The 43,364-nt window shown below is 73.6% G+C and carries 32 protein-coding genes; 12 read left to right on the forward strand and 20 right to left on the reverse strand.

Annotated features, from left to right (window positions below; genetic code table 11):
- Positions 1 to 230 precede the first annotated feature (230 nt).
- A complete protein-coding gene (locus tag ACIQZO_RS31640) occupies positions 231 to 1,094 on the reverse strand; it encodes a phosphotransferase enzyme family protein (protein WP_403632734.1) in 864 nt (287 codons plus the stop codon).
- Positions 1,095 to 1,178: 84 nt separating this feature from the next.
- On the opposite strand from ACIQZO_RS31640, the gene ACIQZO_RS31645 reads away from it, so the two are divergent.
- The 4 genes from ACIQZO_RS31645 to ACIQZO_RS31660 all read left to right on the forward strand — a co-directional run bounded on the left by ACIQZO_RS31645 (position 1,179) and on the right by ACIQZO_RS31660 (position 6,116).
- Positions 1,179 to 3,359: an FUSC family protein gene (locus tag ACIQZO_RS31645; protein WP_403632736.1), complete on the forward strand. Its 2,181-nt coding sequence runs from the start codon at positions 1,179 to 1,181 to the stop codon at positions 3,357 to 3,359.
- A gap of 51 nt (positions 3,360 to 3,410) precedes the next feature.
- Positions 3,411 to 4,613, forward strand: coding sequence for a macrolide-inactivating glycosyltransferase (mgt, locus tag ACIQZO_RS31650; RefSeq protein ID WP_403632739.1), 1,203 nt, complete (start codon positions 3,411 to 3,413; stop codon positions 4,611 to 4,613).
- A gap of 20 nt (positions 4,614 to 4,633) precedes the next feature.
- Complete coding sequence (locus ACIQZO_RS31655; RefSeq protein ID WP_403632743.1) at positions 4,634 to 5,236, forward strand: DUF1697 domain-containing protein; 603 nt, start codon at positions 4,634 to 4,636, stop codon at positions 5,234 to 5,236.
- Between the two features lie 82 nt (positions 5,237 to 5,318).
- Positions 5,319 to 6,116, forward strand: coding sequence for a hypothetical protein (locus ACIQZO_RS31660; protein ID WP_403632745.1), 798 nt, complete (start codon positions 5,319 to 5,321; stop codon positions 6,114 to 6,116).
- An 8-nt stretch (positions 6,117 to 6,124) separates the two neighbouring features.
- On the opposite strand, the gene ACIQZO_RS31665 is transcribed toward ACIQZO_RS31660, so the two are convergent.
- Complete coding sequence (locus ACIQZO_RS31665; RefSeq protein ID WP_403632748.1) at positions 6,125 to 6,970, reverse strand: aldo/keto reductase; 846 nt, start codon at positions 6,968 to 6,970, stop codon at positions 6,125 to 6,127.
- A 44-nt stretch (positions 6,971 to 7,014) separates the two neighbouring features.
- Between ACIQZO_RS31665 and ACIQZO_RS31670 the strand changes: the two genes are divergently transcribed.
- Positions 7,015 to 8,043, forward strand: a complete 1,029-nt coding sequence (locus ACIQZO_RS31670) for a ketopantoate reductase family protein (protein WP_403632751.1) — start codon at positions 7,015 to 7,017, stop codon at positions 8,041 to 8,043.
- A gap of 64 nt (positions 8,044 to 8,107) precedes the next feature.
- On the opposite strand, the gene ACIQZO_RS31675 is transcribed toward ACIQZO_RS31670, so the two are convergent.
- The 15 genes from ACIQZO_RS31675 to ACIQZO_RS31745 all read right to left on the reverse strand — a co-directional run bounded on the left by ACIQZO_RS31675 (position 8,108) and on the right by ACIQZO_RS31745 (position 22,551).
- Positions 8,108 to 8,863, reverse strand: a complete 756-nt coding sequence (locus ACIQZO_RS31675; RefSeq protein WP_403632754.1) for a sirohydrochlorin chelatase — start codon at positions 8,861 to 8,863, stop codon at positions 8,108 to 8,110.
- A 5-nt stretch (positions 8,864 to 8,868) separates the two neighbouring features.
- Positions 8,869 to 9,765, reverse strand: coding sequence for an ABC transporter permease (locus ACIQZO_RS31680; RefSeq protein WP_403632757.1), 897 nt, complete (start codon positions 9,763 to 9,765; stop codon positions 8,869 to 8,871).
- Complete coding sequence (locus ACIQZO_RS31685) at positions 9,752 to 10,546, reverse strand: ABC transporter ATP-binding protein (RefSeq protein ID WP_403632760.1); 795 nt, start codon at positions 10,544 to 10,546, stop codon at positions 9,752 to 9,754. The genes ACIQZO_RS31680 and ACIQZO_RS31685 overlap by 14 nt, the downstream gene beginning before the upstream one ends.
- A 34-nt stretch (positions 10,547 to 10,580) precedes the next feature.
- Positions 10,581 to 11,696 carry an aliphatic sulfonate ABC transporter substrate-binding protein gene (locus ACIQZO_RS31690; RefSeq protein ID WP_403632763.1) on the reverse strand — a complete coding sequence of 372 codons (1,116 nt, stop codon included), beginning with the start codon at positions 11,694 to 11,696 and terminating at the stop codon, positions 10,581 to 10,583.
- 206 nt (positions 11,697 to 11,902) lie between these two features.
- On the reverse strand, positions 11,903 to 13,243 hold the full coding sequence (locus ACIQZO_RS31695; RefSeq protein ID WP_403632766.1) for a sulfate adenylyltransferase subunit 1: 1,341 nt from the start codon (positions 13,241 to 13,243) through the stop codon (positions 11,903 to 11,905).
- Between the two features lie 2 nt (positions 13,244 to 13,245).
- Positions 13,246 to 14,187 carry a sulfate adenylyltransferase subunit CysD gene (gene cysD, locus ACIQZO_RS31700; protein ID WP_403632768.1) on the reverse strand — a complete coding sequence of 314 codons (942 nt, stop codon included), beginning with the start codon at positions 14,185 to 14,187 and terminating at the stop codon, positions 13,246 to 13,248.
- Positions 14,184 to 14,729 carry an adenylyl-sulfate kinase gene (gene cysC, locus ACIQZO_RS31705; RefSeq protein WP_403632771.1) on the reverse strand — a complete coding sequence of 182 codons (546 nt, stop codon included), beginning with the start codon at positions 14,727 to 14,729 and terminating at the stop codon, positions 14,184 to 14,186. The genes cysD and cysC overlap by 4 nt, the downstream gene beginning before the upstream one ends.
- Before the next feature lie 35 nt (positions 14,730 to 14,764).
- A complete protein-coding gene (locus ACIQZO_RS31710; RefSeq protein WP_403632774.1) occupies positions 14,765 to 15,478 on the reverse strand; it encodes a phosphoadenylyl-sulfate reductase in 714 nt (237 codons plus the stop codon).
- The gene (locus ACIQZO_RS31715; RefSeq protein WP_030009617.1) at positions 15,475 to 15,654 is read right to left on the reverse strand and encodes a hypothetical protein; all 180 of its coding nucleotides are present in this window, start codon (positions 15,652 to 15,654) and stop codon (positions 15,475 to 15,477) included. The genes ACIQZO_RS31710 and ACIQZO_RS31715 overlap by 4 nt, the downstream gene beginning before the upstream one ends.
- On the reverse strand, positions 15,651 to 17,357 hold the full coding sequence (locus tag ACIQZO_RS31720) for a nitrite/sulfite reductase (protein WP_403632777.1): 1,707 nt from the start codon (positions 17,355 to 17,357) through the stop codon (positions 15,651 to 15,653). Before ACIQZO_RS31720 ends, ACIQZO_RS31715 begins: the two co-directional genes overlap by 4 nt.
- A gap of 213 nt (positions 17,358 to 17,570) precedes the next feature.
- Complete coding sequence (locus ACIQZO_RS31725) at positions 17,571 to 17,654, reverse strand: putative leader peptide (RefSeq protein ID WP_312847410.1); 84 nt, start codon at positions 17,652 to 17,654, stop codon at positions 17,571 to 17,573.
- Between the two features lie 134 nt (positions 17,655 to 17,788).
- Entirely contained in the window at positions 17,789 to 18,502 is a 714-nt protein-coding gene (locus ACIQZO_RS31730) for a hypothetical protein (RefSeq protein WP_403632780.1), read from the reverse strand.
- Positions 18,503 to 18,712: 210 nt separating this feature from the next.
- Complete coding sequence (locus ACIQZO_RS31735) at positions 18,713 to 19,282, reverse strand: GNAT family N-acetyltransferase (protein WP_403632783.1); 570 nt, start codon at positions 19,280 to 19,282, stop codon at positions 18,713 to 18,715.
- A gap of 5 nt (positions 19,283 to 19,287) precedes the next feature.
- Positions 19,288 to 20,550, reverse strand: coding sequence for a GAF domain-containing protein (locus ACIQZO_RS31740; protein WP_403632913.1), 1,263 nt, complete (start codon positions 20,548 to 20,550; stop codon positions 19,288 to 19,290).
- A gap of 357 nt (positions 20,551 to 20,907) precedes the next feature.
- The gene (locus ACIQZO_RS31745) at positions 20,908 to 22,551 is read right to left on the reverse strand and encodes an acyl-CoA dehydrogenase family protein (RefSeq protein WP_403632786.1); all 1,644 of its coding nucleotides are present in this window, start codon (positions 22,549 to 22,551) and stop codon (positions 20,908 to 20,910) included.
- Positions 22,552 to 22,568: 17 nt separating this feature from the next.
- Here ACIQZO_RS31745 and ACIQZO_RS31750 point away from each other — a divergent pair, with 17 nt between their 5' ends.
- On the forward strand, positions 22,569 to 23,684 hold the full coding sequence (locus tag ACIQZO_RS31750; protein ID WP_403632789.1) for a YihY/virulence factor BrkB family protein: 1,116 nt from the start codon (positions 22,569 to 22,571) through the stop codon (positions 23,682 to 23,684).
- A gap of 57 nt (positions 23,685 to 23,741) precedes the next feature.
- Here ACIQZO_RS31750 and ACIQZO_RS31755 read toward each other — a convergent pair whose 3' ends face one another.
- A complete protein-coding gene (locus ACIQZO_RS31755) occupies positions 23,742 to 24,506 on the reverse strand; it encodes a class I SAM-dependent methyltransferase (RefSeq protein WP_403632916.1) in 765 nt (254 codons plus the stop codon).
- 186 nt (positions 24,507 to 24,692) lie between these two features.
- On the opposite strand from ACIQZO_RS31755, the gene ACIQZO_RS31760 reads away from it, so the two are divergent.
- Positions 24,693 to 25,430, forward strand: coding sequence for a helix-turn-helix domain-containing protein (locus ACIQZO_RS31760; protein ID WP_403632791.1), 738 nt, complete (start codon positions 24,693 to 24,695; stop codon positions 25,428 to 25,430).
- Here the strand turns inward: ACIQZO_RS31760 and ACIQZO_RS31765 are convergent.
- Positions 25,361 to 25,762 (reverse strand): VOC family protein, encoded by a 402-nt coding sequence (locus ACIQZO_RS31765; protein WP_403632794.1) that lies wholly within the window; start codon positions 25,760 to 25,762, stop codon positions 25,361 to 25,363. The two genes, ACIQZO_RS31760 and ACIQZO_RS31765, sit on opposite strands and share 70 nt — an antisense overlap.
- Before the next feature lie 376 nt (positions 25,763 to 26,138).
- Here ACIQZO_RS31765 and ACIQZO_RS31770 point away from each other — a divergent pair, with 376 nt between their 5' ends.
- From ACIQZO_RS31770 to ACIQZO_RS31790, 5 genes are all read left to right on the forward strand, one after another.
- Positions 26,139 to 26,645: a SigE family RNA polymerase sigma factor gene (locus tag ACIQZO_RS31770; protein ID WP_403632797.1), complete on the forward strand. Its 507-nt coding sequence runs from the start codon at positions 26,139 to 26,141 to the stop codon at positions 26,643 to 26,645.
- The gene (locus tag ACIQZO_RS31775; protein WP_403632800.1) at positions 26,638 to 27,351 is read left to right on the forward strand and encodes a L,D-transpeptidase; all 714 of its coding nucleotides are present in this window, start codon (positions 26,638 to 26,640) and stop codon (positions 27,349 to 27,351) included. The genes ACIQZO_RS31770 and ACIQZO_RS31775 overlap by 8 nt, the downstream gene beginning before the upstream one ends.
- A 284-nt stretch (positions 27,352 to 27,635) precedes the next feature.
- A complete protein-coding gene (locus tag ACIQZO_RS31780; protein WP_403632803.1) occupies positions 27,636 to 28,322 on the forward strand; it encodes a transglycosylase SLT domain-containing protein in 687 nt (228 codons plus the stop codon).
- A 94-nt stretch (positions 28,323 to 28,416) separates the two neighbouring features.
- Positions 28,417 to 30,456, forward strand: coding sequence for an AAA family ATPase (locus ACIQZO_RS31785; protein ID WP_403632806.1), 2,040 nt, complete (start codon positions 28,417 to 28,419; stop codon positions 30,454 to 30,456).
- Positions 30,457 to 30,607: 151 nt separating this feature from the next.
- Positions 30,608 to 31,522, forward strand: a complete 915-nt coding sequence (locus ACIQZO_RS31790; RefSeq protein WP_403632809.1) for an RICIN domain-containing protein — start codon at positions 30,608 to 30,610, stop codon at positions 31,520 to 31,522.
- A gap of 73 nt (positions 31,523 to 31,595) precedes the next feature.
- Here the strand turns inward: ACIQZO_RS31790 and ACIQZO_RS31795 are convergent, their stop codons facing one another.
- Positions 31,596 to 42,134 carry a hypothetical protein gene (locus tag ACIQZO_RS31795; protein ID WP_403632811.1) on the reverse strand — a complete coding sequence of 3,513 codons (10,539 nt, stop codon included), beginning with the start codon at positions 42,132 to 42,134 and terminating at the stop codon, positions 31,596 to 31,598.
- Positions 42,135 to 43,364: the final 1,230 nt, after the last annotated feature.

Below are 43,364 nucleotides of genomic sequence, written 5' to 3' on the forward strand. Positions count from 1 at the left end.
GTATCCGAACGGGACGACCCGCACCAGTGCGTCGAACCTGAACTTCACGGCGGGGCAGACGATTCCGAACCTGGTGGTCGTCCCCGTCGTGAACGGCAAGGTGAGTTTCTACAACCACGCGGGATCGGTGCACCTGATCGCCGACGTGGCCGGCTACTACACCTCGTAGCGCCGGAGGGTGCCCGCCCCGCGCCGGTCGGGAGTCCGGCCGGGGCGGGGCGGGCACGTGTCTAGAACGAATGCCACCGCGTCTCCCCGTCCCCGTCCCTGAGAGAGGACACCCGGCGGCGGAATTCGGCCAGGGCCTTCGGGTTCGTGGGGGCGTGCTGGGCGACCCAGGCGCAACTGGCCGTCTCCCGGGCGCCGCGCAGGACCGCGCAGCCCTCCCAGTCGCGGACGTCCCACCCGTACGCCGCCACGAAGGCCCCGTACTGCCCGGCGGGCAGGCCGTACCGGTGGCGGGCCAGCGCCATCACCACCAGATCGTGCTCGCGCAGATCGGCCGACACGGTCTCCAGGTCGACCAGGACCGGGCCGTCCGGGCCCACGTGCACATTGCGGGGCAGGGCGTCGCCGTGGACCGGGCCCCTGGGCAGGTGCGGGGTCAGGGCCGCCACCTCGTCGGCGTAGGCGTCCCGGCGGGCCCGCAGATAGGCCGCGTCGGCCGGATCGACGGACTCTCCCGCCAGCCGCAGCCAGCGCTCCACCCCGTCCAGCAGGTCCCGCGCGGGCAGGGCGAACGGCGGCTCGGGCAGCGCGTGCACCAGGCGCAGCAGCGCCGCCAGGTCCCCGGGCCCGGCCGGCCGCACGGGCTCCGGCAGCCGGTACCAGAGGGTCAGCGGGTGCCCGTCCACCAGCCGCGGTCCCGGCTCGGCCGCGCGGACCGCCGGCACCCCGCAGGCGGCGAACCAGTCGGACACCGCGAGTTCCCGTTCGGCCCGCTCCAGCAGCGCCGCCTCCCGGCCCACCTTCACCACCAGGTCGCCGACGGCGAAGACCGCGTTCTCGCCGAGCGCCAGGAGCACCGCCGCCCCGGACGCGCCCCCGGTCAGGCCCGCCGCCGCCAGTACGTCCCTCGCCCGCGCCTCGTCCATACCGCCGGCCCCGCCCTTCGCTCCTGATCCGCTTCCGCCCGCCAGTATGTGGTGGCATCCGGCGAGTGGCCCGATCCTGTACTCATGGGCGCCCAACCCGAGGGAAGCGCCGGCCGCGGCCCCGCGGTCGTGACGCGGCGCGCCCTGCGCACCACCCTTTCCGCTTGTGCCTCGTTCTTCGTGTGCCTCTACGCGCTGGACCGCCCGGTGGCGGCCACGTACGCGCTGTTCGCCGCGGTGTCGATGGCGGCCCTGTCCCACATCCCGGGTACCGGACGCCAGCGGGCGGCCGTCATGGTCAAGGCGACGCCCACCGCCTGGGTGCTGCTGACGATCGGCACCTACCTCGCGATCCGCACCTGGAGCGCCGTCGTCGGCATGCTCCTGATCGGCTTCTTCCTGGCCTTCGTGGCGGCGGCCGGCCCCCGCGCGGCGGGCGCCGCGCCCGGCCTGCAACTGCTCTACATCCTGCCGTGCTTCCCGCCCTACGCCCCCGACACCCTGCTGGAGCGGCTCGCGGGAGCCACCTTCGGCCTCCTGCTGCTGGTCCTCGCCGAGGCGTTCGTCCTGCCCGAGGAACCCGGGCCGACCTACCGGCGCCTGGCCGCCGCCGCGGCCGACACCGCCGCCCGCTGCGTCGCCGAGCTGGGGCGCGCCCCGTACACGCTGTCCGCCGCGTCGGTGGAGGAGGCCCGGGCGGCCGGCGAGTCGCTGCGGCCCTTCAGGGTCGACGAGGCCGACCGTCCCGCCGGGCCGGGTCTGCGGGACCGCGCCCTGTCCCACGGGGGCCTGGCCGCCCGCACGCTCCTGGCCCGCCTGGTGAACCTGCCTCCGCCGCCCCCGCCCCCGGGCCCTGTACCTATGGAGCAGGAACCCGAGGTGCTGACCGCGGTCGGGCGGGCCGTCGCCGAGACCGCCGCCCTGCTGGACGGCTCCGCCGGGAGGACCGAAGCGGCCGACGCCCTGCGGCGCGTACGGGAGCAGGCCGTCACGTCGGCCGCGCGGCAGGCGCCCACCACTGCCGGGCGCGGCCGCCGCCGGGCGGCGCTGCTGGAGGTGGCGGACGCCGCCGTGGCCCTGACGACGGCGGCCGAGCTGGCGGTACGGGGCCGCCGCGCGCGGGTTCCCGACGACGTCGACTCGGGCCGGTTCTGGTACGCCAGGCAGCTCGCGCCGCGCCTGTGGTGGCACCGGCTGGCGGGACATGCCGGGCCGCGCTCGGTGTACTTCCAGAACGCCGTCCGGATCAGCCTCGCGCTGGCGGCCGCCCGCACGATCGCGGGCGTGGACTCGCTGCCCCACGGCTTCTGGGCGATGCTGGCCGTCCTCAGCCTGACCCGGACCACCGCCTCCCAGACCCGGGCGACCGTACGCGTGGCGATCACCGGCACCCTGCTCGGCGCCCTGGTCACCGGGGTCCTACTGGCCCTCATCGGGGGCCACACCACCATCTACGCCATCGCCCTGCCGTTCGTGATGCTCACCGCGTTCCGGGTGGGGCCGGTCCGGGGGGTGGGCTGGGCGCAGGGCATGTTCACCCTCGTCGTGGCCTTCGTCTTCGCCCAGCTGGCACCGGTGACCTGGCAGCTCGCCGAGGTCAGGATCCTGGACGTGATCATCGGCAGCCTGATCGGTGTGGTGTTCGGGGTGCTCGCCTGGCCGCGGGGGGCGCAGCGCGAGCTGCACCGGGCGGTCGCCCTGCTGCTGGCGACGGAGGCGGATACGGTCGAGCGCACCACGGCCGTCGTGGTGGAGGGCGGGCCGGGGCACGTCCCCGACGACCGGCCGCTCCAGCACGCGCTGACGATGGCGGAGTCCGCGTTCGCGCAGCACCAGAGCGAGCCCAGGACGACCGAGGACCCGAAGACGGACTGGCAGGCGGCCATGATGTCGGGCCACCACGTGCTGTGGGGTTCACGGCGGCTGTTCGTCCGCGGAGGTCCGGCCGTTGGGCCGGCGAACAGTGCCCGGCTGGACCGCCGGGCGGCCGGGGTGGCCACCCGTATGCGGGCGGCGGCCGACCGGGCGGGGGCGGGCCCGGACGAGACGGATCCGCAGGGCGCCCCGCTGCCGTCCGGCGGGTCCGCGACGGACGAACCGCCGGGGGTCTCCTCACCGCGGTTCTTCGCCGCGCTGGCCTGGCTCGATTCCCTCAACGTCGACGTCGACCGCATGACGGCCTCGCCTCACCTGCCGAGCCGATCGGGTCCGAACGGCTCGGCAGGTCCGAACGGCCCGGCCGCCGGTCCGTCCGCTCCTGCCTGAGCGGCGGGAAATTGGTTGCACGAGACGTATCGTCTCGCTTATGGTCCGATCATGACCGCAGCCAAGCCCGCCCACATCGCCATGTTCTCCATCGCCGCGCACGGGCACGTGAACCCGAGCCTCGAGGTGATCCGCGAACTCGTGGCCCGGGGCCACCGTGTCAGCTACGCCATCCCCGCCCCCTTCGCCGAGAAGATCGCGGAGACCGGCGCCACGCCCGTGATCTACACCTCCACCCTCCCCACCGACGACGAGCCGGAGGCCTGGGGCACCGAGCTCATCGAGAATCTGGAGCCCTTCCTGAGGGACGCCGTCCAGGCGCTCCCGCAGCTCGCCGCCGCCTTCGAGGGCGACGAGCCCGACCTCGTCCTCCACGACATCACCTCCTACCCCGCGCCCGTGCTCGCCCATCGCTGGGGCGTCCCCGCCGTCTCCCTCTCCCCGAACCTGGTCGCCTGGGACGGCTACGAGCAGGAGGTGGCCGAGCCGCTGTTCGCCGAGCTGAAGGCCTCCGAGCGCGGCCGGGCGTACTACGCGGCCTTCGCGGCGTGGCTCACCGAGAACGGCCTCGGCGACGACGTCGACCGCTTCCAGGGCCGCCCGCGGCGCAGCCTCGTCCTCATCCCCCGCGCGCTCCAGCCGCACGCCGACCGCGTCGACGGGTCCGTGTACACCTTCGTCGGCGCCTGCCGGGGCGATCGCAGCACGCCCCGGGGAGCCTGGCAGCGGCCCGCGTCCGCCGAGGGCAAGAAGGTCGTACTCGTCTCCCTCGGCTCGACCTTCACCAAGCAGCCCGCCTTCTACCGCGCCTGCGTCGAGGCCTTCGCCAACCTGCCCGACTGGCATCTCGTCCTGCAGATCGGCAAGTTCACCGACGAGGCCGAGCTGGGGCCGGTCCCCGACGATGTGGAGGTCCACCGCTGGGTCCCCCAGCTGGACATCCTGCGCCATGCCGACGCCTTCATCACCCACGCGGGCGCCGGCGGCAGTCAGGAGGGACTCGCCACCGCCACCCCGATGGTCGCCGTCCCGCAGGCCGTCGACCAGTTCGGCAACGCCGACGTGCTCGTCTCGCTGGGCGTGGCCCGCCACGTCCCGATGGCTGAGGCGGACGCCGCGACCCTGCGCGAGGCGGTCCTCGGGCTGGTCGCCGACCCGGAGGTGGGCGCCCGCGCCGAGGCCGTCCGCGCACAGATGGCCACCGAGGGCGGCGCGCGGCAGGCAGCCGACCTCATCGAGGCCGAATTGTCGTAGCCGGGTCCTAGGGTGCGCCCATGACGACGAAGAAGGTGACGATGACGGCGACGAAGACGGCGACGAAGACGGCCGTGACGAAGAAGTACGCGGCGCTGCTGCGCGGGATCAACGTCGGCGGGAGCAAGAAGGTCCCGATGGCGCAGCTGCGCACCCTGCTGGAAGGGCTCGGGCACGGTGACGTACAGACGTACCTGCAGAGCGGCAACGCCGTCTTCAGCAGCACCCGGCAGGACCCGGAGGCCCTCGCCCGGGAGCTGGAGGCGGCCATCGAGGCCCACTTCGGCTTCCGCGTGGCCTGCCTGGTGCTGGACGGCGCCTACCTGCGCGCCGTCGCCGAGGCCTGCCCCTTCCCGGCCGCCGAGCTGGAGGGCAAGCAGCTGCACGTCACCTTCTGGTCCCGGCAGCCCGGCCCGGAGCGCTTCGCCGCGCTCGACGAAGCCTCGTACCTCCCCGAGGAGTACCGGCTCGGCGACCGGGTCCTCTACCTCTACGCACCCGACGGCCTGGGTCGCTCCAAGCTCGCCGAGGCACTCGCCAGGCCTGCCGTCGTCAAGGGCGTCGACGTGACCACCCGCAACTGGAACACCGTGGCGAAGCTCGTGGAGTTGACCGGGATCTGACCTCGGGTTCCGGTCGCCAACTCCCCCCGGGAACCGTCCGGTGCGGATTCAATGGGGGCAGGACGCAAGGGGAGGGGGACCCATGAGCGAGATCCTGCCCGCCGGGGAGGACGCACCGGCCGGACCGCGCGCCGGCCGGACACGGCGCATGGCGGAGGTGGCCGCCGTGCTGTCGGCGGTGACGGCCCTGGCGGCGCTGGTGTTCGGCCTGCGCGGACTCACCGGCGCCGGAGCGGGCGGCGGTGGTTCGCCGCGTACGCCGGCCGCCCCGGGCGTCCCGGGCGGCGCCTCCGAGCCGCCCGCCGAGAGACCGTCGGCCCGCCCCACGGCTACCAGCACCCCGACGCCCGCGGGCACGGCGGCCACGGGCGCGGCCACGGACCGCCCCACCCCCGTCCAGAGCCCCGCACCGCCGCCGCCGGCGGGCTCGCACCGGGTCGACGCGGCCGCGCTCACCGTCTCCGTCGCCGTGCCCGACGGAGGGAAGATCAAGGACGACGACGCGCTGCACGTCAACTGGATCTCCCCGGACGGCCGTTACGTCATCGGCGTCAAACGCGACAGCACACACGGCAGCACCGCCCAGGCGGCCTCCATCGGCCAGCTCGCCTGGTACCGCAAGACCGCCGAGTCCAAGATGGTGGACCTGACCGCACAGAACCGGACCGTGGAGCAGGGCGGCCGCAGCGCCGTCCGCCTCGACCTCGACTTCCACTGGGAGGGCGTGAGCACCCCGGTCCGGCGCATCGAGCTCTTCGTCGCGGGGGAACAGGGCCAGGTCTACCAACCCCTCGTCGAGGACCGGTACCTGGACGGCGCCTCGGCCCTCACCGGCCTCTACGAGACCGCCCGCACCCACCTGCGCACCGACCGGCCCTGACGCCGGCCTCAGGCGAGCGCGTCCAGCAGCGCCGACTCCGTCGCCGTGAGCCGGACCGTCGCCGCATCCAGGTTCTCCGCCAGGTGCAGGAGGGAACCGGTGCCCGGCGTCGGGCACAGCACGGGGGAGTGGTGCAGCAGCCACGCCAGGGCGATCCGGCCCGTACTCGCCCCGTGGGCCGCCGCCACCGAGGTGAGCGCGGCCGCGCTCTCGCGGGTCAGGGCGCCGCTGTCCAGGGGGTAGTACGGGAGGAAGGCGATCCCCTGCGCCTCGCACAGCGCGAGCACCTCCGCCGAGCCGCGGTCGAGCAGGTTGTACGGGTTCTGGACCGAGGCGATCGGGGTCGACTCCAGCGCCGACCGCAGCTGCGCCGCGGTGACGGTGTCCAGCCCGATGTGCCGGATCAGGCCCGCCTCCCGCAACCGGGCCAGCGCGCCCAGCTGTTCGGCCATCGGTACCGCGGGGTCGAACCGGTGCAGCTGGTAGAGGTCGATCCGGTCCACGCGCAGCCGCCGCAGACTCGCCTCGCACTGCGCCCGCAGCTGCTCCGGGCGGCCCGCCGCGTGCCACTGGTCGGGCCCGGTGCGCACCACCCCGCCCTTGGTGGCGACGACGAGCCCCGCCCGGTACGGGTGCAGGGCCTCGGCGATCAGCTCCTCGGCCAGCTCGGGGCCGTAGTTGTCGGCGGTGTCGATGAGGGTGACCCCGCGCTCCACCGCTTCGGCCAGCAGCGCCCGGGCCTCGGCCCGCCCGCCGCGCGGGCCCCAGTAGCCGGGGCCGACCAGACCGCCCGTTCCGAGCCCGAGCCGCCGCACGGGCAGCTCCCCGCCGAGATCCAGAACTACGTTCACCATGCCCCGACCGTATCCCCGGGGGCGGGATGTGCCAGGCTCGTGCAATGCGTTACATCATCATCGGCGCGGGCGCGGTCGGCGCCACCATCGGCGGACGGCTCGCGGAGGCGGGCTGCGAGGTCGTGCTCGTCGCACGCGGCGCGCACGCGGAGGCCCTTCGGGCCGACGGACTGCGGCTCACCACGGCCGACGGGACCGGGGTGCACCGGCTGCCCGTGGTCACCGGACCGGGCGAACTGGGTGAACTGCGCCCCGACGACGTGCTGCTGCTGTCCGTGAAGACCCAGGACGCCATCGCCGCGCTCGACGCGTGGGGCGACGCGGAGGTCAAGGCCGGCGGTACGGCGGCGCAGCGGCTGCCGGTGCTGTGCGCGCAGAACGGCGTGGAGAGCGAGCGGCTCGCGCTACGGCGTTTCGCGCGCGTCTACGGGGTGTGCGTGTGGCTGCCCGCGACCTTCCTGGAGCCGGGCGTGGTCTCGGCGCTGTGCGCGCCGCTGACCGGCGTCCTGCACGTGGGCCGGGCGGCGGGCGGCACGGACGCCCTGTCCCGGGCCGTCGCGGCGGACCTCGGCGGAGCCGGCTTCGGGGCGCCGCCGGTCGAGGACGTGATGCGGTGGAAGTACGCGAAACTGCTGGGGAACCTGGGCAACGCGATCCAGGCGACCACCGGCCCGGAGCCGGACCCGGCGAAGGCGGCGCTGCTGCTGCGGGCGGTCCGCGAGGGCAAGGCCGCCTTCCGGGCCGCGGGCATCCCGTACGCCTCGGACGCCGAGCAGTCGCTCGCGCGCGACGGCAAGGTCGAGCAGCCGGCGGGCGTGCGGGGCGGTTCGTCCTGGCAGAGCCTGGCGCGCGGGACGGGGTCGGTGGAGGCGGACTACCTCAACGGGGAGATCTCCCTGCTGGGCCGTCAGCACGGCGTGCCGACCCCGGTCAACGACGTCCTGCGGCACGCGGCGAACATCTTCGCCCGCGAGGGGCTGCCGCCGGGCGCGATGTCCGTGCAGGACTTGACGGCCCTGGCGGACGAGGCGGCGGCACGCACCACGGGGACACCGGACACGGACAGGCCCTAGCCGATCCGGACGACCCTGCGGTGCGCCGGTGCCGGGAAGAGCGGCGGCGGGGGCAGGCTCGGTGCTACGCCGTCAGCGCGGGCAGCCGGGCCGGGGCCGTGGCGGCCGCTTCGAAGCGGTGCAGCAGCAGCCGGGCCAGTTCGGGGGCCGCGCCCAGCACGTCCGCGACGACGTCCGCGCCCGAGGCTTCGGCGCCGGCCGCGATGCGGTCCGGGAGGCGGCCGGGGGCGATGACGTACGGGGCCACCGCCACCCTCTCGAAGCCCTCGGCGCGCAGGGACCGTACGGCGTCCTCCGTACGGGGCAGTGCGGCGGAGGCGAACGCAGGCCGCACGGCACACCAACCGGTGCGCCGCCACTCCCGCGCGGTTTCAGCGATCACTGCGATCGCCTCCGGGTCCGTGGAGCCGGCGGACGCGAGCACCACGGCGGTGGTGGCGCGGTCCGCCGGGGTGAGGCCGGCTTCGGAGAGCCGGCGTTCGAGGGCGGTCAGCAGGAGCGGGGACGGCCCGAGGACGTCCGCCACCCGCACCGACAGCCCCGGCAGGCGCGAGGTCGATTCGGCGAGCGCCGCCGGGATGTCGGACTTCGCGTGGAAGGCGCGGGTCAGCAGCAGCGGGAGCGCCACGACCTCGCGTACGCCCGAGAGGTAGAGCGAGGACAGGGCCTGGCCCACCGAGGGGGTGTTGAAGTCCAGGAAGGCCGTCTCCACGCGCAGCCCCGGCTGCAGCGCCCGCACCCGCCCGGTGAGGGCGTGCACGGTTGCCGCGTGCCGCGGGTCGCGGCTGCCGTGGGCGATGACCAGGAGTGCGCAGGACATGGGGATCAGCTCTTCGCCAGCAGGCCGCGGCTGCGCAGCACCCACCGCTCGACCGGGCTGAAGATCAGCAGGTCGATGGCGATGCCGACCACCAGGATCAGGATGATCGCGAGGAACACGCCGGGCAGGTCGATGTTGTTGCGGCCGTTCTCCAGCAACTGGCCCAGGCCCAGGCCCAGGTCCGGCGAGGAGGCGATGATCTCGGCGGCCATCAGCGAGCGCCAGGAGAAGGCCCAGCCCTGCTTGAGGCCGGCGAGGTAGCCGGGCAGCGCGGCCGGCATGACGATGTGCCGGGCTCCGCGCAGCCCGGTGGCGCCCAGGGTACGGCCGGCCCGCAGGTAGAGCGGCGGGATCTGGTCGATGCCGGAGACGAGGCCGTTGGCGATGGACGGTACGGCGCCCAGCAGGATCACCGTGAACATCATGGCGTCGTTCAGGCCGAACCACAGGACGGCCGGCGGCACCCAGGCCACCGACGGCAGCGACTGAAGGCCCTGCAGGATCGGGCCGATCGCGGCGCGGACGAACTTCACCCGGGCGACCAGCAGGCCCAGCGGGGTGCCGATGGCCAGGGCCAGCAGGAAGCCGAGCAGACCGCGGGAGACGCTCGTCCAGATGACCTCTAGCAGCGTGCCCTTGAGCCACATGTCGGACAGGCTGTCCCACACCGCGGACAGCGCGGGCAGCTTCGTCTCCTCGATGACCTCGGTCGAGACGAGGACCTGCCAGACCAGGAGCACCAGGATCACGGCGAGGACCGGCGGGAAGACCTTCTTGACGAGGATCTCGCGGATCGGGGTGCGGTGGGTCTGGACCGCGTCGAGGGCGTCGAGGCCCGCCTCCAGGCCGGCGAGGTCGTCGGTCTTGACCGTGGCCTTCGGGGTGGTGTCAGTGCTGGCCATGGCGGCGGATCTCCCCACGCAGGTGTTCAGTGATCTCGAGGGACAGTTCCGCGACGTCCGCGTCCTCGATGCGGCGCGGCTGCGGGATGTCCACGGTCCATTCCTTCGCGACCCGGCCCGGCCGGGAGGAGAGCAGGACCACGCGCTGGGCAAGGCGGACGGCCTCGCGCACGTTGTGGGTGACGAACAGGACGGACAGCCCGGTCTCGGCCCAGATGCGGGTGAGTTCGCCGTGCAGCACATCGCGGGTGATGGCGTCGAGGGCGGCGAACGGCTCGTCCATCAGCAACAGCCGGCTGTCCTGGGCGAGCGCCCGGGCCAGGGCCACGCGCTGGCGCATGCCGCCGGACAGCTCGTGCACGCGCTTGCCGTACGAACCGCCGAGGCGGACCAGCTCCAGCAGCCGCTCGGCCTCCGGGCGGCGCTCGGCCTTGGCCACCCCGCGCAGGCGCAGGGCGAGTTCGATGTTCTTGCCCGCGGTCAGCCACGGGAAGAGGGCGTGCTCCTGGAACATCAGCGCCGGACGGCCGCCGGGAGTCTCGATGGACCCCGCGGACGGCTTGTCCAGGCCCGCGACCAGGTTCAGCAGCGTGGACTTTCCACATCCCGAGGCACCCAGGATGGTGACGAACTCGCCGGGGGCGACATCGAGGCTGATGTCGTCCAGGACGAGCTGCGATCCGGCAGGGCCGGAGAAGGACTTCGAGACGTGCTCGATGCGGGCGGCGTGCGTACGCTCCAGGGCGGAGCCCTCGGCAGCCTTGGCGAACGTGGTGGCCATGGTCGTCACCTCCTGGGATTCCTGGGTTGCGGGGTTACTTGGCGCCGAGGCCGGCGTCGGAGACTGCGGGTTTGCCGGCGGCTTTGAGGACCTTGTTGAGGAGGGTGAGGTCGTAGATGCCGGCGAGGTCGGGCTGCTCGATGAGCTTGGCCTTGACGGCGTGGTCGGCCTGCTTCTTCAGGGTGTCGGCGAGCGGGTCGTCGGTGACGAGGATGCCGGGCCAGGCGGGGTCGATGACCTTCGGGTCGAGGGGCTTGCCGCCTTCGGCCTCGAGTTTGGCGTTGGCGGAGGCCTTGGCCTTGTCGGGGTTGGCGTTGATCCACTCGTTGGTCCTGACGGTGCCGGTCAGGACGGCCTCGACGACGTCGGGGTGCTCCTTGAGGAACTTCTGGGACACGATGATGTTCGTGATGACGAACTTCTTGTCGGGCCACAGGGTGGTTTCGTCGAGGAGGACGGAGCCGCCGTCGGAGACGAGTTTGGCGGCGGTGGGTTCGGGGGCCCAGGCGCCGTCGATGGAGCCCTGCTTGAAGGCGTCGGGGGTGACCTTGTTGTCGGTGCGGACGACGGAGACGTCGCCCTTGCCGGACTCGGGGTCGACCGTCCAGCCCTTCTCGGAGATCCAGTTGAGGAAGGCGACGTCCTGGGTGTTCCCCTTCTGGGGGGTGGCGATCTTCTTGCCCTTGAGGTCGTCGAGGGTTTTGATCCTGTCCGGGTTCACGACGAGCTTGACGCCGCCGGAGGCGGAGCCGGAGATGATGCGCAGGTTGGAGCCCTTGGACTTGACGTAGCCGTTGATCGAGGGGGAGGGGCCGATGAACCCGATGTCGAGAGAGCCGCCGTTGAGGGCCTCGATCTCGGAGGGGCCGGCGTTGAAGGACTGCGGCTTGATCTTCGTGCCGCTGAGTTCCTTCTCGATCAGGCCTTCCTGGAGGCCGACCAGTGCGGTGGCGTGCGTCAGGTTGGGGAAGTACCCGATCCGGACCTCGGGGGCCGAGAGCTTCTTGCCGGCACCGGCACTGTCGGCGGCCTTCGGCTCGTCCTTCTTCGCCTCGGAACCGTAGCCGCAGGAGGCGAGCGCGCCGATCAGGAGCGGCAGGGCGGCAGCGGCGACGATGCTGCGGCGGAAGGCGGTGGTGGTGGGAGGCACGGGAGGGCTTCCTCTCGTGACGGCGTCATCTCATGACGCACGTCTTCGTTTGTGGAACGAGGTCGGACAGGGGGTGTGGGCGCGCATGCGGTGCACGTACGTCATCGCGCACATCGCGCAACCCCTCCCTGGCCGCTGCCGAGGGCGCCGCTGCCCACGCGGCCGCCCTCCTTCGCGAAGGTGGAGAAGATGTCGGGAAGCATGAGTCAGAAGTCCCAGCCTTCCTCGTCGGCCTGCACGGTCGTCTCGGCCTTGGACGCGAAGGACTCGCCCGCCATACCGGCCGCGAGGGTGGTCCCGTCGGCCGGGTCGATCAGCAGGAAGGACCCGGTGCGGCGCGAGTCGGCGTACGCGTCGAGCGCGAGGGGCTCGGCGGTGCGGACGACGACGCGGCCGATGTCGTTGGCCACCAGCTGCCCGGGGTTCGGGTGCTGGGACAGGTCGTCCAGGGTCAGCCGCGAGGGGATCTCCTTGACGATCGCCTTGACCGTGCGCGTCGTGTGCTTGATCAGTACCCGGGCGCCGACGGCCAGCGGCTGGTCGGCCACGTGGCAGACCGTCGCCTCGACGTCCTGTGTGGTGGCCGGGGCATTCGCGGACGGCGCGATCAGGTCGCCGCGCGAGATGTCGATGTCGTCCTTCAGCCGCAGTGTCACCGACTGCGGGGCCCAGGCGATGTCCACGCTCTCGCCGAGTGCGTCGATGCCCTCGATGACCGAGGTCCGGCCGGAGGGCAGGACGGTCACGGCCTCGCCGACGCGCAGCACGCCGGAGGCGATCTGGCCCGCGTAGCCGCGGTAGTCGGGGTGCTCGGCGGACTGCGGACGGATCACGTACTGCACCGGGAAACGCGCCGGGCAGGCCGTGAGGTCGTGGCTGACGGGGACGGTCTCCAGGTGCTCCAGCACCGTCGGGCCGCCGTACCAGTCCATGTTGGCGGAGGGTTCCACCACGTTGTCGCCGGCCAGGGCCGAGATGGGGATCGCGGTGATCTCCGGGACGCCCAGGTCCGAGGCGTACGCGGTGAACTCCTCGGCGATGGCCGCGAAGACCGACTCCTGGTAACCCACCAGGTCCATCTTGTTGACGGCCAGGACCACGTGCGGAACGCGCAGCAGGGCCGCGACGGCCGCGTGCCGGCGGGTCTGCTCGATGACACCGTTGCGGGCGTCGACGAGGACCACGGCCAGGTCGGCGGTGGAGGCGCCGGTGACCATGTTCCGGGTGTACTGCACGTGCCCCGGGGTGTCCGCGAGGATGAACCGGCGCCGCGCGGTGGCGAAGTAGCGGTAGGCGACGTCGATGGTGATGCCCTGCTCCCGCTCGGCCCGCAGACCGTCGGTGAGCAGCGCGAGGTCGGGGGCGTCCTGGCCGCGCTGGGCGGAGACGGCCTCGACGGCCTCCATCTGGTCGGTCAGGACCGACTTGGAGTCGTGCAGCAGCCGGCCCACCAGGGTGGACTTTCCGTCGTCGACGGAACCGGCGGTCGCGAAGCGCAGCAGGGTGGTCGCCGACACATCGGCGAACTGCTCGGTGGTGCTGGTCATGTCTAGAAGTACCCTTCGCGCTTGCGGTCTTCCATCGCGGCCTCGGACATCTTGTCGTCGGCGCGGGTCGCACCCCGCTCGGTGAGGCGGGAGACGGCGATCTCGGCGATCACGGCGTCCAGCGAGACGGCGTCCGAGTCGACGGCGCCGGTGCAGGACATGTCGCCGACGGTGCGGTAGCGGATGAGCCGCGTCTCGGGCGTCTCGCTGTCCTTCGGGCCGCCCCACTCGCCGGCCGTCAGCCACATGCCGCCCCGCAGGAACACCTCGCGCTCGTGGGCGAAGTAGATCTCCGGCAGCTCGATGCCCTCGCGGGCGATGTACTGCCAGACGTCCAGCTCGGTCCAGTTCGAGAGCGGGAAGACGCGCACGTGCTCGCCGGGGGCGTGGCGGCCGTTGTAGAGCTGCCACAGCTCGGGGCGCTGGCGGCGCGGGTCCCACTGCGAGAACTCGTCGCGGAGGCTGAACACCCGCTCCTTGGCGCGGGCCTTCTCCTCGTCGCGGCGGCCGCCGCCGAAGACGGCGTCGAACTTCAGGCTCTGGATCGCCTCGGTCAGCGGCACGGTCTGCAGCGGGTTGCGGGTGCCGTCGGGGCGCTCGCGCAGCTTGCCCGCGTCGATGTACTCCTGCACGGAGGCCACGTGCAGGCGCAGGCCGTGCTTCTCGACCGTGCGGTCGCGGTACTCCAGCACCTCGGGGAAGTTGTGGCCCGTGTCGACGTGCAGCAGCGTGAAGGGCACCGGCGCCGGCGCGAACGCCTTCAGCGCCAGGTGCAGCATGACGATGGAGTCCTTGCCGCCGGAGAAGAGGATCACCGGCTTCTCGAACTCGCCCGCCACCTCGCGGAAGATGTGCACGGCCTCGGACTCCAGCGCGTCGAGGTGCGACAGCGCGTACGGGGCGTCGGAGCCGGAATCGGTGTGCAGGTGTGCGGCCGTGGTCATGCCAGACCCCTCTCGGTGAGCAGCGCGTGCAGGGCCGAGGCCGACTCCTGCACGGTCTGCGTGTGCGACTCGATACGGAGGTCCGGGGACTCCGGTGCCTCGTACGGGTCGTCGACCCCGGTCAGACCGGAGATCTCGCCCGCCGCCTGCTTGGCGTACAGGCCCTTCACGTCGCGCTCGGAGCAGACCTCGACCGGGGTGGCCACGTGGACCTCCAGGTACGGGGTGGCTTCGGCGGCGTGCCGCTTGCGGACGGCCTCACGGCTGTCCGCGAACGGCGCGATCACCGGCACCAGCGCCTTGACGCCGTTGCTCGCGAGGAGCTCGGCGACGAAACCGATCCGCTGCACGTTGGTGTGCCGGTCCTCGCGGGTGAAACCCAGGCCGGCGGAGAGGAACTCGCGGATCTCGTCCCCGTCGAGCACCTCCACGCGGTGGCCCTCGGTGCGCAGCCGCTCGGCCAGCGCGTAGGCGATGGTGGTCTTGCCCGCGCTCGGCAGCCCGGTCAGCCACACGGTGGCGCCCTGGTCGCTCACGCTCATCTGGTTCGTCTCCGTAGGTTCTGTGCTGTCCGTCATCAGCCGTGCAGTCCGCACTCGGTCTTGCCCCGCCCGGCCCACCGGCCGGCCCGCGCGTCCTCGCCCTCGGCGACGCGCCGGGTGCACGGGGCGCAGCCGACGGAGGCGTACCCGTCCATCAGCAGCGGGTTGGTGAGCACACCGTGCTCGGCGACGTACGCGTCCACGTCGTCCTGGGTCCAGCGCGCGATCGGCGACACCTTGACCTTCTGCCGCTTCTCGTCCCAGCCGACCACCGGGGTGTTCGCCCGGGTCGGGGACTCGTCGCGGCGCAGGCCGGTCGCCCACGCGGTGTACGCGGTCAGGCCCTCCTCCAGCGGCTTGACCTTGCGCAGCGCACAGCACAGGTCGGGGTCGCGGTCGTGCAGCTTCGCGCCGTACTCGGCGTCCTGCTCGGCGACGCTCTGACGCGGGGTCAGCGTGATGACGTTGACGTCCATCACGGCCTCCACCGCGTCACGGGTGCCGATGGTCTCCTCGAAGTGGTAGCCCGTGTCGAGGAAGACCACGTCCACACCGGGGAAGACCCGCGAGGCCAGGTGCGCGACGACCGCGTCCTCCATGGAGGAGGTCACGGCGAACCGCTTGCCGAAGGTCTCGGCCGCCCAGCTCAGGATCTCCGAGGCGGAGGCGTCCTCCAGGTCCCGGCCCGCCCGCTCGGCCAGCTCCTTGAGTTCCCCGGCCGTGAGACGCACGTCTTGAGTGGTGGTCATATCCCGTCCCCTCCCGCTGAATCCGACTGGACACCCCGGGCCAGCAGCCCGAGGTACTTCAGCTGGAAGGCCCGGTTGCAGGCCCTGCATTCCCACGCGCCGTGGCCCGTCTCATTGGGAAACAGGTCCTCGTCGCCGCAGTACGGGCAGTAGAACGGTGCGGCGCGCTCGCTCACGAGAGACTCTTCTCGTCCGCGCGGGCCACCCACGCCGCGAACCGCTCGCCGTCCTCGCGCTGCTCCTCGTAGTGCTTGACGACCCGCTCGACGTAGTCGGGCAGACCGGCCGAGGTGACCTTGAGGCCGCGGACCTTGCGGCCGAAGCCGGCCTCCAGGCCGAGGGCGCCGCCCAGGTGGACCTGGTAGCCCTCCACCTGGTTGCCGTCGTCGTCCAGGACCAGCTGACCCTTGAGACCGATGTCCGCCACCTGGATACGGGCGCAGGCGTTCGGGCAGCCGTTGATGTTGATGGTGAGCGGCTCGGCGAAGTCCGGCAGGCGGCGTTCCAGCTCGTCGATCAGCGAGGCGCCGCGCGCTTTGGTCTCGACGATCGCCAGCTTGCAGAACTCGATGCCGGTGCAGGCCATCGTGCCGCGGCGGAACGGGGACGGCTTGACCCGCAGGTCCAGCGACTCCAGCGCCTCGACGACCGAGTCGACCCGGTCGGCCTCGATGTCGAGCACGATCATCTTCTGCTCGGCGGTGGTGCGCAGCCGGCCGGAGCCGTGCTGCGCGGCCACGTCCGCGATCTTGGTGAGGGTGGCGCCGTCCACGCGGCCCACGCGGGGCGCGAAGCCGACGTAGAACTTGCCGTCCTGCTGCTGGTGGACGCCCACGTGGTCGCGCCACTGGCCGCTCGGCTGCGCGGGGGCGGGGCCGTCGGTGAGCTTGCGCTCCAGGTACTCGTCCTCCAGGACCTGGCGGAACTTGGCCGGGCCCCAGTCGGCGACGAGGAACTTCAGGCGGGCGCGGTTGCGCAGCCGGCGGTAGCCGTAGTCGCGGAAGATCGAGATGACGCCCTCGTAGACGTCCGGGACCTCGTCGAGCGAGACCCAGGTGCCCAGGCGCACACCGAGCTTGGGGTTGGTGGAGAGACCGCCGCCGACCCAGACGTCGAAGCCGGGGCCGTGCTCGGGGTGGTTCACGCCCACGAAGGCGATGTCGTTGATCTCGTGCGCCACGTCGAGCAGCGGCGAGCCGGAGATCGCGGACTTGAACTTGCGGGGCAGGTTGGAGAAGTCCTTGTTGCCCACGATGCGGCGGTAGATCTCGTCGATGGCGGGCGTGCCGTCGATGATCTCGTCCAGGGCGATGCCGGCGACGGGCGAACCGAGGATGACGCGGGGCGTGTCACCGCAGGCCTCGGTGGTGGACAGGCCCACGGCCTCCAGCCGGCGCCAGATCTCCGGGACGTCCTCGATCCGGATCCAGTGGTACTGCACGTTCTGGCGGTCGGTGAGGTCCGCGGTGCCGCGCGCGAACTCCTCGGAGATCTCGCCGATCACACGGAGCTGCTCGGTGGTCAGCCGGCCGCCGTCGATGCGGACGCGCAGCATGAAGTACTCGTCGTCCAGCTCCTCCGGCTCCAGGATCGCGGTCTTGCCGCCGTCGATCCCGGGCTTGCGCTGGGTGTACAGGCCCCACCAGCGCATCCGGCCGCGCAGGTCGTTGGGGTCGATCGAGTCGAAGCCGCGCTTGGAGTAGATCGTCTCAATGCGTGTCCGCACGTTGAGACCGTCGTCGTCCTTCTTGAACTGCTCGTTGCCGTTGAGGGGGGTGTGGTGTCCGACGGCCCACTGGCCCTCACCGCGGTGACGGCCGGTCTTGCGGCGCGCGGCGGCTGCGGGTGCGGCTGCGGGCGTTTCGGGGGTGGCGGCCATGGCGGTACGTCCTTCTTCGGCGGCTCGAGGCAAGGGCAGGGGGAGGCGGCAGCGCTCCCCTGCGGGCTCGGCGACTCCGAGCGGATGCGGCTGATTGCCGCTCCGCGCCGGGGTTGCCGGCGGGCAGGGCGGAATCGGCCTCAGGGGGCTAGCGGGTGATCGGCGCGTCCGCGGCGGCGGGGACGACGGCGATGCGCGGCGTGGCTGGTTCCGTCAGCGCGCCGGACAGATGGCGCTGGACATGCGGCCGAGGTCGACGTGCCGCCGACTCACCAAGGCAATTCCAGCTCCATTCATGGCGGAAGCGTGTCATGTGCCGATTGGAGGAGTCCACTACTGTCCACGATCCGGACGAACTCGTCCCGAATGGTGGGACGACGTGACGGGGGTCACCCAGTCGGGAGGGCCTGCCTCCGGTTGGTTCGTCCACTTTACGTCCGCGGCCGTCCGGGTTGCCCGGGCTGCTGCCCGGGCTCCGGTGGAGCGACCGGGCGGAAGGGCGTCGATGTCTCGATGCCGACGGCGTCGGGGCCGTCCTGCCGGAGCCGCTCCAGCGGGGGAGCCGGGGAGTCCGTCGGCGGAGAGGAGGCGGGCCTCTCCTGCTTCGGGGGCGCCGAGGTGATCGCTCCGGCCGACATCTCGAGCGGGAGGCGGGGCCGCGGGACATGTACGAGGGCCTTCCAGGTCCCCCTGCCCCGGTCGACGTCGGCGAGGGCGCTCGGCCAGTTCGACCGCTCGTCGCCCCGCCGGACCATCGCGTACACGGTCGACCCGGGCCCGAGCCCGCTGACCGTGCCCTCGAAGTAGACGGCGACGCCGGAGGGCGGCGTCGCCGGATCGGCGTACTGCCGGGTGAGGTGGGTGGTGACCACGGTGTCCGTCCTGCGGCCCATCGACGGGTCGAGCGCCGAGCTCAGGGTCGGATCGGGTGCCGGGTCCCGGCCGCCGGATCCCGACTGCGAGAGGAGCACCGCGACGAGCGCGGCCATGGCCGTGACGACGGCCGCGATGAGCGTCTGCCAGCGGTGGGACGCCGCCAGCCACCGGGCCATGCGCGGGCGAGGACGGGTGGGAGCGTCCGAGGGATCCTGCGGGGCGTCCGGGTTCGGCGCCGGGTCCGGCTCCGGTGGCTGTGCGGCAGTCATGACCCTCGCCTGCGCTCGACGGAGCTCCAGCATGCGCGGGCCCGCCCCCGACCGGCCCGCCGCCACGCCGGACGGGCGAAGCACAGGGTTCGGCTCGCGGGCCCGACCGGGGACCCGCAGCGCCCGGCGCCGGCCCGGGGCCGACAGCGCGGCCGCGGGCCGGCGGCGGCAGGCTCCCACCGAGTCCCGGCACGATGCGAAAGAGACGGCCTAGGAGTGGGCGCCCGGCCAGGGGCCCGGGGTGGGGGACTCCTGCCGGGACTCCGTCTCCGTCCTGAAGACCTTGAAGCCGCGCCGCTCGTAGTTGCTCATCGCCGTCGGTCCGTCCTGGCTGCACGTGTGCACCCACACCCGACGGGTCGGCTCCCGGTCGGGCCACCGCTCCGCGAGGGACCAGGCGCGGGCCACGCCCACCGACAGCAGGTGCCCTCCGATGCGGCGCCCGCGGAAGTCCGGCAGGAGACCGAAGTACATGATCTCCACCACGCCGTCGTCCTGCGGGTCCAGCTCCACGTACCCCGCCGGCGTGCCCCGGTCGTACGCCACCCAGGTCTCCACGCCCGGACGCTCCAGCTGCTCGACCCACTGCGCGCGGGTCAGGGACAGCCGGTCCGTCCAGTGGATGTCACCGCCCACCGACGCGTACAGGAAACGGCTGAACTCGGGGGAGGGGACCTCCGCCCGCACGATGGAGATCTCCGGGCCCGCCGGAGCCGCCGCGACGAGGTCCTGCGCGGAGTTCATCTCCAGCGACCAGGTGGTGAGTGTGATGGTGCTCATGCAGCTCAGGGAATCATGCCGGGCTCCGTCCGGCCCAGGCGGGCCCGGATCACCGCCGGGGCCGTGGAGTGCGGGAGCAGCGACGCCGGGTCCCGGGGCCGGATCAGTTCCACCTCCACGTCCTCCGCGAAGCGGTACGGCCGGTGCGCGAGGACCCCGGCGAGGTGGCGGCGTACGCGGGACAGCTCCGCGCGGACCGTCACCGTCCGCGTCGGGTCCCCGAACAGCTCCGCGGCCAGCTCCGCCGCCGAGTGCCCGCGCGGGCTCTGCGCCAGCAGGAACAGCAGCTCCGCGTGGCGCGGGCTCAGCTCCTGCGACCAGCTCCCGGACGCCCCGTACACCGTCGCCGACCAGCACCGCGCCCGGCTGAGGTCCAGCACGATCCGCGACACCGCCTTACTCGCGCGGTCCTCGGCCACCCGCAGCAGCCAGCCGCCGGGCAGCGGCTCCACGACGCACTCCCCGAGCCGCGGCACCCACACCCGGCCCGGCCCGAACGCCTTCGGCAGCGGGATCCGCTCCGCCGGGGCCAGACCCGTCACCGCCGCGGCCCAGCCGTTCGGGTCCACGGCCAGCGCCCGCCCCGGCAGCCGGGCCAGCAGCGGGGCCGCCACCGTCCGCAGCCGCTCCAGCGACTCCAGGTGCCGCACCCGCAGCTCCCGCTCCGCGAGGCGCGCCACGGAGCTCACCCACGTCAGCGTCGCCGGGTGCATGGTGGCCAGCGGCCCGCTGACGTCGACCACGCCCAGCAGCCGCCCGTCGCGCGGGTCCCGTACGGGTGCCCCGGCGCAGGTCCAGTCGTGGTGGCTGGAGACGAAGTGCTCGGCCGAGAACACCTGCACGGGGCGCCGGGCCACCAGGGCGGTGCCCACCCCGTTCGTGCCGACCACGGCCTCGTCCCAGTCCGCCCCGACCGCGAAGCCGAGCCGGTCCGCCTTGCGCAGGATCGAGGAGTGGCCCTCCCGCCACAGCAGCCGCCCGTCCGCGTCCGCGACGACCATGATGTGCAGGGCCTCGTCCAGGGCGGGCAGCAGCCCCTCGCGCAGCACCGGCAGGATCTCCCGCAGGGGCGACACGTGCCGGCGCTCCTCGGTCTCGGCGGCCGACAGCATCCGCGAACGCGCGTCCCGGTCCGGGTGCACCCCGCCGGCCAGCATCCGGCGCCAGGACTCTGCGATCTCCGGTCTCGGTGCGGCCGGCGGCCGCATCCCGGCCAGCGCCGCCGCCCGCACCCCCTTGAGCAGACGCGCCGCCGCCCGCGCGTCCATGGCCGAGATGCGAGCGACATCGATCGTGCTGCCTGTGGTGTCGGCCACCGGAACCTCCCCGTGCGAACAGGACGTACGACGCAAGCCGCCCCCGGTGCTCCGCGCCCACGCTTCTCCCGGCGCCCCGAAGGACGGCTGCCGACTCAAAGGTTGCAACGGTATGCAACTCTCGCCAAGTCCCGGTCGGTCGACCGAAACTGTCCGGACGCCGCAGAGCGGCGTGCAGGCTCCTCCTCGGGGCTTCGGAACAGGGGTGGCGCCGAGTCGGCGCGGCGCCACCCCTGATCCGGTCGGCGGGTCCGGATCCCGGCCGGGAGCGGTTTGGGGACCGCTGCGGAGCCCGACGGGGGCTCCCTCCTAGCCCGTGATCCGCGCCCGTTCCACCACCGCGCGCAGGTCGAGGGTGTGCGGCAGCGTGCCGAAGGCCGCACCCCAGTCGCCGCCCAGCCGCGAGGCGCAGAAGGCGTCCGCGACCTCCGGCGGAGCCCACCGCACCAGCAGGGACCCCTGGAGCACCAGCGCCATGCGCTCCACCACCCGGCGGGCCCGCGCCTCGATCCCGTCCAGGTCGGCGAGATCCGTCAGCAGGTCCTTGATGGCCGAATCCAGCCGGTGGTCGGCGCCCCGGGCCAGGCCGACCTCCTGGAGGAAGGCGTTCAGTGCCTGCGGCTCCCGCTGCAGGGCGCGCAGTACGTCCAGCGCCTGGACATTGCCCGAGCCCTCCCAGATGGAGTTGAGGGGGGATTCGCGCAGCAGTCTGGGCAGCCCGGACTCCTCTACGTAGCCGTTGCCCCCCAGGCACTCCAGGGCCTCCGCCACCATCGGCGTACAGCGCTTGGTCACCCAGTACTTGGCGGCGGGCACGGCGAGGCGCAGGAAGGCCTTCTCCTGTTCGGTGCCGGCGTCGTTGGCGGCCGCCAGGCGCAGGGTCAAGGTGGTGGCGGCCTCCGACTCCAGGGCGAGGTCGGCGAGCACGTTGCGCATCAGCGGCTGGTCGATGAGCGGCGCTCCGAAAGCAGAGCGGTGCTCCGCGTGGTGCACGGCCTGCGTCAGGGCCTGCCGCATCAGCGAGGCCGAGCCGATGACGCAGTCCAGCCGGGTCGCCGCGACCATCTCGATGATGGTCCGCACCCCGCGGCCCTCCTCACCGACCCGCCGCGCCCAGGTCCCGTCGAACTCCACCTCGCTCGACGCGTTCGACTTGTTGCCCAGCTTGTCCTTCAGCCGCTGGATCGCGAAGACGTTGCGCGTCCCGTCCGGCAGCACCCGCGGCACCAGGAAGCACGTCAGCCCTCCCGGAGCCTGCGCCAGCACCAGGAAGCCGTCGCTCATCGGCGCCGAGCAGAACCACTTGTGCCCGGTCAGCAGGTACTCGCCGGACGCGTCCAGCGGCACCGCCGCCGTCGTGTTCGCCCGAACGTCGCTGCCGCCCTGCTTCTCCGTCATCCCCATCCCGAAGAGCACACCGCCCTTCTCGGCGGGCGGCCGCAGACCCTGCTCGTACACGTGCGAGGTCAGCCGCGGCTCCCATTCGGCGGCCAGCACCGGATCGGCGCGCAGCGCCGGCACCGCCGCGTGCGTCATCGAGATCGGGCAGCCGTGCCCCGACTCGGCCTGCGACCAGACGAAGAACCCGGCGGCCCGGCGCAGGTGCCCCGCCGGCCGCCCCCAGGCGTCGGTCAGCCCGGAGGTCACGGCGTGCCCGAGCAGCCGGTGCCAGGCCGGGTGGAAGTCCACCTCGTCGATCCGGTTGCCGTAGCGGTCGTGCGTCCGCAGCGTGGGCGGATTCTCGTTCGACTGCACACCCCATTCCTGAGCCTGCGCGGAACCCGCCGCGCGCCCGAGGTCGGTGAGCTCCTCCCTTACCTCGCCGAGGAGTTCGGGATCGGCGGATGCGAGGTGACGCTCGACGCCCTCCGTGAGGGCCCGATCGCCGCCGTAGACGTCGTGGCCGACCAGGGGCGGGGGCTGGTTGCTGACTGTGTGGGTGGTGGCTGCCATGCGGATACCGTAAGGACGTGCAGCCAGCAAAAGAAACACCCGAGCGGATCCCAGGACGGCTCCACCGGGCCCGCGCCCTCTACCGCAACGTCTCGATGCGGAAGATGGGCTGGCTGCTGCTGAAGGACACCGTCAACTCGTGCATCGAGTACCGGATCCTCGGGCTCGCGGCCGAGGCGGCGTTCTTCACGCTGCTCTCGCTGCCCCCGCTCTTCCTGGGCCTGCTGGGTCTGCTCGGCTACGTGGACGGCTGGACCGACACCCGTACGGTCGAAAGTATCGAGGAGAACATCCTGCGGGCGGTCGGCACGGTCCTGTCCGACCGGGGCGTCAACGACATCGCGCGACCCCTCCTCGACGACGTCACCGGCCGCGGCCGCCCCGACCTGATCTCGCTCGGTTTCGCCTTCGCCCTCTGGTCGGGATCGCGGGCGGTCAACGTCTTCATCGACACCATCACCGTGATGTACGGCCTCGACGGCCAGCGCGGCATCGTCAAGACCCGGCTGCTGGCCTTCCTGCTCTACATCATCGCGCTGCTCATCGGTGCGATCGTGCTGCCGCTGATGGTGGTGGGCCCGGACGCGGTCGTCCGGCTCGTGCCCTGGGGCACCGAGGTGATCGCTGTCCTGTACTGGCCGACGGTGACCCTGCTGTCCATCGCCTTCCTGACCACGCTCTACCACGTGTCCGTGCCCGTGCGCTCGCCGTGGATCGAGGACGTGCCGGGGGCGCTGGTGGCCCTCGCCATGTGGGTGCTGGGCTCGTTCCTGCTGCGGATCTACCTGACCAACACCGTGGAGGGGCCGACGATCTACGGATCGCTGGCCGCGCCCGTGGCCGTCCTGCTGTGGATCGGTATCTCGGCCTTCGCCGTGCTGGTCGGCGCCGCCGTCAACGCCGCGATCGACCGCGTCTGGCCCTCCGTCGCCACGGCGGCGGCGCGCGAGGCGAACGAGCGGGCGCGCGAGGCGGAGGCCGCCCAGCTGATCGCGCGGGCCGCCGCCTGGCGGGCGATGGCGGAGGGCGAGTCGGAGGACGACGAGGACGACGGGATGCCGTCGGAGTTCCCGGAGCGGTGGTCGAAGTTCCTGCCGCCCGAGGACTACCACTCCCGGCTGCGCAAGCACTGAGTACGCGGGCACGCGGGCACGCGGCCGCCGCGGCCCGCTCCGGACGCCGGGCCCGCGCTAGGCCGGGCCCTTCACGCCCCACGCGGTGAGCAGGCCGGGGGAGAGCGCCGCGCAGTCCGGCGAGTCCAGGTAGCGGACGGCCGCGTCGATCGCCGCGTCGTCGACCAGCCCGGTGGCCGTCATCGGCTCGCGCGCGCGGTCCCAGGTATCGGCCCAGAACCGGCTGATGGGGCTGCCCGGCAGCAGCGGCGGGACCAGGATCTCGGCCCCCACGGACAGCAGACCGGCGTCCCGCAGGTGCCGGGGGTAGTCCGGCACCCAGGAGACGTCGGTGCCCAGGCTCTCCCGCAGCCCCTGCCACATCGCCCGCATCGCCCGGTCGTACGCGGTCGTGGGCGCGGCGGGGGTGGTCAGGTCGACCGCGTCGCCGAGGACCAGGACGCCGCCCGGGGCGACCAGGGAGGCGAGCTTCCCGATCATCCGCGGCCAGTTCCGCAGGTGCATCAGGACGAACCGGGCGTGCACCAGCCGGAACCGGCCCGGGCTGAAGTCCAGGGCGGTGATGTCCGCCTCCAGGGGCGTGAGCCCGGCCGTCGGGTGCGCCCGGAGGAAGGCCGTGTCCCGGTCGACGGCCAGGACCTCCGCGACCCCGGCCCGCTCCAGGAGGAGCCGGGAGACCGTGCCCGTGCCCGCACCCACGTCCAGACAGTGCCAGCCGGGTCCGGCGCCCAGCGCCCGCAGCCGGGCCAGGGTGAAATCGTCGTAGGTGAGCGCGCCGAGGTCGATGCGCTCGTCCTCGCCCGCCCGCTCAGGCCGGAACACGGCCTCTCCGTAGCGGCCGCCGGCCGGTGCGCCCTCGGCCGGTGCGCCCTCGGCCGGTGCGCCCTCGGGGCGGGGCGGTTCGTCGTCGGGAAGATTCACGCCCCGATCCTCCACCGGCGCCGGACCGCCCCACCGAGGCGCGCCGGGCCTGATCCGAAAGAGCGGCCGGGTCCTTAACCTGGAGGCGTGTACGAGGAAGCCGCGTCGGCGATCGTCCCCGGGGCCGTGCGGTGGCGGGCCGCTGCGGGCGGCGGCCGGATGGTGCTGCCCGACGGCTGCATGGACCTGCTGTGGGCCGACGGGCGGCTGCTGGTGGCCGGACCCGACACCGGGCCGCATCCGGCCGGCGAGGTCCCGGGCGGTGCCTTCGCCGGGATCCGGCTGGCGCCCGGCACCGCGCCCGCACTGCTCGGCGTACCGGCGCACGTGCTGCGGGACCGGCGCGTCGAGCCGACCGAGCTGTGGCCTGCCCGCGAGGTGCGCCGGCTGTCCGGCCTGGTCGAGGGGTACGGGGACGCGCGCGCGGGACTCGAAGCGCTGGCCCGCACCCGCGCCGCCGCGGCCGGGCCGCCCGACCCGCTGGTCGCCGAGGTCACGGCCCGGCTCGGCGCGGGCGAGGCGGTGGCCGCGATCGCCCGGGCCGTCGGCATCGGCGAGCGCAGGCTGCACCGGCGCTCGCTCGACGCCTTCGGGTACGGGCCCCGCACGCTCGCCCGCATCCTGCGGCTGCGCCGCGCCCTGGCCCTGGCCCTGGCGGGTGTGCCCTTCGCCGAGGTCGCCGATGTCGCCGGGTACGCCGACCAGGCGCACCTGGCCCGTGAGGTGCGGGCGCTGGCCGGGACGACGCTGGGGGCCTACGCGGCCGGATCCGACGGGGCGAACAGCGAGACCCCGCCGCCGTCCGGGTCGAGGACGACGGCGTAGCGCTGACCCCAGAAGGCGTCCCAGGGCAACAGGTGCCCCGTGTGCCCGGCAGCGGTCAGTTCGGCGTACAGCGAGTCCACCTCGGCGGGGGAGTCGCACAGGAAGGCCAGGTCCCGGCGGCCGTCGCCGGTGGGCGCGGTCCAGGACGGGTCGAAGGAGCGGATGGTGTCCTGCGTGTCCCACGCGATCCGCAGGCCTCCGGGCAGGACGGCCTCCACGTGCGGCAGGGCGTCGGCCTCGGCCGGGATGTCCAGCCCGAGGCGGCGGTAGAAGGCGAGCGAGGCGGCCATGTCGGAGACCACCATGCCGATCAGGTCGAGTCGAGGAGTCATGACAGCAGGCTAGGCGGGCACGACCCGCCCGTCTTGAACGAATCGGACACCGCCCGCGCCGTGTCCCGCTCCCGGCGCTGTGCGTGCTGCCGGCCCCCCAGGGCGAGGAGACCGGGTGCGGCGCGGTGCGGCGCGCGGCCGCGATCGGCGGGCGGGTGCCGGGCGGGCCCGAACTCGGCTGGTGACGCGCCCGGTTGTCCGGCGCCGGTGCGTGCGGCGGGCCGCCACCCGTGCACGAGAACCCGCACGCGGACACAGCTCCCGGGCACGGTAGCGTCACCCACGACTGTGTCGGCCTCGCCGTCGGCGACGGGGACCGGAGCGAGGCCCGGAAGCAGTGGCTCGAGCCCGCGCCGCAGGAAGAGAGCAGGACCAGGTGACCGAGGACGAGTTCGATCTCTTCTACACGGCCGCCTACCCGCGTCTGGTCGGCCGGCTCTATGCCCTGACAGGTGATTACGCCGAAGCCCAGGACGTGGTGCAGGAGGCGTTCGTCCGCGCCTGGGACCGGCGTGCGTCGGTCCTCAACGGCAACCAGGCTCCCGAGGCGTGGATCCAGACGGTGGCACGCCGTCTGGCGATGAGCCGTTGGCGGCGGGCACGCCACTGGTGGGAGCTGGTCCGGGGCGAGTCCGCACCACGGTCGGCGCCCGAACCGAGCACCGACCATGTGGCACTGGTCGCCGCTCTGCGGCGACTGCCCGAAGCCCAGCGGACCGCGATCGTGCTGCATCATCTGTGCGATCTGACCGTGGATCAGATAGCGGCCGAGACCGGCGTGGCCGTCGGCACCATCAAGGCACGCCTGTCGCGAGGCCGTACGGCACTGGCCGCCCACCTGGCGAGCGAGGAAACCCACTCGACGGAGGAAGCCCGTGTCTGACCAGCCGCCACCGCGTCTCCTGACCGAGGCGGAGCTGTCCGCCCGGCTCCGCGGCCTGGCCGCGCACGGCGCGGTCCCGGCGCCGACCACGGGGGCGCAGGTGAGGAACCGGGTGCAACGCCGCCGACGCGGCCGACGCGTACTGCTCTCCACCGGTGCGCTGGCAGCGGCGGCCCTCATCGCCGTCACCTACGGCGCCCTCACCTCCTCCGCCGGGCAGCCCGCACCCCCAGCGACGTCCCCGCCCGAGCTGCCCCCGGCCCCCGTACAGCAGGTGACGATCGACCTGGACGCCTACACGCTGACCATCGAGGGCAGGACGTTGCGCATCAGCGGGCTGCAGGAAAGCTGCCCGATCGGTGAGACGACGGTCACGGTCACTGCCAAGTACCCCTCTCTGGCGATGCCCCCCAACAAGTTCAGCAGCCTTACGGGCATCGAGGTCAAACAGTGGGTCGTCACCTTCACCGACCGCGGTCGGCAACACGAACGGCTGCTGACGTGGGCGCTGGACCCCGCCGCCGGTCTCGCAAGCATCGGCCACAACGCCGGCGCCGGCGCCATCGCGCTCTCACCCGAGGACGGGAAGTGGGTGTACGACGCCATCGAGCCCGGTGCGCGTGTCGAGATCAAGGGCTGGCAGGCTGCGAGCCCGGATCCGGACACCACGTGCTACGACCGCCAACCGGTCACCGGCACCCGCTGACGAGCGAACCGCCGGCGCGTCGGGGCGGGGCACCATCGCCGGGCGCGGCTCCCCAGGATGCGCGAGCGCGCCATCTTGCCGACTGATGCAACCTGGCTCCGCGCCCGTGCGTAAAGGAGGCGACAACCGCACTTCGCATGGGGAGGGGATCTCATGTACTCGACGTACTCGATGTACTCGATGGGCCGGCTGCACTTGGACCGTCCGGCCGGTCGGACCGCTCGGCGTCCCGGCGCCGCTGTCGCGGCCCGTGTCGCCCGCCGCGCCGCTGCGGGGAGGCCGGCGTGAACCGGAGTTCGGTCCGGGGATTGGCCGTCGCCTCGGCCACGGCGGTCACCGCCGTCGGCGCCGTTACCGGTGTGGTCTCGGACAGCGGCGGCCGGCCCGCGAGCATCGCCGAGGCGACGACGGGCGACACGATGCTCCTCGCGGGCATACCCGCGGGTCAGCAGGCCCAGGTACAGGCCGCGTTCCTGGCACAGCAGGCCGACACACAGGCCGTCGCCGCCGACACGAGTGCCAGGAAGGCCGCCGAGGAGACGGCCCGCAAGCAGGCCGCCGCGGACGCGGCGGCCCGGCAGAAGGCCGCGCAGGAAGCCAAGAAGCGCAAGGCGGAGCGGGAGACGGCCGCGCGCTCCGCGACCCGCGACGCCTCCCGACTGTCGGAACAGAGCTCCTACACCACCGCGCAGATCCAGGCGATGGCACGTCAGATCGTGGGCGCGGACCAGTTCCAGTGCTTCAGCAACATCGTGGAGCACGAATCCACCTGGAACCACCGCGCGGTCAACCCGACCTCCGGTGCCTATGGCCTTGTCCAGGCATACCCCGCCTCCAAGATGTCGACTGTGGGCGCCGACTGGCGGACCAATCCGGCCACGCAGATCAAGTGGGGCGTCAACTACATGAACCAGAGGTACGGCAGCCCCTGCCAGGCCTGGTCGTACTGGCAGACCCACCACTCGTACTAGATCGCACGTCTAGAGCGACCGCCCCGCCCCGGCCGACCCCGGGTGCACGGCGGCTGTCGTCGCAGGGAAAGAGAATGCGGGTACGAGGATGCAGATGTCTCCCACACCGTTGCCGGTGGAATCGCACGGGGACGTGCTGGCGGTGTCCTGGAGGAAGGTCTTCACCGGCCGGGAGGCCGAACTGCGGCTGCTGCGGGAGCTGATGCTCAGCGGCGGCCGAGGCTGCTTCGTGGTCTGGCTGCACGGCATGGCGGGCGTGGGCAAGAGCACGCTGCTGCGCCGGTTCGCGGAGGAGGCCCGGGCACACGGCCGGATCACCCGCAGTGTCGATCTGCGGCACGCGGACCCGACGCCGGAGGCGTTCCTGGCCGCACTGGAGGCGCAGGGCGCGCCGCAGGACGCACAGGTACTGCTGATCGACTCCGCGGAGTCGCTGGGCCCTCTGGAGCAGTGGCTGCGCGATGTCTTCCTGCCCGGTATGCCCACGCGTCCGCTGCTCGTCGTCGGCAGCAGGCTGCCCCCGTCCGCCGAGTGGCGCACCGATCCGCGGTGGTGGCGCGCACTGCGCAGCGTGGAGCTGGCCGGGCTGGACGAGGCGCAGGCCGCTCTGCTGCTGCGCAACCGGGACGTGGACGAGGCCGAAGTTCCGGGCATCGTGCGCGCCGCGCACGGACTGCCGCTCGCGCTGGCGCTGTTCGCCGACGCGCGGGAACTGCGTACGGGCTCCGTGGAGCCGGGCCGATTGCGGGAGTTGCGCGACTGCCCCGACCTGGTAGGCGAATTACTGCGTCTGATGCTGCGCGAGAGCCCGTCGCTGGCCCGGACCGATGCCCTCCATGTGCTGGCGCTGGCCCGGGTCACCACCGAGGAGTCGGTACGGCACGCGCTGGAGGTGTCGCCGGCCGAGGCGCGTGCGCTGTGCACCTGGCTGCGCGGCCTGTCGTTCGTGCGCAGCACCGTCGAGGGCCTTGTGCCGCACGAGTTGGTGCGGGAGGCGCTGCTGGCCGATCTGAGGTGGCGCGGTCCGCAGAGGTACGAGTCCCTCTTCGGCCGGCTGCACGGCCAGTTGGCCGAGCGGCTCGGACAGCGCGCCGGAGACCGCTGGGCGTCCGGTGCGGGGCTGGCCTATCTGGGCCGGACGAGCCGGGTGGCGCGGGAGGTGGTGGACTGGCGGGGCGCCGACCGGATCCGACTGCGCGCCGCCCGCCCCGAGGACCTGGACGAGGCGGTGGCCGCGATCCGGAAGGAGCACGGCGTCGCGGCCGGCGCCCTGGCCTTGCGGTGGTGGCAGTATCAGCCGGCCGCCTTCACCGTCGCCGAGGACGGCCACCGACTCGTCGGCGTGCTCGTCGCGCCGTGTCTGGAGCCGGGCGCCACCGGCCTGCCGGACGATCCGGTGGCCCGTGCGGCCCTGAAGTACACGGCGGGCCGGTCGCCGCTGCGGCGCACCGAACGGCTGCTGCTGACCCGGTGGAGCACCGGCAGCGCTGCGGCCGCCTGTTCCGCGCTGACCACGCTGTGGGCGACCACCCCCGGCCTGGCCATGAGCTGGACCTGTACGGCCGAGGAGCAGTCGGCGCTCGCCTCGCTGCTCGACCTGTACGGTCAGCAGCGGATGCCGCCCGCGGACGGCCCGGACGGTGAGCGGGTGTTCCCCTTCGTGCAGGACTGGCGCTGCGCGCCGTTCGACCGCTGGGCCGCGGCGCTCCGCGTCCGACTGCTGAGCGACGAGCCCGCGGGCGCGGTGGCGCCCATCGCGGCGGTGGCGGAGCCTTCCATGCCGTGGCAGGAGTTCGCCGACGCCGTCAAGTACGCCTACCGCAGTGTGGGGGACCCCCGGCGGCTCGGGGAGAGCGCGCTGCTGGGCACCCGGCTGGTGGCGCCCGGAGCGGACGCGACCGCGCTGCGCGAGGTGCTGGCCGAGACGGTGTCGCAACTGCGCGCGCACCCCGGGCAGCGGCAGCTGGGCGACGTTCTGGAGATCACCTACCTGGGCGGGCCGCGCAGCCAGCAGGCCGCGGCCAGCAGGGCCGCCATGTCCTTCAGCACCTACCGGCGCAGGCTCTCCACCGCGCTGACGAAAGCCACGGAACTGCTGCAGGAACGCGAGCTGTACGGGTCGGTACCGCGGTGAAGGCCGTCCGAGCGCTGCTCATCCCCTGCTCATCCCGCGCTCACCCCGCTCAGGGAGCAGGCCCGCGAGGGACCCCCGGTGGTTGACTGGCAGGCCCCGGGCCGGGCCGGACGGATGCATGCGAACACTTTCTTCGAGTGGGGGACGGGCGTTGAGTGAGACCGAGCAGGACGACGCGAAGCGGCGGCAGCGGGCGCGGTTCGTCGACGCGCTGACGAGCACTGCGCAACAGCCGGGAGAGCGCTCCCGGGTGGGCATCAGGGTCGCCGGCGCCACCGCGGTGCTGGCGCTGGTGGCGGGCGGCGCCCTGGGGCTGGGCGCCTGGCGCAGCTACCAGGCGGACCAGGACGCCAAGGGGCAGAAACTGGCCGCCGAACAAGCGGCGGCGCGCGGGCCGCTCACCGCGAGCCCGTCATCGGACCGGTCGGCCGGTCCGAAGCCCGCGGAACCAGGGGAACCGGCGCAGGCGCCGCAGGCGGCGCAACCGGTGCAGCCCGCCCGCGGTGCCGAGGCCCAGGGGGCCGTCCCCGAGGCCGCTCCTGCGAAGCAACAGCAACAGCAGCAGCAGCCGGCGAAGCCGGAGGCCGTGAAGCAGGAGGTCCGCCCGATGGTGCTCTCCGACCGGTCCGGGGTGCTGCTGAAGAACGCGGCCACCGGCATGTGCGCCGACCTCCCGTTCATCGGTGGCGGCCGTTACACCGTGCCGATCATCCAGTCCAAGTGCGGCAACTCCGACGACAACCAGCAGTGGAACATCCGGGTCCACCGCGGCGCCACGGGCCCGGGCGGCGCCTCGCTCGTCCTCTTCGTCAACGCCAAGGACGGTCTGTGCATGGATGTGCCGGAGCGGGTGGCGAAGCCCGCGGGAACCCTGGTCCAGGAGGCGAACTGCCATTCCAGCCTGGAGGACAACGAGTTGTGGTGGCTCGACCCGGCCGGTGACGGCACCGTCAGGATCCGCAACTACATGAGCAACCAGCTGTGCCTCCAGGTCGAGGGCGACACCCGGGTGGAGATCGACCGGTGCGACGTGGACGGCGACAGCCGCTGGCGGCTGACCGGCTGACGGACTGTGCAGTTGACCGACTGAGCGGTCTCGACGGCCCCGGCGGAACCCTCCGCCGGGGCCGTTGCGCGGCTCAGCGGCCCGAACCGCCGGGCGCCTTGCCGAGCGAGTCCAGCGGGAACCGGGCGCCGCCGATCCCCTCCCGGCACCGGTCGGCGGCCAGCATCGCGGCCGGACCAGGCATACCCGCCCAGGCGTTGTTCCACAGCGTCCGCTGGTCGACCTGCTCCTGACGTGCGCTCTCCAGCTCGCGCCGGAGCCGCCCGTGCCCGTCGTAGAGCGTGTCGCGGGCAGCGGTGGCCCGGGCGACGTCCGCGGCCGCGGTCGTTTCCGCGGCGAGGGCACCGCTCACCCGCTCCTCGGCGGCGGCCAGCTGCTCCTTCAGCTCCGCGACCGCGCCGGCCGTGCGCCGGGCGGCCTTCCGCGCCACGTCCGCCGCGCCGCGGGCGGCGTCCCACTCCGACCGGGCCGCGTCCCGCGTGGACTCCGCCGCGGACACGGCGTCCGGGCCGGGACCGTTCCCCGGCGCCGCGGGTCCGGCCGCACTGGAGCCCGTCGGCTGATTCCTCGCGGCCTCCTCCCGCATCTGGCGCAGCACCTGTTCCGCCTGCGCGAGGGGCTTCTCCGCCGTCGTGACGGCCTGGTCCCGCCGATCCGCCTCGAGTTGGGCCCTCGCCCGCTCCAGCTCGGCGTCGCGGAGCCGGTCGGCGAGGGACTGCCGGCCGGTCCGCGCCGCGGTGAGCTCCGCGGACTTCGCCTCGTGTGTGGCGACCCTGGCCGCCCATTCCGCTCGCGCCGTGACCAGTTGCTCGGCGGCTTCGGCTTCCTGAGGGCCGAGCACGGCCTCCTGGCCGGCCGCGTCCGCTTCGGCCTCGGCCGCGTCGGTGGCAGTGACGACCGCCGTACGCAGCAGGTTCCAGGTGGGGGTGGTGGCCGGGGTGAGGTCGGCTAGCCGTCCGTCGGCGGCGAACGGCCAGAACCTCAGACCCGTTCCACCGCGCACCACCAGCTCCACCGGACGGTCCGCCGCCCGGGCCGTCCGCGAGCCCACGTACAGGGCTCGGGCCAGCCGGCTCCCGTCCGGGTCCGGGCCGAGGTCGATCCAGAGCTGGGCCCCGCTGTCCCGGTCCTCCAGCTCCCCGGCCAGCGCCGCGGGCAGTTCGGTGACCGGGTGCGTCATCCAGTCCCGCAGCGGGGCGCTCGGCTGCCCGGCGAGCATCGACGGAAGGTCGTAGACCCGCGGGGCGATGCGCGGTCCGATCACGCCGTGGCCGAGCAGTTCCCGCTCGAAGAGCCGGACGCCGGCGCTGCCGGTGACGTACAGGGTGCCCGCCGGGCCGGTGACCGTGATCACCGCGTCCACGAGTATCTCGTGGCTGCGGGTGTCGGCTCCGGTGGCGGAACGGGTGGGGTTGCCGGTCTTGATCCGGTCCCGCTGTCCGGCCGAGGCCCCCGCGCCACCGGTACGGGAGACCGGCTGACGGGACAGCAGCGGGACGATGAAGCCGACCACGTGCAGGTTGGACCGGTTGCCGCTCAGAGTGGACTGGTAGCCCAGGCCCACCGCCGAGCCCACGACCGAGGAGCTGCTGGTGGAGCGCACGGGCTTGCGCACCCGGTCCACGGCGACGTCGTCGGCTTCCGTGATGGACCGCGGGTTGTGCAGGGTCACGTGGAGGGTGGGCGTCTCCTCGGGATCGCTCGCCGCGGGCCAGGCTCCGGGCATGGTGGTGGTCAGCCCCGCGGCCATGCCGGACAGGCCGACGGTGATCCGTCCGGCCTGCAGGAGTTCCCCGAGGCGGGCCGCCGTGGCCTCCGGTGTCACGTCGGCCGACAGGCCCCAGGCGCCCGTGCTGTCCGGCGCCACCGTCCGCAGGGCGTGGGCGAGCTCCGGGAAGCCGTTGAACCCGGTCACCGGTGTCGGACCGGTGGGAACCAGTACGGGCCCGGCGGTGAAGGACCGCCCGCCGTCGGAGAGCGGTGCGTGGGGCAGCCGTGGGTCGGTGTGCGTGGTGTGCGGCCGCACCGGCGGATCGTACGAGGGCGGCTCGACGGCTTGCGAGCCGACGAACCGGATGCCCACCAACGCCGGGACCGAGACCTGGCGTCCCTGCGCGCCGCTCATCATCCGGGCGAGCCGCCTGCTGAGCTTCCCGCCGTCCCGCGCGGTCAGGGACACCCATCCGTTGTTCAGAACGCCGCCGATCAGGTCCGGCGGCCAGTCCCAGATCAGTTCGGAGCGAACGCTGCCGGTGATGTCGTAGACGATGTCGTCGAAGTCGGCGGCGTTGCCCGAGCGCGTCCAGAGACGGTCGTCGGCGGAGAGGTCGCTGCGCGAGCCGATGCTTCGGGTGGTGGAGGCGGACAGCACCGGGCCGGTCCGGTCCGTGTGGCCCGGACCGTTGCCCGAGCGCGGGTAGCGGGAGATCGGGGCCGCCTGCAGCTGCCAGGTCCGGGTGACCGCCCGGGAATCGGAGCGGTTCTCCGGCGCGTGGATGTTCACCGTGTCCACGGCGTTCATCGCGCCCGCGGGGCGCCCGCGCAGCTCTCGCCGGGCCGGGACTTCTCCGACGGGACGGGCCGCCAGGGTGACCTCCACCAGGCGGGCGCCACCCGTCGCGGCGTACCGGAACCACAGCCGGACCGTGCCCCGCCCGGGCAGCGCGCGCAGCGCGGGCGGTGCGGTCAGGTCGGCGAGGCGAGTGGACACCCCTGGCAGGTACGCGGCGTGACCCGGACGGGTCACGCCGGGCGCCACCCGCTCCACCTGTGCCAGCAGCTCCTCGTGCAGCCGGCCGCGGACCTCGTTGCGCCGCGCCGGGTGGTCGACCTGGGTGACGGACATGACGCTGCCGGTGCCGATCTCACCGGTGCGCACGAAGTGGTCCGGCGGCGGCAGCGTGGCGGGCTCCCGCACCAGCCGGGGCAGGCCGAGCACCCCGGCGAACCAGCGTGCGTAGCGTGCGAAGTGGCTGGTGGCCATGGTGAACTGCACAGCCCCGGGCAGATCGACGGCGACCACGATGCCGTCCCGGCTGCCCAGGCCCGCGAGGTTGCCGAGGACGTTGCGGGTGCCCTGCCGCAGCGTCACCAGCAGGGTGGCGTCGGCGGTGATCAGGTACTGGTCGGCGGCGTCCGTCGGTATCCGCACGACCGAGGTGCTCGCGGAGTGCTCGACCGTGGTCTCGGTACGGCTTCCGCGCGAGGCCCGCACGCTCGGGTTGGGCTGCGAGACCCGCGGCGGTGGGCTGCCGGCGGGTGGAGCGGCCACCGCCCGGAGTGCGGTGACCGCTCCGTCGAACTGGTGGGACCTGGCCTCGGAACGCTGCCGGGCGGCGGCATCGGTCGCGTTCACGTCGCGCTGGCCGTGGCTGCGGAAGGAACCGCTGTGCGCGGGGTTGCGCAGATAGCCGGTGATCTCCAGGGACATTTCCCGGTCGGCGCCGAGGCCGGGCAGGACCAGGCCCTCGACGACGTAGGTGCCGCTGAAGATCTGCTGCGCGCGGGCGAGCAGGTTGGAGACCCGCAGATGCTGGTTCAGGACCTCGCCGGCGAAGGCGCTCTGGTTCTCGGCGGCGGGGCCGGCCAGATACTCGCCCAGCCAGGCGCCGGGCGTGGTCACCAGGTCCGGCATCCGGCCGCTGAACGTGTGCAGCCCGCGGCTGAGCGCGCCGACGTCCGGCCGGCCGGGATAGGTGCCGGTGACCAGCTGCCGGAACGCCTGCCGCAGCGCGGCGCTCGCGCGAAAGACGTCCACGATCGCGTCGTCCGGCAGCCGGAGCAGCCCCGGCTGCGGCTGTCCGGCGGGGTCCGTGAGGCGCAGCCGTACGGCGTCGTCCGCCGTTCCCCCGCCGGTGCGGGGCGCGCGGATGACGTCCAAGGCCGGCGCGGGCACGATCCGGCCCTGCACCGGGACGGTGCGCTGGTGCGGCACGGCCAGCGTGACGTGTCCGGCGACGGTCGTCGGCGCCGACGGCACGACCGGGCGGCCCAGGGGGCCGGTCGCGGCGGGCCGCGGGCTCGTGACGTGTCCGGCCGCGGGGTCCGTCGCCGGGTCGGCGAACCGCACCAGCGGGTCCTGCGCGCTGCCCTCGTAGAGGTCCAGCGCGAACCGGGCCGGTACGGTGAAGACCTCGGTGCCGCCCTTGGACGTGATCGTGTACTGGTCCCCAGCCTGCGAGGATCCGGCGGACGCGGCACTCGAGCGCTGCGCGCCCCCGGTGTATTCGCCGGTGGTGTCCAGCCCCCATCCGCCGCCCGCCAGCGGCCACCGCAGTCCCCCTCCGCCGCCCAGCGTGCCGCCGAACTGGTTGCCGCGCTGCCGGGTGCCGCGCGCCTCGTGGGAGGTGTTTCCCGCGGTCTGCACCTGCGGCGCCCGCCCCGTGTGCAGGGAGGCCGGCGCGCCGGCCTCACCGGGACGCGGGGTCCGGTCCCGGGCGGCGTCGAAGCGCAACTGGACGCGGCGGGTGCCGCTCACCAGGCCGGGCTGCTCGAACCAGACCGACCGCCCGCCTTCGACGGCGTCCGGCAGCGCGGCGGCCAGACCCATCCGGGAAGCCAGTTGCCCGAACCGTCGCAGATTGGCCAACTGGGCCTGCGCCCGCGCGTCGTTCATCCCGTACCGGCTGTGCTCCTGCGGAGGCAGGAATCCCTCCCGGCGCAGCCACTCCTGCGCCCGCTCGAACATGCGGTCCGCGCCGCTGACGGCGAGGGGCACTGCGGAGAAGCCGATGCTCTCGAGGTGTTCCAGGTGCCCGGGCAGCCCGCGCAGCTCCTCCTGCGCGGGTTCTCGGACCGTACCGCGCGGCAGCAGCCGCAGCTGGACGCCCTGCGGCCACGGGCCGAAGGAGCCGGTGGTGCTGCCGCCGCCCGCACGTACGAGCGTGATCCGGTAGGTGATCTCCGACGGGACGTGCAGGTGGCTGGCGTCCGTGTAGAGGGCGTGCATCATCGATGACTTGTTGCTGACGTTCAGCGCGTCGCTGGACTGCCAGGACACGCCGGCCCTGCCGAAGGCGATCCCTTGGACGTGACGTGCGGCGGACGGGTGGCCGGGTGCCCGATCGGGCGTGAACGTGGGCCCGCCTCTGCCGTCGACCCCGATGCCGCTGGTGAGTCGCGCCGAGCGGTCCACGCCGGAGGTGTGGGTGAACCAGGTCTCCAGCCTGAACCGGCCGTGCGGGCTCTGCGCGTTCGGGCTCCCCGGCCGCACGGTGGCGGCGAGCCGGAGCATGCCGATCGCGTTGCCGTCGCCGTCCAGCAGCAGCGGCGAGTACACGCCGCGGTCCCGCTGCATCGGGAAGGTGTTGCGCAGCATCCCCTCGGAGAGGAAGCCCGCCAACTCGCCCCGGGAGCCCTCGCCCAGGCTGCGCAGGGCGGCGAAGGCGCCGTCGTCGAGCAGCTCGTCCAGCAGCCTGCCCGGTTCGGCCACGGCGTCCACGCCCCACAGGGGGAAGTCGTCCAGCCCGGCGGCCTGCGGGAACGGGCCGAGGGCGCCGCCGTGGCCGACGGCCCGGTACTCGGGGAACCAGACGGTCAGCCGCCCGTGGTCGCGCTCCGCGCCCCAGGTGTCCCCCGGCGCACTGCGGTCGGTGTCCACCCGCACCTGCCACCGGCCGGTGAACTCGACGGCATGCGCGGGATCGTTCGCGCGCTGCATGGACGTGGTCGTGACGCCCTCGCTGACCGTCGCGGACTGCGTGAGCTGATGGTGTGTCAGGGTCAGGGTGAGGGCCCCGTCGAACCAGCGCAGCGGCCCGGCGGGGCCGTTGTAGATCGCCGTCCACGGGATCGGGATCGTCCGCATGGTGGCGGAGCTCTCGGCCGCGGAGGAGGTCTGACTGCCCTCGCTCTGCCGCTCCAGCTTCGTATCGCGCGGTACCTCACCCTCGGTTCCCCGTGCGACCGGCCGCGGTTCGCTCAGGCGCAGCCGGACGTCCACGGTGTGCTCCGTGCCGTCCACCGTGACCGTGACGCGATGCCCGCGCGTGCTGCGCACGTACGGCAGATGCAGGCCGATCTCCGCGCTGCTGAGCGCTTCGGCGAGGTGCCGGAGAACGGCCGGGCCGGCCGCTCCCCCCGGCGTCACGCCCAACGCGGTCAGTACGTGCTGGTGGAGTGCCTCGAGCACGTCCTCGGGAACCGGCTCGTGGGGCACGAGCCCGATCAGGCCGTCGAGCCGGGAGCCGTAGTCCTTGACGTAGGGCGACAAGGTGCGGGACCCGGCGTCGTCCCCCTCGTGCGGCACGGTGGCCTGTCCGGACCCGGACCCGGACCCCGACCCGGACCCCGACCCGGATCCGCTGCCGTCGTGGCCGGCCGCGGGGCCACGGGAGCTGCCTTCGCCGGGATCGTGGGCGGCGGGGACGAGGGCGCTCTCGCGGGCGGGCACGGCGGTTGCGGGGGTGGTGGTCTCCGTCGCGGGGGCGGCCGGAGTGGACTTGGCCGGCCGGGGGGCCTCGCCGAAGAAGACCACGGGATCTGCCGGGCCGGAGGCTGCGGCCGGCCGGGCCGGGCCCGTGGCCGGGGACGACCCGAGGCCGCTCCGGGCCGTTCCCGGGGCCGGGGTCGCGGGGGAGGACGCGCTGCCCCAGGTGAAACCGGAGGTCTCGTCCGCGCGCTGCCGGCCGGCGCGCCGGGCCTGCTCGGCCGCGGCGATGGGTTCGGTCGCCACCCAGCGGGCGGCATAGGGTCCGGGCTGCTCCTGTTGGAGGAGGACGACAGGCCGTCCGTCGGCGGGTCCGACCGTCCAGGGGGCGTTGTCCGGCGCCAGTACGGTGATCCGCAGCCCCAGCCCGACCGCCGCGCCCGCGAGGGTCAGCCAGTCCGAGGAGGCGGGGCCGTCGCCGGTCCGCACCCCGCGGGCGATCTCGTCCGCGCTGCCCGCGGCAGCCGCCTCGGGCAACAGCGGTGCGCCGTCCGGCCCGTTCGGCACCGTCTCCGGCGACAGCAGCCTGCGCTCGGCGGGCGACCTGCGCAGGTCGGCCGCGACCGCGTCGGCGACCTGCGCGCGCAGCTCCTGCGGGGTGGCGGGCCGGCTCCGGCCCACCAACTGCCCGCTCTCCTTCGGCGCTACGGCGATCAGCGCGTGCGCCAGCGCGTCTCCGTCGGCGAGGACGAACACCGGGGCGAGTCCCCGCTCGGCGAGTTGGGCCACCACCCCCGCCGGGGGATGCCCGGACGTGGCGGGTGCTTCCGCCGTGGGCGGTGCGTGGGCGGCCGGCTCCTCCAACTCGGTCGTGGTCGTCGGAGGCGCCGGCATCGCCTGTCGGGTGCCGCCGGGCAACCCGCCGGGACCGCCCGGGACCACGGTCCCGGCGATCGCCTCGCCACCCGCCCGGACGGGCCCGCGCAGCTGATCGGAGGCCGTGACGTGCGCCTGCGGCACGGGGCCGAGTTCCTCGTGGCCGCCCCCCTCGTCGAACCGCAGCGGCCGCACGGCGCCGTCGGCACCGGCCAGAGGCAGGTCGCCCGGAGCGCCCGGCTGCGGCTGCGGTTCCTGCTCGGCCCGGCCCCACAGCGCCCGGAAGCCCGCCCAGGTCTCGTGCTCGGCCTGCACCGCGGTGAACGGGTTGGCTCGGCCGCCCTTCTCCTGCCGGGGACCGTAGAGCCGCTCCAGCAGGGGCAGCAGGCCGCTCTCGTGCTGCCGCACCCAGTCCGCGCCGTTGTTGCGCTGTTCTCCGGTGTACGGGTCGGTACCGGTGTTGGTACCCAGGTAGGCGTTGCTGAGCTGGGCGAAGTACTCGTGCTCGTTGCGGGAGGAGTAGTTGGGACCGGGGCGGGCACCGGACGGGTCGCGCAGCGGACCGTCCGGCCAGTGCGCGGCGGCGCCTTCGTCCACCTTGGCCCGGTAGGCGCTCGTGATGAGGGCGCGGTCGGTCGCGCTCAGGCCGCCCTCGTGGATGGCGTGGGCGAACTCGTGGGTGGTGGTGGAGTAGCCGTCCGGGTAGACACCGTCGCCGGGCACCGAAGTGGTCTCGCCCAGCAGGTTCTCCTCGGTGACCGCGACCTGGCCGTCGTGGTGGATGCCGCGCACGGTTTCCAGGGACCGTTCCTCCGCGCGGGTCCCGTGCAGTGCGGCGAACGGGCCGAGCGTGGTCATCGGGACGTTCCGGGGGACCACGGTCATCCGGGTACCCCCGGTCAGCAGGCGCGCGGCCACCTCGGGATCGGCGAGCATGCCGGCGATCAGGCCCCGCGCCTCGTTCCGGGCGGAGACCGGCTGCTCCAGCCCCTCCGGCAGCCGTACGAGGAGCTGGGCGGCCGCGTCGGCGAACTCCGCGGGCGGCAGGTGATCCCGCAGGCCGGTGACCAGTGCCTCGTCGGCGGCCAGGGCGTCCAGGGCGTCCGGCGGCAGCAGCGTCAGTTCCCGGGTTCGCTCCTCGGCGCTCATCTTGGGCAGGCGGGTGGCGATGTCGGCGAGGAGGGCCGGGCGTGCGGGGGCGGGTGTCTGCATGGTGGCCCGTGTCCGCGTGGGCGGTTCTTCGAGGACGGTCGTGGCCGTCGGGGGCGCCGGCAGTACCGGTCCGGACGGCCCGCCGGCCGCGGCGGGCACCGGAGGTGCCACCGGGCCACCGACCGGGCGCAGCCGACGTTCCTGCCTGGCCCGGTTGTAGAGGTCCAGGGACAGGTCCGCCAGGGTGCCGTACTCCCGAAGGACCGTGTCCCGGGTCGAATGGGCCGAAGCGTAGGGCCGGGACTCCATCCGCACGACCGGGGGATCGATACGCCGTGTCCCGGTCCCGGTCTCCGGATTGCTGTCCAACTCGTCGAAAGCGGTACGGATCCTGAGCGCCTGATACTGATCGATGACCTGCTCGGGGACCGCCCGGAGCAGATTGTCGAGGTACTGCCCGATCGTCGCGCTCCGCTCCCAGTGCATCGGCCGGTCCAGCAGGCTCGCGCCCGTGGCCATGGCGACGCGCAAGGACTGGTCGAAGTCACCCGCGAGCGCCCCGGCGTGCTCCTCCAGGAACCTCCCCGGCACCACGCCCAGCGCCGCCCGGATCGCCTGCAAGGGCTCCCGCGAGGCGACCGCCGTGAAGTCCTTCGATCTGGCCTTCACGGTCTTGAGGTCGCGCGCCGCGGCTGCGACCTGCGTATACCCCAGCGCGAGCGCCCCCTCCAGGTCCCCGCGATCCCACGCCCCGGCCTGTACCGCTTGCGCGGGACGCTCGGCCAGCCACTGCCCGAACCGGTCACCGGCCGCCCGGCCGAACCTCAACGCCCCCTCGAGATCCTCCTTGGCGATCCTGACCGGGTCGGACTCCGTACGCATGTGCTCACGCACATGCTCCATGAACCGGATCACCCCGCTCAGCGGAGCCGTCGCCGTGTGATGCACCAGCATCGTCGACCCGCCGCCGTCCAGCACCCGCAGGTCCACCGCCTCCACATCGACGCGATAGCCCGCCGACTCGGGAAAGATCTGCGACAGCGAGGCACCCGACTTCGCGGCAGCGAGCCGCTCCAGCACATCCCGGAACGCCGCGACCACATCGGACCGCTCGGCCCGCCCGTCATCAGGCCCCCGCACCAACCCGCGCGCAGGATCCGCCACCACCTCCAGAACGGGCTTCTGTCCTACGAAGTCCAAGGTGATGGCCAACAGCCCCGGCAGCTCCACCACATTGCCCAACGACACCAGGTCCGCCGCATTCATGCCCGGGCGCACCACCACCTGGTAACCGTGCAGCTCCGCCTCGAAACCGCTGGCAGGCGCAAAGCCCTCCACCTCGACCGCACGCCCCCCGGCAGCAACGGGCGCGGACGGGCCCGCCGACCGGGCGGCCGTTTCCCGGGCGGCGCCCTGCGCGGACGACTCACCGTGCCCGGAGGACTGACGGGACGCGTGGAGCTCGGCCTGGACAGCCCCCTTGAGCTGCGCGACCGCCCCCCAGCGGCTACTCGTGGGCTGCTTGCCCCCTTGCCAGGCGTTCGCGGCGTCGAGCACCCGGTTCAGAGCCGCGACGCCGGGGGTACGGCGCAGCTGCCGTACCGCCTCGTCGATGGCGCGCACCTGCTTGGAGCGTGTCTTCGGTACGGCGGAGAGGTCCTCCCAGTCCCGGATCGGGTCCAGGCCCGCCTGACCGGACGGCGGTGCGAGGTGGGGGCGCGACGGGGCCGGCAACGGGGCTTCCCCGGCGGGGGGCGGCGGGAGGGACGGCTGTGAACCCGGTACGAGGGAGTGCAGCAGGGCCGTGGCGGGCAGGTGTCCGCCCCGCAGGTGCTCGGCCGCGACCAGTGCGACGACTTCGTCCGGCCGCGGCACCACGCCCAGCGGATTCTCACCGGGCGCCACGCGACCGATCCGCTCGAGCACCGCGTCCGCGGCCCACTGACGGGACGTGTTCCGCCGGTCCTGCGGCACCGAGGGGTCGTCGAGCCGCGCTCGTGCCACGCCGATGTCGAACCGCGCCTCGCCCGGGTGGCGGGAGGAGGAGGGCGCGCCCGGTGCGGGTGTCGCACCGGCGGCGGGCGTCCCGCGCGGGCCCGGCGTCTCGCGCGCCGGGGGCACTGCACCGGCCGGGGACGGCTCCTTCACCGGCGTCGCGCCGGTGCCGGGAGTACCCGCGGACGAGGTGTCGTGCCGCGCCGCTGCCGGCGGCTCCACCGGCCTGGATGCGGTACCGCCCGGGGTGGGCGTGGTCGGCGGACCGGACGGCGCCGCGCCCGGGTTCGCGGGCTGCGCGCCCGGCGCAGTGGGGTGTCCGTCCTTGCCGGGGGATCCGCCGGACGGTACGGAACGCGACGGTCCGGTGCTCTGGCCGCCGGCTCCGGCTCCGGCACCACCGGGGAGCTGAGCGGAGGCCGGGCGGCCCGTATCGGTACCCGGCTGCGGGGACGGGCCGCCCGGACCCGGTCGGCCGTTGTGCGGGGCAGGGGCACTTTCCGTGTCGCCCCCGCGGGGGCTGCCACCTGGCGCCGTCGGGTCCGTCCGGCCGGACCACGCCGGGGCCGGGCGCGCTCCGCCGCTCCCCGGCGTGCCCTCGGTCCGGGCAGGACCGGATGAGGTGGGTCCGGCCGGGCCCGCATCGGGCGTTTCCCGGCCGGTCTTCGACGCGGGGGCCTCGGCGGGACGCGAGGCGGCCGACGAGGACGGGTGCCCGTCGTCCCCACCGGATCGGGCGCCTGCTCCAGGACCGGGACGGGCGCCGGGGGCCGGCGTCTCGACATAGGTGGAGCTGCCGCTGCCTTCGTTGGAACGGAGGTTCCCCCCGCCCTGTCCGGGTCCGCGCCCGCCGCCGGGTGTGCCGCCGGGGATGTCGTTGAGGGTGGCCGGCCGTTCAAAGCCGGCTCCCGAGCGCGTCGGGGGCACGGGGCCGCCGGCGCCGGGGACCGCCTCTCCGGGACGGTTCCCTCCGCCCGGGCGCGGCTGCGCGGTGCCGTGCGGGTCGGCCTGTGGTCCACCGAGGGGCTGCCCGGTGCGCTCGAACGGGTGCGAGGAGGTCGGGGCGCTCGGCTTCGGACTGTCGCCGCTCTCGCCGGTCGGGCGGTTGGTGGCCGTCGCCGGGTAGTCGTGACCCCGGCCGGCGGGAGACCCGCTCGCCGGGCCGGGGTCGCCGGACGAAGAACCCTTGGCGGGCTGCGGTTCGGGTGTTCCGTGCGGGTTGGCCTGGGGGCCGCCGAGTCGTTGGCCTGTGCCGCTGAGGGGTTCGGTTCCTGCCGGGTTTTCGGGCCTGTTTGTTGTGGGCGGCTGTTGTCCGTCGCCGGGTTTCGGTAGTGGTGTTCCGTGCGGGTTGGCCTGCGGGCCGCCGAGTCGTTGGCCTGTGCCGCTGAGGGGTTCGGTTCCTGCCGGGTTTTCGGGCCTGTTTGTTGTGGGCGGCTGTTGTCCGTCGCCGGG

Source organism: Streptomyces sp. NPDC097617, from assembly GCF_044761485.1.
Taxonomy (GTDB): domain Bacteria; phylum Actinomycetota; class Actinomycetes; order Streptomycetales; family Streptomycetaceae; genus Streptomyces.

Coding starts and splice junctions, on each gene's coding strand:
- ACIQZO_RS31640 (WP_403632734.1), bottom strand. CDS start 1,094: ATGGACGAGGCGCGGGCGAGGGACGTACTGGCGGCGGCGGGCCTGACC.
- ACIQZO_RS31645 (WP_403632736.1), top strand. CDS start 1,179: ATGGGCGCCCAACCCGAGGGAAGCGCCGGCCGCGGCCCCGCGGTCGTG.
- mgt (WP_403632739.1), top strand. CDS start 3,411: ATGACCGCAGCCAAGCCCGCCCACATCGCCATGTTCTCCATCGCCGCG.
- ACIQZO_RS31655 (WP_403632743.1), top strand. CDS start 4,634: ATGACGACGAAGAAGGTGACGATGACGGCGACGAAGACGGCGACGAAG.
- ACIQZO_RS31660 (WP_403632745.1), top strand. CDS start 5,319: ATGAGCGAGATCCTGCCCGCCGGGGAGGACGCACCGGCCGGACCGCGC.
- ACIQZO_RS31665 (WP_403632748.1), bottom strand. CDS start 6,970: ATGGTGAACGTAGTTCTGGATCTCGGCGGGGAGCTGCCCGTGCGGCGG.
- ACIQZO_RS31670 (WP_403632751.1), top strand. CDS start 7,015: ATGCGTTACATCATCATCGGCGCGGGCGCGGTCGGCGCCACCATCGGC.
- ACIQZO_RS31675 (WP_403632754.1), bottom strand. CDS start 8,863: ATGTCCTGCGCACTCCTGGTCATCGCCCACGGCAGCCGCGACCCGCGG.
- ACIQZO_RS31680 (WP_403632757.1), bottom strand. CDS start 9,765: ATGGCCAGCACTGACACCACCCCGAAGGCCACGGTCAAGACCGACGAC.
- ACIQZO_RS31685 (WP_403632760.1), bottom strand. CDS start 10,546: ATGGCCACCACGTTCGCCAAGGCTGCCGAGGGCTCCGCCCTGGAGCGT.
- ACIQZO_RS31695 (WP_403632766.1), bottom strand. CDS start 13,243: ATGACCAGCACCACCGAGCAGTTCGCCGATGTGTCGGCGACCACCCTG.
- cysD (WP_403632768.1), bottom strand. CDS start 14,187: ATGACCACGGCCGCACACCTGCACACCGATTCCGGCTCCGACGCCCCG.
- cysC (WP_403632771.1), bottom strand. CDS start 14,729: ATGAGCGTGAGCGACCAGGGCGCCACCGTGTGGCTGACCGGGCTGCCG.
- ACIQZO_RS31710 (WP_403632774.1), bottom strand. CDS start 15,478: ATGACCACCACTCAAGACGTGCGTCTCACGGCCGGGGAACTCAAGGAG.
- ACIQZO_RS31720 (WP_403632777.1), bottom strand. CDS start 17,357: ATGGCCGCCACCCCCGAAACGCCCGCAGCCGCACCCGCAGCCGCCGCG.
- ACIQZO_RS31725 (WP_312847410.1), bottom strand. CDS start 17,654: ATGAATGGAGCTGGAATTGCCTTGGTGAGTCGGCGGCACGTCGACCTC.
- ACIQZO_RS31730 (WP_403632780.1), bottom strand. CDS start 18,502: ATGACTGCCGCACAGCCACCGGAGCCGGACCCGGCGCCGAACCCGGAC.
- ACIQZO_RS31735 (WP_403632783.1), bottom strand. CDS start 19,282: ATGAGCACCATCACACTCACCACCTGGTCGCTGGAGATGAACTCCGCG.
- ACIQZO_RS31740 (WP_403632913.1), bottom strand. CDS start 20,550: ATGGACGCGCGGGCGGCGGCGCGTCTGCTCAAGGGGGTGCGGGCGGCG.
- ACIQZO_RS31745 (WP_403632786.1), bottom strand. CDS start 22,551: ATGGCAGCCACCACCCACACAGTCAGCAACCAGCCCCCGCCCCTGGTC.
- ACIQZO_RS31765 (WP_403632794.1), bottom strand. CDS start 25,762: ATGACTCCTCGACTCGACCTGATCGGCATGGTGGTCTCCGACATGGCC.
- ACIQZO_RS31785 (WP_403632806.1), top strand. CDS start 28,417: ATGTCTCCCACACCGTTGCCGGTGGAATCGCACGGGGACGTGCTGGCG.